Genomic DNA, 56,399 nt, shown 5'->3' with positions numbered 1-56,399 from the left:
CTGTTCATCACCTGCTCCGACTCCAGGGTCGTACCGTCTTTCATCACCGGCGCACGGCCCGGCGAGCTCTTCGAACTGCGGACGGCCGGCAACGCCGTCCCCGCCTACCGGGAAGACATGACGGCCTGTGCGGAGGCCGCGACCATCGAGTACGCGATGCGCGTCCTGAAGGTCGCCGACATCGTCGTCTGCGGCCACTCGCACTGCGGCGCCGTCGGTGCCCGGGCACGCGCCGAGGACCTGAACGACGCGCCCTGCGTACGGGACTGGCTCGCCGAGCAGTTCTCCGCCGACCTGCCCCTGGACGACACCCCGGCGGTGGCCGGCGCCGTCCAGCGCCACGTCCGCGAACAGCTCGACCGGCTGCGCGCCTACCCCAGTGTCCGCGAGCGCATGGACGCCGGTGAAGTAACGCTGCACGGCTGGTTCTACGAGGTGCACACCGGCCTCGTCATGGCGCACGACCAGGAGACGGACGCCTTCCTCCCGCTCTGACCGCTCACCCCGGGGCCCCGCCCGGTCTGCCGGCCGGGCGGGACCCGTAGGGGACGGGGCCGTGTGTCAGGCGTGGTCCGCCGGTTCACGGCTGCCGCTCTTGGCCAGGCCCCGGCTCAGCAGGTAGCCGATGCTGAGCAGGGTGACATACAGCCATGCCCGGTCGGCCGGGAAGCGGTCCACGATGCCGTTACCGCTGCCCACCACGGCGGAGGCGACGAGGACGGCCACCACGGCGGCCATGAAGACGAAGAACTCGGTGGTCTTGAAGGACGGTTTGGTCTCGGTGTGCGCGGGGCGCGCGGCGGTACGGCTACTCCTCGGCATACCGGATTCCGAGTACCCGGGGGACGAAGCGGCGGTCATGGTGCGCCTGCTTTCTCACGAGGGTCACCCGGCGGTCGCCGGGTGCGGCGCACGCGTACCCGGGCGGCGCACACGAGAACGCCGTCCGTCCGCCGCCCGCTGTCCCCCGGAAGCTGTCGGCCAGTAGCCCACCCGCCGGAAGACACCCCTGTGAAGCAACAGACCGACGTGGCCCCCCACCGGGACCAGAGAGACACCAGTCCACCCGTCTGCCCCCGTCCCACCCCCCGACTTTGGCCGGAACACACCGCCCTTCACGCCGACGCGGCGCCTCTCACGCGGAGTCCGTGGGGTCGTTGTTCGCGGTGAGGCGTAGGCCGCCGCGGAGTACCGAGGCTGCTACTTCGGTGATGCCGCGGCCGGTGGCGAATGCTTCCGCGCGCAGGCGGGAGAGGGCGGCGGGGAGGGGGATGCCGAGCTGGACGGCGATCATGCCGGTGGCCTGGTGGACCTCGGCGCGGTGGAGGTGCACCAGGCCGGCGGTTCCCGGCGGGGTGTGCGCCGCGTCTCCGGGGGACGGCGATGGCAGCCGCTTGCGCAGGAGGAAGTCGGTCAGTGCGTCACAGAGCGTCAGGGCGTGCTCGATGCTCTCCCCGCTCATCATTCCCGGCCGGTGGCGATGGCCGGTCAGGGCGCCCACCTTCAGGGAGCCCAGCCGTAGCGGAAAGGCGAAGACCGCCCGGACGCCGAGCTGGGTGACGGCCGGCAGGAAGCCCGCCCAGCGCGCCGCCGGCGCCGAACGCACGTCGGCCACCAGGCAGATCGCGCCCGCCCGCGCGGCTTCCAGGCTGGGGCCCTCGCCCAGGGTGAACTGCAGGTCCTCCAGCCGTGCGCTGACCTCCTCGCTGAACCAGATCAGCTCCGGTTCCCCGACGAGCAAGGAGGCGGCCAGCCCGTCCAGGCCCAGCGCGGCTGCTGCCTCCCCTGCCCACTGCGCGGCGAAATCCGCCTCGCGGCCCTGTGCCAGAACGGCGACCAAGTCCTTGACGGTGCTCTCCACCATGTCGCAGCGCCCCCTCTGAGCCGTACCGTGCCGCTCCTGAGCCGGCATCTCCCACCCCGGTCCGGCTGGTCGATGCATCGGCCATGCGACGTCGTCAGCGTCCACCCCGCGTCGGCCCGGGCACAAGCGCCAGGTTGCGTGGTCTTGACGCCCCCGCTCGCGCTGGGCTCCCCGGCGCCGAGGGAGGCCCGCGTCCGGGTTCACCCGTGCGGGTGGAGCGCGATCGTATTGTCACCGTGCCGCGGCCGCGCGACTTCCGGCATGTATCCGCTCATGTGGGACACTCGTCTTGTATCACATGCCTGTAGTTCACAGCGTGGGGCCGACAAGCGGCCACCACCGGGGAATGTCCGTGGAGCTTTCCGTGGATGTCCGTGCGACAGGTGATCGGAGGAGCGATGTCCACGGGCACCGGGCGGCTGGCCGTCAGCGTTCTCACGCAGTGCGACGCCTGCGCCGTGCTGCGCGTCCGCGGCGAGCTCGACCATGCCTCGGAGGAGGCGTTCCTCTCCTCCACCGGCGTCGTCCTCGCCGACGGATACCGCTATCTCGTCCTGGACGTGGCCGCGCTCACCTTTTGCGACTCCCGTGGCCTGAACTGCCTGCTCGCCCTGCACTGGCTTCTGCGTCGCCGGGAGGGCGCCCTGCTGCTCGCGTGCGCCGGCCGCCGCCTCTCCGACCTGCTGCGTCATACCGGCAGCGACAAGCTCTTCCCGCAGCACGCCACCGTCAGTCAGGCCCTCGCCTCCCTCCCCGCCGAGCACCGCCCCACCTGGCCGCCGCTGCCCGGACGGTAGCCGCCCCGGCCGCCCCGGCCGTCGTGACGTGGCTCACCCGTCCTGCGGAAAACACTCGCCGCCCGCGCCCCGTATCCCCCGTCGTCGCGCGCACCAGCACGACACGACAGGACACGGCGCAACACGGACGGAGTACGTCAATGGGCGAGACGATGGGCGAGGCGATGGGCGAGCAGGGGAGCCGGCGGACAGGCAGTCGCCGGGGAGTCGCGCGGGCCGGGCTCGGCCTGGCGGTGGGCGTCGGCGCCGCACTGCTGCTGGCCGCGTGCGGCGGCGGGGAAGCGGGGGACGACGCGGCGAAGAAGGGCTCCTCGGCCAAGCCCTCGGCGACGGCCCCGTCCGAGGGCGGGAAGCAGGACGCCCGGCTGGCCACCCGGACGACCGAGCTGGGCAAGGTGCTGACCGATGGCCGCGGCCACACGCTGTACACCTTCGACAAGGACACCGCGAAGTCCTCGGCCTGTACCGGGAAGTGCGCCACGCTGTGGCCGCCGGTGACCGGGACCCCGCAGGGCGGTGCCGGTCTCCCCGAGGACACGGGCACGCTGCAGCGGCCCGACGGCGCCACTCAGGCCACGTACGACGGCCACGCGCTGTACCGCTTCGCCAAGGACACGGCCCCCGGCAAGACCGCCGGTGACGGCGTCAAGGGAGTGTGGCACGCCGTGGTGATCACCCCGGCCTCCGGCAACTGACGGCGGGGAGCGGACATGACTGACGAAACTGCAGCGGCCCCACCCGGCGATTCAGCGGACCCGCCCCGCAAGGAATGGAGCCGCCGGAGCGCCCTGCTCGGGCTCGCGGCGATCGGCGGCGCCGGCACGGCGGGCATCGGCGGACTCGCCTACGCCGGCGGCCGGTTCCCCGCCGACCGGCTGACACCGGCCCGGTTCGCGGACCGCTTCGAGCAGGTCTACGGGAAGCACGCCGGGTTCCGGCGCAACCACGCGAAGGGCGTGAGCGCCGCCGGGTACTTCACCGCCGACGGAGCGGGTACCGAGGTATCCAGGGCCACCGTCTTCGCGCCCGGGCGCACCCCCGTGACCGGCCGGTTCTCCCTGTCGGGCGGGCTGCCGGACGCGCCCGACACCGCCCCCACCGTCCGGGGGCTCGGACTGCTCTTCCACCTGCCGGACGGCGAGCAGTGGCGCACCGCGATGATCAACCTTCCGGTCTTCCTGGACCGCACTCCGCAGGGCTTCTATGCGCGGATGCTCGCGGCCAGACCCCTCCCGGCAACGGGCAAGCCGGACCCGGAGAAGATGGCCGCCTTTCTCGCCGAATACCCCGAAACGGCCAAGGCGATGGCCGTCGTCAAGCGGCACCCGCCCACCTCCGGCTTCCACGACAGCACCTACAACGCCCTGAACGCCTTCCGCTGCACCAATGAAGCGGGCGACACCGTCCCCGTGCGCTGGTCGCTGAAGCCGGCCGGGCCGGTCGGCGCCGGCAGTACCACCGCACCGCCGGGCCGCGACCACCTCTTCGACGCGCTGATCGCCAAGGTCGCGCGGGAACCCCTGCGTTGGCGGTTGGTACTGACGGTCGGCAGGCCCGGTGACCCCACGGACGACGCCACCCTGCCGTGGCCCGGCGACCGCCGCACGATCGACGCCGGAACGCTGACGATCGACTCCGTACAGACCGAGGCGGCCGGCAACGCCCGGGACGTCAACTTCGACCCGCTGATCCTCCCGGACGGGATAGCGGCGTCGGACGACCCGCTGCTCAGCGCCCGTTCGGCGGTGTACTCCCAGTCGTTCACCCGCAGAGCGGGCGAGCCGAAGACACCGAGCCCGGTCGACGTCACGAAGGAGCGGCGATGAGCGGAACGGAGAAGTTCGGCGTCCTCGCCCGTCTGCTGCACTGGGGAATGGCGGTCATGGTCGTCGCCATGCTGTTCATCGGCGCCGCCATGGTGGCCTCCCCGACCGCCTACGACGCGCTGCAGGACGTCCACCGGCCGCTCGGGATGCTGATCCTCGTCTTCACGGTGGTGCGGTTCGTGAACCGGCTCCGGCACCGGCCGCCGGCCCTCCCACCGGCCATGGGCCGGTGGGAACGCGCGGCGGCGAAGGGATCGGAGTACCTGCTCTACGCCCTGATGTTCACGCTGCCGCTGATCGGCTGGGGCATGCTGTCGGCGGCCGGATACCCCATCGTGCTGTACGGGCCGCTGCGCCTCCCGGGCCTCCTGCCGTCCGACCCGGCCCTCTACGCGGTGCTGCGGCAGACGCACACGGTACTGGCGTACCTGCTCTTCGCGGCCTTCCTGACGCACGCGTGCGCGGTGCTGTTCCACACCCTCGTCCTGCGTGACCGGCTCCTCGGCCGTATGACGTTCAGGCGAGAGTGACCTCGACCGGCAGCTTCTTGATGCCGTTGACGAAGTTCGAGCGGACACGGGGGACTTCGCCGGTGACGCGGATGTCGGCGATCCGCGGGATCAGCTCCTCGAACATGATGCGCATCTCGGTACGGGCGAGGAGGTTGCCCAGGCACAGGTGCGGGCTGCCCTTGCCGAAGGTGAGGTGGTCGTTGTTCTCGCGGGCCACGTCGAAGTCGTAGGGGTTGCCGAAGACCTGCTCGTCGCGGTTGCCGGAGGCGTACCACATGACGACCTTGTCGCCTTCCTTGACGCGCTTGCCGCCGAGCTCGACGTCGCGGGTGGCGGTGCGGCGGAAGTGGTACACGGGCGAGGCCCAGCGCAGGAACTCCTCGACCGCCGTGGGGATGAGCGAGGGGTCCTTGCGTAGCCGGTCGAGCTGGTCGGGGTTGTTGATCAGCGCGAGCATGGCGTGCGTGATGGAGTGCCGGGTGGTCTCGTTGCCGGCGACGACGAGCAGCAGGAAGTAGTTGTCGAAGTCCTGGGCGGAGAGCGGGACGCCGTCGCGCGGGGTCTGGTTGACCAGCCGGGAGATCAGGTCGGTGCCGTCGCCGCCGCGCCGCTGCCGGGCCAGCTCGCGTCCGTACTCGAAGACCTCCAGGGAGGCGGGGGAGCGGAACGGCAGGTCGCGGTACCGCTCGCTCTCCTCGCTCTCCAGCAGCACATCGGCGTAGTCGGGGTCGGTGTGGCCGATGATGCGGTTGCCCCAGTCGATGAGCTGCTGGTTGTCCTCCGGCGGCACGTCCAGCAGCCGGGCGAGGACGTTGATGGGGAAGTCGGCGGAGACCTCGCGCACGAAGTCGAAGCTGCCCTTGGTGAGCGCGGCGTCCAGCGTCTTCGCGGTCAGGCCGCGCAGGAAGTCCGCGTACTGGTTGATGACGCTCGCGCCGAACTGGCGCTGCAGCAGGCTGCGCATGGCACGGTGGCGCACGCCGTCCAGCTCCAGGATCGAGGCGCGCTTCTTGATCTGGTCCTCGTCGACCTCTTCGAGGTTGACGAACTTGGTGGAGGTGAAGGTCTCCGCGTCCCGGTCGACGCGCGCGATGTCCGCGTGCCGGGTGACCGACCAGAAGCCGGAGTTGGGCACCTCCTCCGGCTGCCAGTGGACCGGGTCCTGGTGGCGCAGGGTGTGGAACATCCGCCACGGGGTGACGCCGTCGGTGAAGTTGTCCAGGTCGGCGAGGTTCACCTCGTCCAGGGGGAGCGGCTCGTGGACGTCGGGCAGGGTGCTGGTCATCAGTGGCTCCTTGCGGGTGCGGATGGGCGCGTGGGTCAGAGGTGGTACGCGTACTCGGTGAACTCCCAGTCCGTGACGTACTGCTGGAAGCGGGCGACCTCGTCGCGCTTGTAGGCGAGGAGGGCCGAGGCGAAACCCTTGCCGAGGACCGCGGTGAGCGCGGTGTCGGCCTCGAAGGCGTCGAGCGCCGCGGGCAGTGTCATCGGCAGGGTCGCGGCCTTGGTGGTGTCGTAGCCGTAGCCCTCCAGGGGTGCGGGCGGCTCCTGGCAGGCCCGCACGCCGAGCAGCGCGGCCGCGAGGGTGCCCGCGAGCAGGAGGTACGGGTTGGCACTGGCGTCCGCGAGCCGCAGCTCGAAGCGGGCGCCCGCGCCGCGCTCGGGCGGGATGCGGACCATGGCGCTGCGGTTGTCCAGGCCCCAGTCGATCAGCCAGGGGGCGAGGGTGTCGGGCCCGAACCGCTTGTAGGAGTTGACCGTGGGGTTGAGCAGTGCGGTCAGTGCGGGGGCGTGGGCGAGGACGCCGGCGATCGCGTGCCGGGCCGTGGCGGAGAGCCCGTGCGGCGCGGCGGGGTCGTCGAAGGTGTTGCGGCCTTCGCCGTCCCGGCAGGAGACGTGGACGTGGAAGCCCGAACCGCCCTCGTCGCTGAAGGGCTTGGCCATGAAGGTGGCCAGCCGGCCTTCGGTGCGGGCGAGTTCCTTGACGGCGGCCTTGAAGCGGAAGGCCCGGTCGGCGGCGTCGAGTGCGGGGGAGTGGGTCAGATTGATCTCGAACTGGCCCGGGCTGAACTCGTGGTTGCCCATGCTGACGCCGATGCCGAGGTCGCGCAACTGCCGCAAAGTACGCAGCAGATGGCCGTCCGGGTCGCCGCGGCGGCCCGCGGTGTAGACATTGCCGGGGGCCTCGGCGTACCGCTTCCAGCCCGAGGGCGAGCCCGGGTCCGGGTCGCACAGGAAGTACTCCAGCTCCGGGCCGACCACCGGGGTCAGCCCCTCCTCGGTGCACTGGGCGAGCACGTGGCGGAGCAGGTCGCGGGGGGATTCGGGGGCGGGTGAGCCGGTGGCGGGGTCGAGGACGTCGCCGAGGCACCAGGCGACGCCCGGCTCCCAGGGGAGCGGGGCCAGCGTGCTCAGGTCCGGGCGGACGGCGATGTCGGGCAGGCCGGCGTCCAGGCCGCCCGCGACCTCGACGACGTCGCCCTGCGGGCTGGTGTGGTAGACGGCCCGGCAGAAGGCGAGGCCGTGGTCGCACGCCGAGGGCAGGTGTTCCAGCAGGACGTCGCGGGCGCGGTCGGTGCCGATGAGATCGGGATACGCGACGCGGATGACGTCGATGCCGTCGGCGGCCAGTCGATCCATGTGCTGTCGGATCTCGGGGAAATCGGGAGCGCTCACCAGTGTCTCCTCGGAGGGGCGGGAACGGTGGCGGGGAAGGACCGGGGCCGCGCTGAGTGAGGCCCTGCCAGTCATTTGACGCCAAACGGTAGGGAACGGCGGAGGGCCCCGCAAGAGGCGGGCGGAAAAAATTTATCCATGCGGATAGGTGTTGACCAGGAGTCGTGGTCTTCCTATGTTGTTTGACACCAAACGACTTATGGGTTCCACCACCAGGAGGCCGGCCATGAAGGTCGTCGTCGACATGAACAAGTGCCAGGACCACGGCCAGTGCGTCTTCGCAGCCCCCGACGTCTTCCACCTCGACGCGGACGGGCACCTCGGCTACGTCAGCGACCCCGACGACGCGCTGCGCGAGGACGTCGAGGAAGCCGCCGACGTGTGCCCGCTGCAAGCCATCCGGATCGAGGACTGAGCGATGGCCGCCCGCATCGTGGTGGCCGGCGCCTCCATGGCCGGCCTGCGCGCCGCCGAGCAGCTCCGCGCCGCCGGCTTCACCGGCGCGATCACCCTGATCGGCGACGAGCCGCACATGCCGTACAACCGCCCGCCGCTCTCCAAGGAAGTCCTCGCGGGCAAGGCGCCCTTCGACTCCCTCGCTTTCCGCCCCCGCGCGAGCGTCGCCGACGTGGAATGGCGCCTCGGTACCCGAGTGACCGCCGCCCGGCTCGCCGAGCGGACCGTGGAACTGGCGGACGGCGAGCGACTGGCCTTCGACGGCCTGGTGATCGCCACCGGCATGCGGCCCCGGCGGTTGCGCTGCTCCGGCCCCGCCGCCGGCCGCCACACCGTCCGCACACTCGCCGACGCCCAGGGCCTGCGCGCCGCACTGACCCGGCCCGGCGTCCGGGTCGTCGTGGTCGGCGCCGGCTTCATCGGCTGCGAGGTCGCCGCCACCGCCGTCGGCCTCGGCGCCGCGGAGGTCACCGTCGTCGACACCGAACCGCTGCCGATGCTGCGGCCCCTCGGCGAGCTGCCCGCCCGGCTGCTGCTCCGACGCCACGAGGAACGCGGCGTACGCTTCGCGCTCGGTACCGGCGTCACCGCCTTCGAAGGCGACGCGCACGTCACCGGTGTCGTGCTCGGCGATGGCAGGGTGCTCCCCGCCGATGTCGTGGTCGAGGCGGTCGGCTCGGTGGCCAACACCGAATGGCTGGCCGGCAACGGCCTGGACCTGACCGACGGCGTACTCACCGACGCACTGCTGCGGGCCGGCGGCCTGCCGTACGCGGTCGCCGTCGGGGACGTCGCCCGCTTCCCCAACGCCCGCTACGACGGCGTCCCGCGCCGCGTCGAGCACTGGTCGATCCCCGGCGACACTGCCAAGCGCGCCGCCAGGACCCTAGCCGCCCACCTCGCCGGCGCCGATCCCGACCCCGCCCCCTTCGCGCCGTTCCCCACCTTCTGGAGCGACCAGCACGACTTCCGGCTGCAGTCCTTCGGCGCCCCGTCCCTCGGCCTGGACGACATCCGCGTCCTGGCCGGCGACCCGGACGGCGGCCCCGCCGGTGACGCCGTCATGGGCTATCACGCCGACGGCCGGCTGGTCGGCGTCCTCGCCCTCGGCGGCCCGGCCGCCGCCTCCGGCGCCGCCCGTTACCGCGCCGAACTGCTCCAGCAGCCGGCCCCCAGCACCCAGCACGCCTGAAGGAGTCCGACCACCATGGCCAGCGTCCGCGGTTACTTCCACCCCAAGACGGCGACCGGTAACGCCTCGCTCATCCCCACGCCCCCCTGGCACTACTCCGGCGACCTCCTCACCGTCGAGTACCGCACCGACCCCGCGCGCGTCCGCGAGCTGCTGCCCGAACCGCTCGGACTCGCCGAGGAGGACCCCGGCGCCGTCGCCCTCATCTGGGCCGACTGGCAGTCCTGCGCGGCCTCGGGGGAAGAACTGCTCGACCCCGTACGCGCCCAGTACAAGGAAGCCTTCGCGGTCGTCCGCTGCTCCTACAAGGGCCGTACGTACTCCCGCTGCGTGTACATCTGGGTCGACAAGGACTTCGCGATCGCCCGCGGGCTGCACCAGGGCTACCCGAAGAAGCTCGGCTCGATCCACCAGACCCGCCCGCACCCCTACGGACCGGCGCCGCGCATCGAAGCGGGCGCCCGCTTCGGCGCCACGCTCGCTGCCGCTGACCGGCGCCTCGCGCAGGCCGTCGTGACGCTGCGCGAGGAGTCCGAGAGCAACGGCTTCGTCAACGGCCACCCGATGGCCCACCACCGCTGGCTGCCGTCCATCGAGCCCGGCAAGGGCCTCGCCCTGGACGAGCTGATCGAGAGCGGTGCAGCGTCCTTCGAGGCGGGCCCCGCCTGGCGCGGCGACGCCGAACTGGAGCTGTTCGAGGCGCCCACCGAGGAGCTGGCCCGGCTGGAGATCCGCGAGCCGATCGCCGCGTACTACCGCCAGGTCGGCGTCGTCTGGAACGGCGGCACCCTCCTGGAGTCCGGCACCTCCGCCGCCGAGTGACCGACACCCTTCGACCTCCTCCGACCTCTGGGAGACCGGACATGACCGCACACCGCATCACCGTCGCCGGCGTCGCCGTCGACACCCGGCACTGGATCGGCGGCGCGCGCGTCGCCTCCGCCGCCACCTTCACCGATGTCTCGCCGGTCGACGGCGCGGCCCTGGGCGAGATCGCCCGCGGCACCGCGACGGAGGCCGAAGCGGCCGTCGCCGCCGCGCAGGAGGCGTTCCCCGGCTGGGCCGCCACCCCGCGCGCCGAACGCGCCCGCATCCTGCACGCCATCGCCGACGGCGTCGAGAAGCGCATCGAGGACCTGGCGATCGTCGAGACCACCGACAACGGCGCGCTGCTGCGCTCGCACCGCCGCGGCGTGATGCCCCGCGTGGCGCACAACTTCCGCTTCTTCGCCGACTGGCTGCTGACGCTGGAACACGAGGACTTCGAGACGCGGGGCCACACCAACCACGTCTCCTGGGACCCGGCGGGCCCCTGCGTGCTGATCACGCCGTGGAACGCGCCGCTGATGCTCGCGACCTGGAAGATCGCCCCGGCGCTCGCCGCCGGCAACACGGTGGTCCTCAAGCCCGCCGAGTGGACCCCGCTCACCGCCTCGCTCCTCGCCGACATCGCGCACGAGGCGGGCCTGCCCGCCGGCGTTTTCAACATCGTCCAGGGATACGGAGCCGAGGCGGGCAGCGCCCTGGTCGCCCACCCCGACGTGCGCCGCATCAGCTTCACCGGCTCGGTCCCCACCGCGAAGACCATCGCGGCCGCCGCTGCCGCGCACCTGGTACCGACCAGCTTCGAGCTCGGCGGCAAGTCCCCGCTGCTGGTCTTCGGCGACGCCGACCTGGACCTCGCCGTCGACCTGGCGGTGGAGCAGTACGACAACGCCGGACAGGTCTGCCTGGCCGCGACCCGCCTCCTCGTCGAGTCCTCGGTCGCCGAGGAGTTCACCCGCCGCTTCATTGCGAAGGCAGCGCGGCTGCGGCAGGGCGATCCGCGCGACGAGGCCACCGACATCGGGCCCAACATCCACCCCCGCCAGCTGGAGAAGATCGACGGCTTCGTGCGGCGGGCGCTCGCCGCCGGGGCGCGCGCGGTCATCGGCGGACACCGCGAGGACGGCCAGTACTACGCGCCGACGCTCCTCACCGACGTCGCCCAGGACTCCGAGATCGTCCAGGAGGAGGTCTTCGGCCCGGTCCTCACCCTGCAGACCTTCGACACGGAGGAGGAAGCGGTCCGGCTCGCCAACGACACCCGCTTCGGCCTCGCCGCGACCGTCGCCACCGGCGACCAGGAGCGCGCCGAGCGCGTCACCGGGCAGCTCGTCGCCGGCACCGTCTGGGTCAACTGCTTCTTCGTCCGTGACCTCCAGGCCCCCTTCGGCGGCTCCCGAGAGTCCGGCGTCGGCCGCGAGGGCGGCACCTGGAGCTTCGACTTCTACTGCGACCTCAAGAACACCGTCACCTCGCCGAAGGGTTGGCGCGACCATGGGTGAGATCGTCGGCGCCGGGCTGCTCGCCCACGTCCCCACCATCGTGCTGCCGGAGGAGACCCGGCGGGAGCTGAACGAGGGCAAGGAGATCACCCTCGTCACCGGCCTGCACCAGCTCCGCGAGGACGTCTTCGAGGCCGCCGACTACGACACCGTCGTCGTCCTGGACTCGCACTGGGCCACCACCGTCGAATTCGTCGTCACCGCCCAGCAGCGCCGGGCCGGCCTCTTCACCTCCGAAGAGCTGCCGCGCGGCATGTGCCGGATGCCGTACGACTTCCCCGGTGACCCCGAACTGGCCGCGAACATCGCACAGTTCGCCGACAAGCACGGCACCTGGATCACCCCGATCGACGATGACTATCTGCCGATCTACTACGCCACGATCAACCTCTGGAAGCACCTCGGCGAGGGCCTGCCCGACAAGAAGTGGGTCTCCATCGGGGTCTGCCAGACCGGCGACATGGAGGACCACCTGCGGCTGGGCCGCGCCCTCGCCGACGGCATCGCCGCCACCGAGGGCCGCAAGGTCCTGGTGATCGCCTCCGGCGCCCTCTCGCACACCTTCTGGCCGCTGCGGCAGCTCCGCGACCACGAGGCCAGCGACCCCGTCCACATCTTCAGCCCCGAGGCACGCGCCGCCGACGAGCAGCGCATCGCCTGGTTCAAGGACGGCCGCCACGACGAAGTGCTGCGCACCATGCCGGACTTCTGGACGTACAAGCCCGAGGCGAAGTTCTTCCACTACCTGATGCTGGCCGGCGCGCTGGGCGAGGCGGCCTGCACCGCCCGCGGGCGCCAGTACGGGGAGTACGAGAACTCCGTCGGCACCGGCCAGGTCCATCTGTGGTTCGACCGTCCCGCGGACGGCTGGACCGCGCCCCGCCCCTCCAAGGAGACCACCCATGCCTGAGTACCGCCGCATCCTCCTCGACGGCGCCGTCGTCGAGACCGTCCGCGAGGGCGAGGAGCTGGTGGCCGGTGACGGCCGCCGCGTCAAGGCCGACGACGCCCGGCACCTGCCGCCCGTCGTCCCCTCCAAGATCGTCGCGGTCCACCTCAACCACCGCAGCCGGGTCGAGGAGTTCCAGATCAAGCTGTCCGCGACCCCCACCTACTTCCACAAGCCCACCTCGGCCCTCAACTCCCACCATGGCGCGATCGTCCGCCCCGAGGGCTGCAAGTGGCTCAACTACGAGGGCGAGGTCGCCATCGTCATCGGCCAGACCGCGCGCAACATCGCACCGGCCGACGCGGGGGAGTACATCGCGGGCTACACCGTCGCCAACGACTACGGCCTGCACGACTTCCGCGACACCGACGCCGGCTCCATGCTCCGCGTCAAGGGCTCCGACACCCTCTGCCCGCTCGGCCCCGGCCTGGTCACCGACTGGGACTTCCGCGGCAAGTACCTCCGTACCTACGTCAACGGCGAACTCGTCCAGGACGGCTCCACCGACGAGATGGAGTGGGACATGCACTACCTCGTCGCCGACATCGCCCGCACCATCACCCTGTACCCCGGCGACGTACTGCTCTCCGGTACACCCGCCAACTCCCGGCCCGTACAGCCCGGCGACGTCGTCGAGGTCGAGGCCGAGGGCCTGGGCCGGCTCACCAACCACATCGTGACCGGCCCGACCGCGATCCGCGGCGACGTCGGCGCCCAGCCCACCGAGTCCGAGGAGGTCCGCTCCACCGCGCTCGGCGGCGACTGGGAGTTCCGCGGCATCCGCCCGCCGAAGCGGGGCTGATGGCCGGCTCGGCGGGCCGCCCGGGGCCGCGTGACCTGTGGATAGGCTGGCCGGCATGACGGAATCAGCCAAGGAGGCACGCGGCCGCCGCGGTCACCGGGAGGTGGGGTACGGCGAGGGCCGCGAAGCCCTGCTCAACGCGGCGGTACGGGTCGTGGCGCGGGGCGGCCTGCGCAAGCTGACCTACCGGGCGGTCGCCGAGGAGGCCGGCGTCACCCACGGCCTCGTCGTGCACCACTTCGGGTCCCGCGACGCGCTGATCGAGGAGGCGCTGGGGTACGTCGTGCGGCAGAGCCTGAGCAGCAGCCTGCTGGAGCCCGGCACCGGCAGACCCGAGGACTTCGCGGCCGGCGTCTCCGCCATGGTCGAGACCGGCCCCGACCTCCAGGCGTTCCAGTACGAGCTGCTGCTCGAAGCGCGCCGCCGCCCGGACCTGCTGCCCCAGGTACGCGACCTGTACGACGCGTACTTCGACGCCTCCGCGCGCGAACTCTCCCGGATGCTGCCGAACGAGCCGAGCCCCGCCCTCGCCCGCCTGGTCTTCGCGGCGCTGGACGGCCTCGTCCTGCACCAGCTCACCCTCGGCGACGCGGCGAACACCGCGGCAGCGCTGGACGAACTGCGCTCCCTGCTGGGCCGGCTGGCCACCGCGGAGGAGGAGAAGCCGGACTGAGTGGCTTCTGGAGTGGTGCCGCGGATTTCGTTGTGTTACGCCGACGGTGTACGGGAGCGACGGGCGCACGCTGTACTTCCACGGTTCGGTCGCGAGCCGCAGCCTGGTGGCGTCCCCCGAGGCGGCGGTGTGCGTGACCGTCACGCATGTGGACGGGCTGGTCCTGGCCCGGTCCGTGTTCGAGCACGGCGTCAATTACCGCAGCGCGATGATCTACGGCGTGCCCCGCGCGGTCACCGACCCGGACGAGAAGCTGGCGGGGCTGCGCTGCCTGACCGAGCAGGCGGCACCGGGGCAGTGGGACTACGCCCGGCAGCCCAGCCGGAAGGAGATGGCGGCCACGGTGGGGCTCGCCCTGTCGCTGGCGGAGGCGTCGGTGAAGATTCGCACCGGCGGCCCCGACGACGGGGACGGTCCGGACGCCGCGCTCGGGATATGGGCCGGCGTCCTTCCCCTGACCGCCAGTTGGGGAGCACCGGAAGCGGATCCCCTCCTGCCGGCGGGCATCGAGCCGCCCCCGCACGTCAGTGCTCGGGCCCACACCCGAGCCGGCTGAGGCTCACGTGCCCGCGTTCCCCCGCAGTTCCTCCACGGCGGTGCGGGCGGCGGCGCCGATCACCGCGTCGGCCCGGGGCAACACACTGTCGGCGCGCGCCGCTTGGGTGAAGACCACGGCGGTGTACGTACTGCCGTCGGCCAGCTCGACCACCCCCGCCTCGTGCCGCATCGCTCCAAAGGTGCCCGTCTTGCCCGACACGGTCACGTCGTCGTACGGGAAACCGGACGCCAGCCGGTGCCGCCACGGCTGCCGGCCCATGACCTCGCGCATGAACGCACAGCGCTCGGGCGAGGCGGCCCGCCCGGTCCAGATCGCCCGCAGCAGCCGCGCCATGTCGGCGGGCGTGGTGGCGGCCTTCGACAAGGGGTTGTAGACCACCTCGGGCACGGTGTCGTCGTTGCTGGTCAGCCGCGCCATCGCGGCCGGCAGCGAGTCCGTACCGGTCTCCGTGAGCAGCCGGTCCCAGGTCCCCGCGACGCCGCCGTGGATACGGGTGTCCGGCATGCCGAGATCGCGGCAGACCTCGTCGACCACCGAGGTGCCGATCGTGCGGAGCAGCGCGTCGGCCGCCGTGTTGTCGGAGACGCTCATCATCATGACCACCAGGTCGCGCAGCGACATCGTGACGGCGTCCCGCAGGATCGAGATGCCGGTGGGACCGGCGACCCGGTCCGGCGGCTCCAGGGTCAGCCGCGCGCGCGGGTCGAGCTCTCCGGCGTCCGCCAGCCGGCAGAAGGCCACCATCAGCGGCACCTTGTAGACGGAACCCATGGGCACCGCCTCGTCGGGATCGAGGGTCACCCGGGCCGAGGGCCGGTCCAGCTCCGCCACGTGCAGCCAGCCGCGCACGCCCGCGTCGGCGAACATCTCGCGGATCGTGCGCTCCACGCCGCTTCCCCGCCTCGTCCCGCTCATGTCGCCGCCTGCCGTTCGAGGGTCTCCACCAACAGTTGGGCGGTGTCCGCGGTCTCCGCCGCGTCCGGCCGCCGCGGGTCCCACACCACCCGCAGCCGCAGGGGCAGCGGCGGATCGGTCGCCGGTCTGCGCTCCACACCGTCGGCGGTCAGCGTCGCGTCGGCGGTGACCAGTACCGCCTGCCCCGCCGCGACGAGCGCGAGCCCGGCGCGCTCGTCGGACACCACGACGGTCTCCACCCGCCGCCCGCGGCTGGCCAGTGTGTCGACGAACAGATCGTGGGCCGCGGGCGCCTCCTCGCGGGGGCGCACGGCGACGGGCAGCCCACGGGCCGGGGCCCGGCCGTGCGGGGCGGCGGGGGAGAGCACCCAGCTCGGAAAGAGCACCACCCGCCCGGCGGCCAGGCCGTGCAGCACCGCAGGATGCCGGATCACGGCGAGGTCGAGCCGGCCCTGCGCGATATCGGAGAGCAGTGTTGCGGTGGGTGCCGTCAGCACGCCTATGCGGTTCTGTTCCCCCGCGCGTACCGGCGCCGCCGCCACGGCCGCCGCGAGCCCCGCCGGTACCTCCGACGCCAGGCCGAGCCGGAGCCGGCGGCCGTCGGCGTGCTCCCGGGCGCCGATCTCCCGCAGCTCCCCGAGCGCGGCGAGCGCCCTGCGCGCGTGCGGCAGCAGCAGCGACCCCTCGTCGGTCAGGACGACGCCACGGGTGCGGTCGAAGAGCCGCACCCCGAGCAGCGCCTCCAGCCGGCGCAGCCCCTGCGACAGGGGCGGCTGGGTGATCCCCACGCGCTGCGCCGCGGCCCCGAAGTGCTCCTCCTCCGCCAGCGCCACGAAGATTTCCAAGTGCCGTTCCGTCAGCATTCCACTCCTGTGGCGTGCGGCGATATCTTCTGCGAATCGATCAAGAGCCGAGAGCATATTCGACATGGAGCGAGCGGCGGGCTTCACTCTGCGACATGACACAAGTACGTCCGTCCCGACGCACGGTCCTGGCCCTCGGCGCGGGCACCGCGCTGGCCGCCACGCTCCCCGCATGCGGTACGGCAACCGCCGAAGTACCGCACGGCAAGGGGCTCTCCGGGCAGTTCGAGCGACTCGAGCGGGAGCACGACGCGCGGCTGGGGGTGTTCGCCCGTGACCTGGCCACCGGCCGCACGGTGCGGTACCGCGCGGACGAGCGCTTCCCGATGTGCTCGGTGTTCAAGGGCCTCGCCGCCGCTGCCGTCCTGCGCGACCTCGACCACCATGGCGAGTTCCTGGCCGAGCGCATCCACTACTCCAAGAAGTACGTCACGGACGCCGGCTACGCGCCGATCAGCAGCGAGCCGGAGAACGTCGCACACGGCATGACCGTCGCCGAACTGTGTGCCGCCGCCGTCAGCCACAGTGACAACGGCGCGGCCAACCTCCTCCTGCGCGAGCTGGGCGGCCCCACGGCCATCACCCGCTTCTGCCGTTCGCTCGGGGACGGCACGACCCGGCTCGACCGGTGGGAGCCCCAGCTCAACTCCGCGGAACCGTGGCGCACGACCGACACGACGACTCCCCGCGCCATCGGCACGACCTACGGCCGCCTCGTCGTCGGCCGCGCCCTCGCCGCCGAGGACCGGAAGCGGCTGAAGGGCTGGCTGATCGCGAACACGACCAACACCAAGCGGTTCCGCGCCGGCCTGCCCGAGGGCTGGATCACGGCGGACAAGACCGGCGGCGGAAGCGAGTACGGCGTCGCCAACGACGTGGGCGTCGCCTGGCCCCCCGGCCGCTCCCCGGTCCTGCTCTCCGTCCTGTCCACCACGCACGCGCCCGAAGGGCCCTCCGACGACGCACTGGTCGCGAAGACCGCCGGACTGGTGGCGGCAGCGCTGGTCTGAGGCACGGCCCGGGGGATTCCGTAAGCTGGCCGCCGAGCTCGTCGAGGAGGGAGTCCATGGAGAAGCCGACGGCCGACACTGGTGCCCCGCACACACTGCAGCGACGCCTGGGCACGACCGACGCCGTGCTGGTCGGCCTCGGGGCGATGCTCGGCGCGGGCATCTTCGCCAGCCTGGCCCCCGCGGCCGCCGCTGCCGGTTCCGGGCTGCTGCTCGGCCTGGCGCTGGCCGCGGTGGTGGCGTACTGCAACGCGACCTCCTCGGCGCGGCTGGCCGCCCGCTATCCGGCCTCCGGCGGCACGTACGTATACGGCCGCGAACGGCTCGGCGACTTCTGGGGCTACCTCGCCGGCTGGGGATTCGTGGTCGGCAAGACCGCCTCCTGCGCCGCGATGGCCCTCACCGCGGGCGCGTACCTCTGGCCGGACCACGCGCACGTGGTCGCGGTCGCCGCGGTGGCGGTGCTGACCGCCGTGAACTACGCCGGGGTGCAGAAGTCGGCCCGGCTCACCCGTGCCGTGGTCGCCGTCGTCCTGGCGGTACTCGCCGCCGTGGTGGCCGCTGTGTTCGCTTCCGGCGAGGCGGACGCCGCCCGGACGGCGCTCGGCGCCGACCTCACCGCCGGCGGGGTGCTCCAGGCGGCGGGCCTCCTCTTCTTCGCCTTCGCCGGGTACGCGCGCATCGCCACGCTCGGCGAGGAGGTCCGCGAGCCCGAGCGGACCATCCCCCGGGCCGTCCCGGTCGCGCTCGGGATCACGCTCGTGGTCTACGCGCTGGTCGCCGTCGCCGTCCTCACGGTGCTCGGCCCGGATGGACTGGCCGGTGCCGCGGCGCCCTTGTCGGACGCCGCGCGGGCCGCCGGCGCCGGCTGGCTCGCGCCGGTGGTCCGCGTCGGCGCGGCGGTGGCCGCGCTCGGCTCGCTGCTGGCGCTGATCCTCGGAGTCTCGCGTACGACGCTGGCCATGGCGCGCGACCGCCATCTGCCGCACGCCCTGGCCGCCGTCCACCCGCGGTTCAAGGTGCCGCACCGTGCCGAACTCGCGGTCGGCGCGGTCGTGGCGGTCCTCGCCGCGACGGCCGACCTGCGCGGCGCGATCGGCTTCTCCTCCTTCGCGGTACTGGCGTACTACGCCGTGGCCAACGCCTCGGCGTGGACCCTCACCGCCGCCGAGGGCCGGCCGCCGCGCGTCGTCCCGGCGGTCGGCCTCGCCGGCTGCCTGGTCCTGGCCTTCGCCCTGCCCGTGACCTCCGTCCTGGCGGGCACGGCGGTGCTGGCCGCCGGCGCGGCCGTGTACGGCATCCGCCGCATGACTGCGCGCTGACCAGGGCCGGGTCAGCCGGCGGGGTGCTAGCGGCAGCCCGCCGGCGTTGCCTGCGAGGCGTCGTGGATCAGCGCCTCGTGGGCGGCCTTGAGCCGCTGTACGTCCGGCTTGACCACCTTGCGGTCGTACGTCACCAGGCCGTTCAGCTCGCCCTCGACGTCCGAGATCTGCGTGTAGACGGCGCCGTTGCTGCCCCGGCAGGCCAGTTGGCGCACCTCGTCCAGGCGCTTCAGGTAGTCGTCCGTGTACGTCGCCGGGTCCACGTCGACGTACGACTGCTGCACCGACCACGCGTGACCGGGCACACCGAGTCCGAGGCCGCCGTACTCGCCGCTGACCAGGGCCCGTTCACCGTCGGGGTGCGGGGGCAGGGCGGGGCTCGGGTAGCCGTGCTCGTCCATGATGTCGCCGGTGCCACCGTCCCGCCCGAGGTTGAGGCCCGACTGGCCATTGATCAGCCGTGTCGGGTCCCAGGTCTTGGCCTGGTCGGCGATCCGGCCCTCGTCGTACTGGCCCCAGCCCTCGTTGAAGGTGACCCACATGATCACCGACGGGTGGCTGTCATGCTGGTCGATCATCGTCTTCATCTCCCGCTCGTACTCGGCGCGGGACGCGGCGTCCGGGTCGACGCCCGCCGTCATGGCCGGCATGTCCTGCCAGACGAGCAGGCCCAGCTTGTCCGCCCAGTAGAACCAGCGGTCGGGCTCGACCTTGATGTGCTTGCGTACGGAGTTGTAGCCGAGCTGCTTGTGCAGCTTCAGGTCGTATGCCAGCGCCTCGTCCGTCGGCGCCGTGTGCAGCCCGTCGGGCCAGAAGCCCTGGTCGAGCGTGGCCATCAGGAAGACCGGCTTGCCGTTGAGCACGGTGCGCGGGGTGCCGCCGATCTTCTCCACCGCGATGGAACGCATCCCGAAGTAGCTGCCGACGCGGTCGCTGCCGACACTCACCTTCAGCCCGTACAGGAACGGGTCGTCGGGGGACCACAGGTGCGGGTCCTTGATCTTGAGCGTCAGCGGCTCGCCCGTGCGGCCGCTCACCGTCGCCACCCGGCGCTTGCCGTCGTACGCGGTGGCCGTGACCGGCACGCCGTCCCGCACGCCCCGCGGCTCGACCGCGACCGTGCCGTCCGCGACCTTCGGGGTGATCTTCAGCGAGTCGGCGTGGTCGGCGGCGACCGGCTCCATCCACACCGTCTGCCAGATGCCGGACGAGGGGGTGTACCAGATGCCGCTCGGGTCCAGGCGCTGCTTGCCGACCGGCGGGTTCTCGCCGTCCTTCGCGTCGGTCGGGTCATAGACGCCGACGATCAGCTCCTGCGTCTTTCCGGGCTCGAGCGCGTCGGTGATGTCGGCGCTGAACCTGTCGTAACCCCCCTTGTGCGCGGCCACCTTGGTGCCGTTGACATACACCTCGGCCTGCCAGTCGACGGCGCCGAAGTTGAGCCGGAGCCGCTTGCCGCTGCCCACCTTCCAGTCGTGCGGGACGGTGAACGTACGGCGGTACCACATGCGGTCCTCGTGCCGCTCGATGCCCGAGAGCTGCGACTCGACCGGGTAAGGCACCAGGATCTTCTCGCCCAGCTTCTTGCCGACGGGCGGCCGCTCACCGGACTTCGCCGCGGCGAACTGCCAGGAGCCGTTGAGGTTGCGCCAGGCATCGCGCGTGAGCTGCGGGCGCGGGTACTCGGGGTGGGCGTTCTTCTCGCTCACCTCGTCGGCCCACTTGGTGCGCAGCTCGTACGTGGACCGGTTCGCACCGCTGGACCAGAACGTGCCGATCCGCTCGCCGTCCGCGCGGGCCAGCCCCGCCTCGCCGTCGTAGCGGACCTCGACGTCACCGCGCGCGTTACCGGTCTTGTTGCCGACGACCGGCTCCTTGAGCCCGACGAGCAGCGCCTTGGGGTCGGCCGGGTCCGCCTTCGCCGCGCCCAGCGGCCAGGTGCTGCCGCCGATGACCGCGTCGAGGTGGTCCGTCAGGCCGGCCGGCGGTGCGGCGAGCCGCTGCGGGAAGTCCAGCTTGAGGGTGCGGCCGTCGCCGAGGACGGTGGCGGCGGTCGCGCCGTCGTAGTCGAAGCCTTCGGGCAGCCGGAACGCCGACTGCGGGACGGCGGCCTTGCCGGCGCCGGGCGGCGTCCAGCGCAGGTGCAGATTGGACCCGCCGAAGTGCTCGAAGTACTCGACCTTGATGTCGTACGCCTTGCCCGCGGTCAGCTCGACCGGCTGTGACGTCTGCTCCTTGTCCCAGTCGTCCACCCAGTGGTCGATGGCGATCCTGCCGTCGATCCACAGACGGAAGCCGTTGTCGGCGGAGAGGGAGAACGTTGTCGGACCGGTCTTCGCGGGGACGATCTTCCCGGTCCAGCGGACGCTGACGTCGTCCTTCTGCCCGGTGGCGTAGCCGAGCCGGGGTTCGAGGTTGTCGAAGTCGAGGTCGGGGTCGAATCCGGTGGACTTCAGCTCGTGGAAGTCGAAGGCCCCGGGCGCCGATTGGGTGTAGTACTCGCCCTTGAGGCCGTGGACGGCGTCGGACTGCGGCTCGTCGGCCGCTGTGGCGGACGGTGCGGCGGCGAGTCCGGCGGCGCCCAGCGTGGCCGCGAGCAGCAGAGTGAGTCTGTCTCTGAACCGATTGGTGCGCACAAATCCTCCTTGTCGAGGAAGGGTGGCGGCTCGTTGCATCAGTCTGTACAACGTTGGAAGGAGCGGCAGTTGGCATGACAGCACGGCTCCCCGATCCTGTCCAGGTGCGGCACAGAAGCCGGGCGGGGGAGCGTTGCGCAAGCCGGCCGGGGGAGCGTTGCGCGCACCGTCGATACCGAGGAGATCCCTTTGCGAGTGAGCCTGAAAGACGTCGCGGAACGCGCCGGTGTCTCGATCAAGACCGTCTCGAACGTGGTGAACAACTACCAGCACGTCACCCCGGGAATGCGGGCCCGGGTCCAGGCCGCCATCGACGAGCTGGGCTACCGGCCGAACATGACGGCACGTCATCTGCGCAAAGGCCGCACGGGAATCCTCGCGCTCGCCGTTCCCGAGCTCGGCAACCCGTACTTCGCGGAGCTCGCGGGCGCCGTGATCGACGTCGCCGCCGAGCACGACCTGACCGTGCTGCTCGACCACACCGGTGGCGAGCGCGAGCGGGAGGTCCTGGTCAGCCAGGGTTTCCGGGCCGGCGTCATCGACGGCCTGATCCTCAGCCCGCTGGAGCTGGAAGTCGAGGACCTGCGCGGCCGCGAGGACGACGTCCCGCTGGTGCTGCTCGGCGAGCGCGAGTACGACCTGCCGTACGACCACATCGCGATCGACAACGTCGCGGCGGCGCGGACGGCCGTCCGCCACCTGCTCGGCCGCGGCCGCACCCACATCGCCTACCTGGGAGCGCGTACCGACTCGGCGAACCGCCCCGCGCACCTGCGGCTCGCGGGCTGGCGGGCCGAGCTGACGGAGGCGGGCGTGCCCGCGCCGGACAGCCTGATCGGCCCGACCGGGGGCTGGGACCGGGGGGACGGGGCCGAGGCGATGGCGCGGATGCTGGACGCGGGCGTGCGGCCGGACGCGGTGTTCGCGTACAACGACCTGGTGGCGATCGGCGCGATGCGGGTGCTGCACGAGCGGGGGCTGCGGGTGCCGTGGGACGTGGCGGTGGTCGGCTTCGACGACATCGCCGAGGGGCGGTTCGGGGCCGTCAGCCTGACCACGGTCTCGCCGGACAAGCGGTCCATCGCCCGGCTGGCAGTGGAGTCGCTGCTGCGCACGCTGGAGAACCGCGCGGAGGAGCCCGAGGGGCGGGAGCTGGTCGCGGAATTCCGGCTGGTGGAGCGGGAGTCCACGCTGGGCCGCCGCTGATCCGGTACCAAGTCACCGTTACCCAAGCGCTGTTGTGGGAGGCGTGCGAATCGGTGGCGATGGTCCGGCATTTCGTACGCGGAGGGTTGTCAGTGTTCTTGCAACGATGTAAAACCCTCACCTGAGCCACCAGTTGCCTGCACGTTCCGAAGTCCCCGTGAGCGTTCGCGCGCCGGGGCCGTGCCATTTGGGGACACCATGAAGCCGATCTCCTCCCTTCGCCGCACCTCCGCGAGAGCCCTGCTCGCCACCGGCCTCATCACGAGCCTCGCGCTCGTCTCCGGCTGCGCCAAGTCCGAGGACGACGCCGCGGCGGACAAGAAGCCCGCGGCGCAGGGCGGATCCGGCGGGGCCGCCGCCGCCTCGGGCACCGGTGCTGGCGGCAGGACCTGCACCCTCGACGCCTTCGGCGGCAAGAAGCTCGACCTGAAGAACGCCACCGTCGGCTTCTCCCAGTCCGAGAAGGAGGCGAACCCCTTCCGGATCGCCGAGACCGCCTCCCTCAAGGCCGAGGCGGAGAAGCGCGGCATCAAGCTGCTCACGGCCAACGGCCAGTCGCAGTTCTCCAAGCAGATCAGCGACGTGCAGGACCTCATCGCCAAGGGCGCGGACCTGCTGGTCATCGCGCCGCTCAACTCCGACGGCTGGCAGCCGGTGCTGAGCTCCGCGCGCGCCCGGCACATCCCCATCGTGACCGTCGACCGCAAGATCAACGGTACGGCCTGCAAGGACTACGTCAGCTTCATCGGCTCGGACTTCGTCGAGCAGGGCAGGCGCGCCGCAGACCGGATGATCGAGGCGACCGGCGGCAAGGGCGAGCTCGCCATCCTGCTCGGCGCCGCGGGCAACAACGTCACCACCGAACGCACCAAGGGCTTCGAGCAGCGCATCGAGGAGAAGGCGCCGGGCCTGAAGGTCGTCTTCCAGCAGACCGGCGAATTCTCCCGCGAGAAGGGCCAGTCGGTCACCGAGCAGCTCATCCAGTCCAAGCCCGGCATCGACGGGATCTACGCCGAGAACGACGAAATGGGCCTCGGAGCGGTCAACGCGCTCAAGGGCGCGGGCAAGCAGCCCGGTGACGTCAAGATCGTCACCGTCGATGGCACGCGCAGCGCCGTCCAGGGCATCGTGGACGGCTGGATCGACGGCGTCATCGAGTCCAACCCGCGCTTCGGACCGCTCGCCTTCCAGACCCTGGACGCCTTCACCAAGGGCCAGAAGGTACCGCAGGACATCGTCATCAAGGACAGCGCGTACACGAAGGACAACGCCAAGGCCGACCTCGCGAAGGCGTACTGAGGTGCTGTCGGTCACCGGCATCAGCAAGACCTTCCCCGGCGTACGGGCGCTCGACGGCGTCGACTTCACCGCCCGCGCCGGGGAGGTGCACGCCCTCATCGGTGAGAACGGCGCGGGCAAGTCCACCCTCATCAAGGTCCTCACCGGCGTGTACCGGCCGGACCCGGGGGAGGGGACGATGACGTACGACGGCGCGGAGGCCGCCTTCGCCACCCCGCTCGAAGCACAGCACGCGGGCATCTCCACCATCTACCAGGAGGTCAATCTCGTCCCCCTGATGAGCGTGGCCCGCAATCTCTTCCTCGGCCGCGAGCCGCGCGGCCGCCTCGGCCTGATCGACTTCCGCCGGATGCACCGCGCGGCGGACGAGGCACTGCGCGAGCTGGGCGTACGCGTCGACGTCCGCCGCCCGCTGCGCGAACTCGGCGTCGGCGCCCAGCAGATGGTGGCCCTGGCCCGCGCGGTCTCGGTGGACGCGCGCGTCGTCATCATGGACGAGCCCACCTCCTCCCTCGAACCGCGCGAGGTCCGGACGCTGTTCGGCGTGATCCGTATGCTGCGCGAGCGCGGCATCGCCGTCGTCTACGTCAGCCACCGCCTGGAGGAGCTGTACGAGATCTGTGACGCGGTGACCGTGCTGCGTGACGGCAGGGCCGTCCACACGGGCCCCATGGCCGGCCTCGACCGGCTGCGGCTGGTCTCCCTCATGCTGGGCCGCGAGGCGGGCGAGGTACGCGAGGAGGGCCGCACCGAATTCACCGGCGGCCACCAAGTTACGGACGCTGAACCGGTGCTTTCAGCAAGGAAGTTGACTGCACGTCACCACCTCCGCGAGGTCGGCCTGGACGTACGGCCCGGTGAAGTCGTCGGCCTCGGAGGGCTGCTCGGCTCCGGCCGCAGCGGGACCGCGAAGGCGATCGCCGGCGCGCTGCCCCTGGACTCCGGAACGGTCGTGGTGGCGGGCGCCCCCGTCCGCACCGGCTCCACACCCGCCGCGATCCGCGCCGGCATCAGCCTGCTGCCCGAGGACCGCAAGGCCGAGGGCATCGTGCCGGGCCTGTCGGTACGGGAGAACATCGCGCTCGCCGCGCTGCCCCGCCTGTCCCGCTTCGGCCTGGTCGACGAGGCCCGGATCGACCGCATCGTCGACACCTTCATCCAGCGGCTGCGCATCAAGGCGGCCGGACCGCACCAGAAGGTCGGCGAACTCTCCGGCGGCAACCAGCAGAAGGTGCTGCTCGCCCGCTGGCTCGCCATGCACCCCAAGGTACTGCTGCTCGACGAGCCGACCCGTGGCATCGACGTCGGCGCCAAGGCCGAAGTACAACGGCTCATCGACGAGCTCGCCGCCGACGGCCTGGGCGTCCTGCTGATCTCCTCCGACATGGAGGAGCTGATCGAGGGCGCGGACCGGATCGTCGTCCTCAAGGACGGCGCCGTCGTCGAGGAGCTGACCGGCGAAGCCGTCACCGCCGACCGCCTGATGCGCGCCATCGCGACCGCGCCCGTGGGAGGCCCCGCATGACCCAACTGACCCTGGGCCGGGTCACCGCCGACCGCGACCGGCTCCGCCGCCTCTTGCAGGACTACGGCGTCTACCTGGGCGTCGCCGTACTCCTCCTGGTGAACGTGGCCTTCACTCCGCACTTCCTCTCCGCCGAGAACTTCCGCACCCAGGCCGTGCAGGTCGCGCCCGTCCTGATCGTGGCGCTCGGCATGGCACTGGCCATCGGCACCGAGGGCGTCGACCTGTCGGTCGGCTCGGTGATGGCCCTGGCCACCTCGCTCGTCTCGCTCTACCTCGGCTACGGGCCGTGGATCGCGCTGCTCGTCGCGGTGGCCGGCGGCCTCGTGGTCGGCCTCGCGAACGGCTCGCTCATCGCCTTCGTCGGGGTGCAGCCGATCGTCGCCACGCTGGCGCTGATGGTGGCCGGACGCGGCCTCGCGCTCGTCCTGCTGCCCCAGCTCAAGCAGGTGCACGACCCCGGCATGGCGGCCCTCGGCTCCGGTGCCGTACTCGGCGTCCCCTACCTGGTCCTGATCGCCGCGGGCCTCGCGCTGCTCACCGCCTTCGTGGTCCGCCGGACGACCTTCGGCCGCCAGTTGCTCGCCCTTGGCGACAGCCGCCCGGCCGCGCGCCTGGCGGGCCTGCCGGTACGCCGCGTACTGATCCTCGTCTACGCCGCCTCCGGGGCGTTCGCGGCGGTCGCCGGCGTCCTGGCCACGGCGCGGCTCACCGCCAGCGACCCCACCTCGCTCGGCACCCTGATGGAGCTGTCCGCGATCACCGCCGTGGTCGTCGGCGGTACTCCGCTCAGCGGCGGCCGCGTGCGCATCGGCGGCACCGTCGCCGGTGCCGTGCTGATCCAGTTGCTGACCGCCACACTCATCAAGCACGACCTGCCGCCGTCATGGACCCAGATCGCCCAGGCCGTGGTGATCGTCCTCGCGGTCTACGCGGCCAGGGAACGGGGGAAGCGATGACCACCGCCGATGTCCGCGATCCGGCGCCGCAGGCGGTCGGGGCCGAGGAGGCGGCGGTCGACGCGCCGCGGCCCGCCGAGCGGCTGAGCGCGCTCGCCCAGCAGCACGGCGCGCTGGTGACCCTGGTACTCGCGGTGCTCGCCGCGGCCCTCACCTTCGAGCCGTTCCTGACGGCCGACAACCTCCAGAACATGGCCCTGTCGTCCGCGTTCCTGGCGGTCGTGGCGCTCGGCATGACGTTCGTGATCGTCACCGGCGGTATCGACCTGTCGGTGGGCTCACTGTTCGCGCTCGGCGGCGTGCTCGCGGCGTGGGGCTCGCAGTACGGGACGGCGGTGGCGCTGCTGCTCCCGCTCGCCGTCTGCGGCCTCATCGGCGTGCTCAACGGGGTGCTGATCGCCCGGTCCCGGCTCGCCCCGTTCATCGTGACGCTCGCCGCGATGCTCGGCGCGCGCGGCCTGCTGCTCGCCGTCACGGACGAGGGATCGCAGACGTACCTCGTCGACAAGAGCACCTTCTTCGCGGCGCTCGGACAGGGCAGGCTGCTCGGGGTGGGCGTGCCTGTGTGGATCGCGCTGGTGCTGTTCGCGGCCGGCGCGCTGGTGCTCCGCCGCACCCGCTTCGGCCAGTACGTCTACGCGGTCGGCGGCAATGAGGACGCCGCGGCGCTGATGGGCGCGCCGGTCGCCCGGACGAAGATCACCGTGTACACGCTGTCCGGCCTGTGTGCCGGGCTCGCCGGGGCACTGAACGCGGCCTGGCTGGTCTCCGGCGTCACCATCCTCGGCTCCGGCATGGAGCTGGAGGCGATCTCCGCCGTCGTCATCGGCGGCACGCTGCTGACCGGCGGCTCCGGCTTCCTCAGCGGCTCGCTGGTGGGCGTCCTCCTGCTGAAGGTCATCCAGAACGTCATCAACCAGATCGGCTCCCTGGACTCCGCCTACCAGCAGGTGGTCAGCGGCGCGTTCCTCGCGGTGGTCGTGATCGCGCAGACATGGCTGGGGCGGCGGGGGCGCCGGACCTGAACCGGGATCTCAGTCCGCGGGCTCCGTCCGGCCCAGGAGCTGGAGCAGCGTGCGGAAGGCGGCCGGCATGTCCACGGCCGTGGGGTCCAGCAGCCACTGGAACTGCATCCCGTCCATCACCGCGATCAGCAGCGGCGCCGCCTCCTCCGGCGTACGGCCGCCGGGGAGCCGGTCGCCGAACTCCGCGCGCAGCGAGGCGGCCGTCGACTCGCGCACGGATGCGTAGCGCTGGGCGAAGAACTCGCGCGCCGGGTGGTCCTCCCCGGTCACGCTCTCGCCGAGCAGGGCGGAGAAGGTCTGCACGATGCCCGGGCGCATGGCGTTGTACTCGACGAGTGAGGCGTACAGGTCCAGCGGCCAGGGCTCGCCGCGCCGCGGGGAGCCGCCGCCGGTGTCCCACGCGTCCCGCGCCTCCAGCACGGCGACGAGCAGTGCCTCCTTGGTCGGGAAATGGTGCAGCAGTCCCTGCTGGGTGATGCCGACCCGCTCGGCGACCGCGTTGAGCGACGCGCCCCGGTAACCGCGCTCGGCGATCACCTCCAGCGCCGCCCGGAGGATCTCCGCGCGCCGGTCCTCACCGCGCACGGCACGCCCCCGCCGCGCTTCCCGTTCCTTCGCCACGGATCGATCTTTCGCTGCCACGGGCCCGAGCCTAATCCACGAAACGGTCCGGACCCTTGAAGGTAACGAAGACATTACAACGCCTACCGCTTCACAGGTGGCTGGGACACGATGCTGCGAACCGCAGGGAGCCCGCCACTTCATAGCGCGATTCCTCCCTGTCCGAGCCGCTTTGTTCACCTCAATGAGGAGGTACGGCAGTGGATCAGGCAGCTGTCCCCGCTTCGGCTTCGGCCACCACTCCTGCCGAGCCCGCGAGCACCGACCCGGATGCGGAAAGAGCCCCACGGGGCTTCGTACTCCGGCTGGGCCTCGCGAACTTCGGCCTCTACAGCGCCCTGCTGACGCCCGTCATCGTCACCATGGCGCTGCGCGTCGCGGACGTCGCACCCCGCAACAAGGAATCGGTACTGGGCCTCGTGCTCGGCGTCGGCGCCGTCCTGGCGGTGATCGCCAACCCGCTCTTCGGCAGGCTCTCGGACCGCACCCGCTCCCGCTTCGGGCGGCGCCGGCCCTGGCTCGTCGGCGGCCTCCTCGGCGGCCTGCTGGGCCTGATGGTGATCGCCTTCATTCCCGCCGTCCCCGCCCTCGTCATCGGCTGGGCCGTCGTCCAGACCTCCTTCAACGCCGTGTACGCGGCCCTCATGGCGACCATCCCCGACCAGGTGCCCGCGGCCGCCCGGGGCAGCGCCTCCGGCGCCGTCGGCACCGGCCTCACCGCCGCCGTACTGGCCGGCTCGGGCATCGCCGCACTCAGCTCCGACGCACGGGTGATGTTCCTGCTGCCGGCCGTCCTGACCGTCGCCCTGGTCGGCTGGTTCGTGTACAAGCTGGACGACCGCGCGCCCGCCGGGGCGCCCGAGCCGTTCTCGCTCAAGGAGTTCCTCGGCAGCTTCGTCTTCGACCCGCGCCGCAGCCCGGACTTCGGCTGGGCCTGGCTCACCAAGTTCCTGGTCATGTTCGGCTCCGTCGCGCCGATGACCTACCTGGCCTACTACCTGCCCTTCCGGATGGGCGTGAGCGCCGCCGCCACGGCGAGCACCGTTGCCGTACTGGTCGCCGCCGGCTACGCCGTCCAGTCCGTCACGGCCGCGGCCGGCGGCCGGATCTCCGACCGCTTCGGCCGCCGCAAGCCCTTCGTCATCTCCTCCGGGCTCATCGTCGCCGCCGGCCTCGCGCTGCTGGCCTTCGCCCCGGACCTGACCTGGATCATCGTCGCCCAGTTCGTCATGAGCGTCGGCGGCGGGCTCTTCTACGCCGTCGACATGGCGCTGATCACCCACGTCCTGCCCGACCCGGACAACGCCGCCAAGGACCTCGGCGTCGTCAACATCGCCAACGCGCTGCCGCAGTCCCTGATGCCGATGATCGCGCCCTTCCTCCTGGCCATCGGCGGGGGAGGCAACTACCCGCTGCTGTTCGGCGTGGCCGCGGCCGCCGCGCTCGTCGGCTCGGTGCTCGTCACCCGTATCAAGGGCGCGCAATGAGCCGGCCCGCACCCGCCACGCCCTCCCTTCGCACCAAGGAGTCACGCATGACGCCCCCGTACCACACGTACGACGCGACCATCGAGGACGCGCTCGGCAAGCTGGACCTCGACGCCAAGACCCGACTGCTGGCCGGCCGCAACATGTGGGCGCTGCCCGCGCTCCCGGAGATCGGCCTGCGGTCCCTGGTCATGTCCGACGGCCCCATCGGCGTCCGCGGCGTGCGCTGGACCGTGGACGACCCCTCCGTCGCCCTGCCCAGCCCCACCGCGCTCGCCGCGACCTGGGACCCCGAACTGGCCCGCCGCGCCGGTCACTTGCTCGCCCAGGAGGCCCGCCGCAAGGGCGTACACGTCCTCCTTGCCCCGACCGTCAACCTGCACCGCTCCCCGCTCGGCGGTCGCCACTTCGAGTGCTACTCGGAGGACCCGCACCTCACCGGCGCGATCGGCGCCGGATACGTCACCGGAGTGCAGGAGGGCGGCGTCGGCACCACCGTGAAGCACTTCGTCGCCAACGACGCCGAGACCGAGCGCTTCACCGTCAACAACACCGTCGCCCCGCGGCCGCTGCGCGAGCTGTACCTCGCGCCGTTCGAGACGATCGTCAAGAACGCCCACCCCTGGGGCATCATGGCCGCCTACAACTCCGTCAACGGCGCCACCATGACCGAGCACCGCTACCTCCAGAACGAGGTGCTGCGCGGCGAGTGGGGCTTCGACGGCTTCATCGTCTCCGACTGGATGGCCGCCCGCTCCACCAAGGGCGCGATCGAAGGCGGACTCGACGTGGCCATGCCCGGCCCGAACACTGTGTACGGCCCGGCGCTGGCAGCCGCCGTACGCGCGGGTGAGGTCGAGGAAGCCCTCGTCGACGACGCGGTACGCAACGTCCTGCGGCTCGCCGCCCGCGTCGGCGCCCTCGACGCCGCGCCGCCCGCCGTCGCCCCCGCCGACCTCCCGGCCACGGTCGACGGCGCGGCCCTGGCCCGCGAGATCGCCCGCCGCGCCGTCGTCCTCGTACGCAACGAGAACGGCATCCTGCCCCTCGGACCCGCGCCGGCCGGCACCGTCGCCCTCATCGGCGCCGCGGCCCGCGACGCCCGCGTCCTCGGCGGCGGCTCCGCCCAGGTCTTCCCCGACCACATCGTCTCCCCGCTCGACGGCCTGCGCGCCGCACTCCCCGAGGGGGACCTCACGTACTGCGTCGGCGCCGACCCGAGTGACGAACTCGCCGCCGCGGGGCAGGGATTCACGCTGCGGGCCGTCTGCCGGGACCGGGACGGGCGGGTACTGGGGGAGACCCCGCTGCCCAGCGGCGCGGTCCAGTGGCACGGCGACGACCTGCCCGCCGGCGTCACCCACGAGGAGCTGCACACCGTCGAGATCACCGGCACCTTCACCCCGCGCGAGAGCGGCGCGCACTGCTTCGGCACCAAGGGCATCGGCGGCTTCCGGCTCACCGTCGGGGACCGTGTGCTCCACGACGGCGTCGAGGTCCCCGACCACGACGACCCGTTCGAGGCGTTCTTCGGCGCGCCCGTGGAGCGCGGCCAGGTGGAACTCACCGCGGGACAGCCGGTCGAGGTCGCCCTCCTCCACACCGTCCCCGACATGTCGGGCGCGCCGATCCAGGCCGTCGGCTTCGCCCTCGTCCACCGCGAGCCCCGGCGCGACGCCGAGGAGCTCATCGAGGAAGCCGTGGCCGCCGCGCGCACGGCCGGCACCGCGGTCGTCGTGGTCGCCACCACCGAGCGGGTGGAGAGCGAAGGCTTCGACCGTACGGACCTCGGCCTTCCCGGCCGCCAGGACGAGCTGGTCCGGCGGGTCGCCGCGGTCAACCCCCGTACCGTCGTGATCGTCAACTCCGGTTCTCCGGTGGAAATGCCGTGGCGCAACGACGTGGCCGCGGTGCTGCTCAGTTGGTTCCCCGGCCAGGAGGCCGGCGCGGCCCTCGCCGACGTCCTCCTCGGCGCCGAGGAGCCGGGCGGGCGGCTGCCCACCACCTGGCCCGCCCTGCTGGCCGAAGCGCCCGTCACCCGCGTCACCCCCGAAGAGGGTGAACTCCCTTATGAGGAGGGAGTGTTCATCGGCTACCGCGCCTGGCAGCAGACCGGCACCGAGCCCGCGTACTGCTTCGGGCACGGTCTCGGCTACACCGACTGGGAGTACGAGACGGCCACGTACACGCCCGCCGCGGACGGGGACGAACTCGGCACGCTCACCGTGCGCGTGCGCAACACCGGCCAGCGCCCCGGCCGCGAGGTGGTCCAGGTCTACCTCGCCACCCCGGACGCCGACACCGCCGACCGCCCGGCCCGCCGCCTCGCGGGCTTCGCCACCGTCGCGGCGGCCCCCGGCGGCACGGCCGAGGTACGCGTCGCCGTCCCCCGCCGCGCCGCCGAGATCTGGGACGAGCAGGCGTACGCCTGGCGGCTGGTCCCCGGCACGTACACCGCCGAGATCGGCCGCTCGCTGAACGATGTACGGCTGCGGGCCCAGGTACCGGCCGAGGACGGCCGCTAGCCGGTCACTGCGTGGGCCCGCGTGGGCGCTTCCCGCGTGGGCGCTTCCCGCGTGGCACGCGGCACGGGCAGCTCGAACCAGACTGCCTTGCCGCGGCCCGCGGGGACGCTGCCCCAGCACAGGGCCAGCGCGTCCACGAGGCGCAGACCGCGGCCCCCCTCCGCGTCGGTGTCCGCACTCACTAGCACGGGCAGCGCCCGGTGGCTGTCCAGGACTTCGCAGCGCAACAGTCCGGGACGCAGGAACAGCCGCAGTCTCGCCGGCCCGGGAGCGTGCTGCTGCACGTTCGTGGCCAGTTCGTTCATCAGGAGTACGGCGCTGTCGGCCGCCTCGTCGAGCCCGCTCGCGGCCAGCCAGCCGCGGACGGCCCGCCGGGTTTGGGCCAGCTCCTCGGCATCGTCGGCGATCGTGGCACTGAGATAGGCGGTGGGCGGACCGAGTTCGGCGGGTGCGCAGACGTGCATGAGCATCGGTGTCCTTCCGGTCGGCCCTACTGTGCACCGACCGGCCCCCCGTACGCACGGGTATGCCTTCCCGTGCGCATACGTGTCGCGAGACGTGCCCCGCTGTAGGTAATCGGCAATCGACTCCGATCACAAGCGGTGCAGCAGCGGTCAAGGCCATAGCCAAAAGAGGGAATTCAGCGGGCTTCGAAGAGTGTCGCAGGCGCCGCCTCTCTAATGTCCGGAGCGAGCAGTGCGAAGGATGTTCCGGCCGGCACGCACCACGCCGACGACAGGGGAGGCTGCCCGATGACCCAACACCACGGCACGACCGGCCGGATCATTCCCGTGGAGCGGCTGCAACCGGGCGACCACTCGTGCATGGACGTCACCGACAGAGCGAGTCGTTGGCAGGTGCTGACCGCCTTCACCCGGACCGGACTGGCCCGCGGCGAGAAGGTAATGCTCCTGCTCGACCCGAGCGACCTGAACGACGAGGATGCCGTGGCGTGCCTGGACGGCGGCACCGGGCATATGGAAGCGGCGCTGAAGAGCGGGCAGTTCGTGCTCGACCGCAACACATCCGCCTACCTCCCGGACGGCCGCTTCTCCAAGGAGCGACAGGTCCGGGACTTCGCCGCCGAGGCCGAGCGGGCCCGGGAGGCCGGCTATCCACGGCTGCGCGGCGCCGGTGACATGGGCTGGGCACCGCGCGCCGGGGTGGCCGACGACGAGGTGATCGACTACGAGGCGTCCCTGGCGGAGCTGTTCGCCGACGGGTACCTCACCGCGCTCTGCTGTTACGACCGGCAACAGTGCGGCGACCCCCTGGTGGCCGCGACGCGCACGGTCCATCCGCTCCAGGTCATGGAGTGCCTGGGCGGGCTGGAGGTGACCCGGGCCCCGGGCGGCGGCCGGCGGATCGCCGGCTCGGCGGAGCTGGGCTCGCGCGAGGAGTTCACCAGGGCGCTGCGCGAGGCGCTGGGCCCCCGGCCGGGCCGCGGCTCCTCCCGGTACGAGCTGGACCTGACCGACCTGGTGTACATGGAGGCGCACTGCGCCTGGCAACTGCTCGACCTCGTCGCCGGGCTGCCACGGAAGGACACGGCCGTCGTCCGGTGCGGCCCGATGCCGGCGACGGCCCTGCGCGGCCTCGGCTCCGCCGACGTACCGCAACTGGAGCTCCACGTGGCGGACCCGCAGGATACGCAGGACACGGGAGACACGGCGGAAGCGGAGGACGTGGCGTGAGCGCGGACCGGCTGCTGGAACTGGACTTCACAGGCCCCGACCTGCCCCTGGCGCGGATCACACTCGCCGCGACGCTGCACCGCGCCGGACTGCCCGGACCGGTGCGCGACGCCCTCGCGCAGGCGGTGCTGGAGGCCATGGCCAACGCGGTCCTGCACGGCGGGGGCGCGGGGCGGCTGAGCGTGGGCTCGGCGGACGGCGAGGTGCGGTGCGAGGTCGCCGACGCGGGCCCCGGCCCCTCCGCGGTGGTCCCCGCCCCGGAATCGCTCGCCCCGGAGCCGCGCACACCGGACGCCGGGCAGGAGGCGGCGACCGGGCGCGGTCACGGTCTGCGGATCGCCGAGGCGCTCACCGACCGCATCGAGGTGCACCCCGGTCCCGGGGACCGCGGCACCACCGTCGTGCTGGCCGCTTCCCTGCGCACGGCTGTCCCCGCACCGGGTTCCGCGTAACCGAAGTCCGTCCCCCTCTGGGTAGCGGCCCTGGCCCTTGTCGCCGACGCACTGTTCGGCCTGCTCGGCACGCGGATCGCCCGAGGGCGGTACGGACAGGGGCGCTGATCCCTTCCTCGGCAGCACCTTCCCGCTCAGTTGAATGCAGCAACCAAGTGAATTATGGTTGCGCTCTCCAACTAGTGCTGGGGGCGGCAAGAGGAAGGCCATGACGACAACAACAGCATCCGCAGAGGCGCGGTCCGGCGGATCCCGGCACGGGGGACAGGGCGCGCACGCCGCCCCCATGTCCCACCGGCAGATCATGGAGGCGCTCTCCGGGCTCATGCTCGGAATGTTCGTCGCGGTGCTGTCCTCCACCATCGTCTCCTCGGCGCTGCCGACCATCCTCGCCGACGTCGGCGGCGGGCAGAGCGCGTACACCTGGGTCGTCACGGCGGCACTGCTCTCGGTCACGGCGACCACCCCGCTCTGGGGCAAGATGTCGGACCTTGTGAGCAAGAAGCTCCTGGTCCAGTTCGCGCTGCTGCTCTACATCGTCGCCTCGATCGTCGCCGGCTTCTCGCAGAACGCCGGGATGCTGATCGCCTGCCGCGTGGTGCAGGGCATCGGCGCGGGCGGACTGTCCGCGCTGTCACAGGTGATCATGGCGGCCATGGTGTCGCCGCGTGAGCGCGGCCGGTACAGCGGCTACCTCGGCGCGACGTATGCCGTCGGTACCGTGTCCGGCCCGCTGATCGGCGGTGTCATCACCGACACCGACTGGCTCGGCTGGCGTTGGTGCTTCTACGCGGTGGTGCCGTTCGCCGTGATGGCGATGGTCGTGCTCCAGAAGACCATTCATCTGCCGGTGGTCAAGCGTCAGGTGAAGGCCGACTGGCTGGGCGCCTTCTTCGTCACCGCCGCGGTCTGCCTGCTGATGGTGTGGGTCACGCTGGCCGGCGACACGTACGACTGGCTGTCCTGGCAGACGTATCTGATGGTGCCAGGAGCCGCCGTCCTGGGCCTGCTCTTCCTCTTCGTCGAGACCCGCGCGAGCGAACCGATCATCCCGCTGCGGCTGTTCCGCAACGCGACCATCACACTCACCTCCCTCGCCAGTGTCTTCGTCGGCGTCGCAATGTTCGCGGGCACCGTCTTCCTCAGCCAGTACTTCCAGCTCTCCCGCGGCAAGACCCCGACCATGTCGGGCGTCTCGACCATCCCGATGGTGGCGGGGCTGCTCGTCGCCTCGATGGGCTCGGGCCGGATCATCACCCGCACCGGGCGCTGGAAGATATTCCTCGTCGGCGGCGGGCTCTTCCTGACCGGCGGCGCGGCGACGCTGGGCCTGATGCGGTACGACACCCCGTACTGGCAGGTCGTCGTCTACATGACCGTACTCGGCATCGGCATCGGCCTGATGCAGCAGAACCTGGTACTCGCGGTACAGAACCAGGTCGCCCCGAAGGACCTGGGCGCGGCCAGCTCGCTCGTCACGTTCTTCCGCACCCTGGGCGGCGCCATCGGCGTCTCCGCACTCGGCGCCGCGCTCAGCACGCGGATCAGCCAGTACATGAAGGACGGCTTCACCTCGCTCGGCATCCCGATGCCGCACGCGCACGGCGGGGGCAACATCCCCGACCTGACGAAGCTCCCTCCCGCGATCCGCGGAATCGTCGAAAGCAGCTACGGGCACGGCATCGCCGATGTCTTCCTCTACGCCGCCCCGTTCGCCTTCATGGCATTCCTGCTGGCCCTGTGCATCAGGGAGATACCGCTGAAGACGGCGAACGCGTTGCAGGAGGCGGCGGGCACGGATGGCCGGGAACGCGTTCAGGACCCTGTTCAGGAAGACGTCCAGCCTGGGGGAAGCCGGGTTCACGGCTTCGTGCGGTACGCCGACGGCGTCGCGGCCAATACCGCCATCGTCACCCTGATCTCCCCGCAGGGGCGGCAGTTGGGGCGCATGCCGGTGCGGCCGGACGGGGGATACGACCTGGCGGTACCCGCCGCCGGCAGCTACGTACTGATCGCCGCCGCAGACGGGCACCGGCCGCAGGCGTCCACCGTGATCGTCGGCGACGGGCCGCTCGGCCACGACGTCCAACTCTCCGGCGCCGCCGCCCAGCCCGCCGGCACGCACGTCCAGGGCACGATCAGGACCGGCGCGGACCACGGCCCGCTGGCCGGTGCACGGGTCACACTGGTCGACGCGGCAGGCAATGTCGCGGGCACCGCGACCACCGGCAACGACGGCAACTACGCCTTCAAGGACCTGAACCCCGGCGAGTACACACTGATAGCCGGCGGCTACCCACCGGCCGCCGCCGCCCTGACGGTGACCGGCCAGGGAGTGCTCAGCCACGACGTGGAACTCGGCCACGAGTGAGCGCTTGACCCGACGGGCCGCTCAGCCTCAAGCCCCTTTGTTCCGTCTGGTCAGGCAGAAGGGATGCCCGGCCGGGTCGGCGAGGACCCGCCATCTGTCGCCGCCCGGCTGGTACTCCGGCTTGACCGCGCCGAGCTCCAGCAGCCGGGCCTCGGCCTCGTCGAGGTCGTCGACCGCGAAGTCGAGGTGGATCTGCTGCGGTACGGCCTGGTCGGGCCAGCGCGGAGCCCGGTAGCCGGCGACCCGCTGGAAACCGATGAGGAGCCCGTCCCCGCCGCGGAGCCCCGCGAACTCGCGGTGGGATTTTTCGTGCCACTCGAGCCCGGTTGCCTGCTGGTAGAACGCGGCCAGCGCCAAGGGGTCGGAGCAATCGAGTGTGATCGCCGTGAGATCCATGTGCGTACCTTAGAACGCGCTCCCGGCCGTGTCGGAGGTCGTGACGCGGACGTGGTCGACGACGAGTTGTTGCGGGAAGGACGTCGAGCCGTCGGGGTCGCCGGGCCAGTAGCCGCCGACGGCCAGGTTGAGGATGAGGAAGAAGGGCTTGTTGAACACCCAGGTCTTGCCGCCGAGATCGGCGGGCGTGCGGCGCTGGTAGACGGTTCCGTCCACGGACCAGGTGATGGAGTCCGGCGCCCAGTCGATGGCGAAGGTGTGGAAGTCGTCGGCGAATGCCTGCCCGTTCGGGAGGGAGTACGCCGCGCCGATGCCGCCGCTGCCCGAGTAACCGGGGCCGTGGAGCGTGCCGTGCACCGTGCCCGGCTCGAAGCCGACGTTCTCCATGATGTCGATCTCGCCGCTGTTGGGCCAGCCGACCTGGCCGATGTCGTCGCCGAGCATCCAGAACGCCGGCCACATCCCCTGGCCGCGCGGCACCTTCATCCGCGCCTCGACGTGGCCGTAGGTCGAGGTGAAGCGGCCTGCGGTATTCAGCCGCGCCGAGGTGTACTCACAACGCCCGTACCAGCACTGGTAGTTGCCCGGGTTCTCGCGGCGCGCGGTGATGACCAGTTGGCCCTGGCCGTTCAGCGCGGCGTTGGCATTGCCCGCCGTGTAGTACTGCCGCTCGTGGTTGTTGACGTTGTCACCGGTCTCGGTCTGCCACTTACCGCCGTCGACCGCTGACCCGGCGGGCCCGTCGAAGGTGTCCTCGAAGGTCACGGCGCGTATCGCCGCGGTGGGTGCATCGGGTGGGGGCGCCGCGGCGGCGGAACCGGGAGCCCAGCTCAGTGCGGCGGTGACGGCCGCGGTGGCCAGGGCGATGCCGCGGAGGGTGCGCCGGCGCTCCCGTGACGACACGTTGGAGGACATGCGAAGGGACATATAACCCGCCTCGATTGGTCCGGACCTGCCTTCGCGGTGAAGTGAAGCGCTGCTGACGCGTCCCTGTCAATAAGTGCGTGAGAGCGCTCTCGAAAAGGCAGGCGACTGGCGAGCTGCGTGAATGCCGTGGTGTCAGAAACCACCTTCTTCTGATGACTTCCATACTTCCGCCGATTCCGTAAGAGCCGGTAATATCGGGTTACTTCTACTCATCGGTGGAAGAAGCCCGCCCTCCCACACGGTGAGCGTGGGCCCCAGGCTTTGCTGCCAGACAAGGAAAGTCACCACGTGAACCCGTACAGTCCTCCGACCCGGCCAACGCCCCCGGCACGGCCGTGGTGGAAGACCACTCCCGCCGCGCTGGGCATGATCGTTCTGGTCGCCCTCATCGGCGCCTTACATTTCCCCCTCGGATTCCTCGCGCTGATCGTCGCCATCGTGCTGCTGTGGGTCCTGCCGCCGTGGCGCTGGTTCGCCAGGCTGGGCGCCAGCTTCGGGGCGTTCATCCTGCTGGCGATCGGCGCGGGCCTGGGCGGGCAGCTCGACGACACGGGGAAGGACAAACCGCAGCAGGTCGCGACCGAGTCGCGCACGGCGAGCCCAAAGGCGTCCCCGAGCAAGAAGCCGGAGCGGAAAGCGCCGGACTACATCGGTGAACAACTCGACGAGGCCGAGGGCAAGGCCCGTGGTGCCGGCTACACCGTCGGCCACCACGACGCCTCCGCCGAAAACCGGGCGATCGTCGCGCGGTCGGGTTGGCTCGTGTGCTTCCAGCAGGCCGACCACGACGACAGCCGCCGGCTGATCGACTTCGCCGCGGTCAAGGAGGGTGAGACCTGCCCCAAGAAGGACGGCGCAGAGATCCCCTGGCCCACGATGCCCGAGCTGCGTGGCAAGACGTGGCAGGTCGCCGTGGTGACCCTGACGGGCATCGGAGTCGACGAGGACGCGATCAAGGCGGAGGCGCACTACGTCAACGACGACCTGCCGGACGGCGCGTACGACTCCTGGCGGGTGTGCACGCAGGACCCCGCGGAAGGCGAGGACATCACCGCCGACGTCACGCTCGAACTGACCCACCCGAAGGCCGGCTGTTCCACGGACGGCTCGTACCTCGGCGACAAGGACCACGACGGCCGTCCGAACTACCGTGACTCGACCGACGACCGCAACACGACCAGCGGGGGCGGCGGCAGCGACAGCAGCTCGTCGGGAGGCTCATCCAGCGCTACCGGTGGGTCCAGCAGTACCGGTGGGTCCAGCACTACCGGTGGATCGAGCAGTACCGGTGGATCCAGCACTGGCGGGTCGTCTTCGACCGGCGGCAGTACCGGCGGCGGTGGGCCCACCGCCCACCCCGGCTCCTTCTGCGCCCCGGCCGGTGCGACCGGTGTCACCACGGCGGGCACGCCCATGGTGTGCGGCCCCGGCTCCGACGGCCGTAACCGCTGGCACGCCGCCTGATCCGGCTCGCGGCGCGGGTCTCACCGGTAAGGCCGTCTCATCAGTAAAGTGACGGCAGCCTGAGCCAGGGAGCGGAAGCATGGCAACGCGTATGGGACGGTTTCTCGCCCTTCTCGTGGGCGGGCTGTTGTTGGTCGGGTGTGGGGAGTCCGTCGCGTCCGAGAGTGGGTCCGGGGCGGCTTCCCAAGAGGTGAGTCTCCACGTCAGTGGTGGCATCGCGGGGGTGCAGCATGGCATCGAGGTGGGCCCCGGAGGGTCGGTGCTCATCATCGACCGCACGGGCAGTCATGCGGGTCGTGATCTGTCGGGAGCCGAGCGCGAGAAGCTCGGCTCGCTACTGGACGCCGTCGACTTCGCCGGCCTTCCCGCCCGCAGTGTCGACGGGGGCTCCCGCGACCGCTTCGAGTACCGGCTGGTGCATGACGGCCATACCGTGATCACGGACCGCAGTACCGACCTGGGGCCGGCCGATGACCTCATCGATCACCTGGAGCGCTGTAGGGAGGCGCGTCGGCTGCCTGTCGGGCAGGGAACCCCGACGAGTTCCTGACCTGGACGGATGCTTTACTCACGTCATCCGGGATCGACCCGGATGACGTGAGTACTGTCCAGACGCAACGTCAGGAGAACCCATGGCTGCCGAGCACGCCGGGATCAAGCACAGCTCCGTTGAGGTCAATGGAGTCACACTGCACATCGCCGAGCAGGGCGAAGGCCCCCTCGTCGTGCTGCTGCACGGGTTTCCGGAGAGCTGGTACTCCTGGCGGCACCAGTTCGCGCCGCTGGCCGCGGCCGGGTACCGGGTGGTGGCGCCCGACCAGCGGGGATACGCCCGCAGTGAGCAGCCCGCCGATGCCGACGCGTACAGCCTGCTGCACCTCACCGGCGATGTGATCGGCCTGATCCACGCGCTCGGCGAGGAGCAGGCCGTGGTCGTCGGCCACGACTGGGGTGCGCCGGTCGCCTGGACGACGGCCATGCTCCGCCCGGACGTCGTGCGGGCCGTCGCCGGGCTCAGCGTCCCGCCGGTACTGCCCGCCGGCATGGCCCCGCCGTCGGTCACCCGGCAGCAGTACGGTGACCGCTACTACCAGGTGTACTTCCAGGAACCGGGCGTCGCCGACGCCGAGTTGGCGCGTGACCTCGCCTCGACCTTCCGCCGCATGCTGTTCAACGGTTCGGGCGACAACCCGGCCAACACCCGGCCGCGTCCCTGGATCGTGCCCGAAGGCGCCTCGCTGCTCGGCGCCGGACCGGACCCGGAGCTGCCCGGCTGGCTCACCGCCGACGACATCGACGCCTTCGCCGACGACTACGCCCGCCACGGCGACCGGGCGTTCACCGGCCCCCTCAACTGGTACCGCAACATCGAGCGCAACAACGAACTTCTGAGGGTCTTCCGCGGCCGCGGCATCGACGTCCCGGCGCTGTACGTCGTCGGCGACCGCGACATGGTCACCTCGCTGCACGGCATCGACCGGGTCATCGACTCCCTCGATACGATCGCACCGAAGCTCCACCGCAGTGTGACGCTCCCCGGCTGCGGCCACTGGACCCAGCAGGAACGCCCCGAAGAGGTCAACGCGGCGCTACTGGACTTCCTCGCCCACCTGCCGAAGGCGGACTGACCTTCCGCGGCTGACCTCAGTCCTCTGCCGTGGCTTCCGTGAGGTGAATGGCGAGGGCGGGGCAGACCGTTGCCGCGTGCCGCACGCCCTCCGCGTCCTCGGTGGAGGGCGCGGAGGTGAGAAGCACGGCAATGCCGTCCTCGTCGCGCTGGTCGAATACGTCGGGTGCCGCCAGGACGCACTGGCCGGATGCGACGCACTTGTCCTGGTCGAGGCGCACGTTCATGGGATCGGATTCCTCCGGGTGACTGGTATTGGATAGCTGGGATCACCACGTGACGGGAAGCTCGTACACGCCGTACACCGAGCCGTCGTGTTTGAACGGGATGTCGTCCAGGGCGGCCGCGAGGCGCAGTGTGGGGATGCGCCGGTAGAGCGTGCCGTAGACGACCTGCAGCTCCATCCGGGCCAGGGACTGGCCCAGGCACTGGTGCACGCCGAAGCCGAAGGCCACGTGGTGGCGGGCGTCGCGGTGGATGTCGAGGTGGTCGGGGTCGGGGAAGGCCGCCGGGTCGCGGTTGCCGATGTCGTTCGCCAGGATGAGGCCGTCACCGGCCCGGACGACCTGTCCGGCGATCTCGATGTCCTCCGTGGCCACCCGGCGGCGTCCGCCGTGGGTGATGTGCAGGTAGCGCAGCAGTTCCTCGACCGTTCCGGCGACGAGCTTCGGATCGTCGCTCTCGCGCAGTGCGGCGAGCTGGCCGGGGTGTTCGAGCAGCGCGAGCGTGCCGAGCGCGATCATGTTCGCGGTCGTCTCGTGTCCGGCGATCAGCAGCAGTACCCCCATCCGGGCCGCTTCGAGCCGGGTCAGCTCGCCCGCGCCGACGCGCTCGGCGAGCCGGGAGAGCAGGTCGTCCGCCGGGCGGGCCAGCTTCTCGGCCACCAGGCCGTCCAGGTACGCGGACAGCCGGCCGTGCGCCGCGGTGCGCTGCTCGACCGTGGCGTCGCGGTTGATGATCGTCTTGCTGTTCTCCTGGAAGAACGCGTGGTCGGCGTAGGGGACACCGAGCAGCGCGCAGATGACCAGGGACGGCACCGGCAGGGCGAACGCCTCGACCAGATCGACCGGCTTGGGCCCGGCGAGCAGCTCGTCGATGAGGTCGTCCACGATCTTCTGCACTGCCGGCCGCAGCGCCTCCACCCGCTTGATCGTGAAGGGCGCGGTCACCATCCGGCGCTGCCGGGCGTGTTCGGGGTCGTCCATGAGGATGAAGCCGATGGTGTTGCTCCGACTGGCGGCCGGGCTCGGGTATCCCGGTCGGGTGATGTCGGCGCTGACCCGGGGGTCGGCCAGCAGCGCCCGCTGTTCGGCGTACCGGGTCACCAGCCAGTGCGCGCTGCCGTCCCACAGGCGTACTCGGGTGAGCGGGCCCTCCTGCTGCTTCTCCCGCAGCGCGGGCGGGGGATCGAACGGGCACTGGGCCGCGCGCGGCATCGGGAATTCGGGTATCTCGGCCGCCTGAAGATCGGCCGGGGACGGTGTTCCGGTCATGACGTCCTTTCGTGGGGGGACAGGCGCAGTACCGTGCCCTCGCCGTTGGCCGAGAGGAGGAGGGCGCCGTCGGGAGCGAGGGCGAGGCCGGCGAAGTGGCGGGGGCGGTGGGGGATGCCGGGTACCGGGGCCGGTTCGGTGCGGGTGATGCCGGGCGGCAGGCCGACCGGGAGGCCGTCGGCCTCCGTGGTGACGGCTCCGGTGGTGAGGGAGACCGAGCTGAGTCGCCGGTGGGCGGTTTCGACCGTGAAGAGTTCGTCGCCCACGACGACCAGGCCCTGGGGTGCGCCGAGGCCGTCCGCGACGGTGACCGTCTCGCCGTCCTCGCCCAGACGCAGGACGGCGCCGAGCCGGTCGTCGCTGACGTAACACCGCTGTTCGGCGTCGAGGGCCACGTCCACGGGATGGCCGAGCCCGTCGGCGAGGACGGTGACGGTGTCCGCCGCGTCGATCCGCAGGACGCGCCCGGCACCGGTCTCGGCCACCACGAGGCAGCCGTCCGGCGTGACGGTGATGCCGGTCGGGTCGTCCAGGCCGGCCGCCCGTACCCGGGAGGTCTTCCCCGCCGGATCCCAGGTGCGGACCTCGCCCAGCCCGGTGGTGACGTGGAGGACGGCACCGTCCGCGGCGAGACCACGGGCGAAGTGCAGCAGGTCGACGGTCAGCGCGTCGCTCTCCCGCGCGCCGTCGCTCTCCCGCGCGCCGTCGCGGTCGCCGAGGCGGGCCAGGCGGAAGTGGTCGGCCGCGTACACCGTGCCCCCGTGTCCGGCCGTCACGCCGAACGGGCCGTTGAACCCGCGGGGGACGAGCGCGCGAGTACGGCCGTCGGTGTGCATCTCGGTGATGCCGCCGCCCGCGTAACTGGAGACGAACATCCGGTTCTCCGCGTCGAACGCCGCGTTGTCCAGGCCCGCCAGGCCGCTGGCGGTGACCGTCCGCGCCCCGGTGGCCAGGTCGATGCGGGTGACGATGCCGGCCGGGCCGCGGGAGAGGACCACCAGGACACCGCCGAGGTCGAAGCGGACCGCGACCGGGTCGTCCACCTCCTCCGCGACCAGTTCCGGCACTCCGCCGTCGGGGGAGATCCGCCAGACCTGATTGCCGATCATGTGCGGGTAGTACAACAGGCCGTCCGGGCCGAGCTGCATCGCGTTGCCCAACGCCAGCCCGTCGGTCAGCACCACCGGCTCGCCCCCGTCCGGGAACAGTTCCAGCAGCCGGCCGTTGGTCCGCATCTCGTTGACGAAGAGCCGGTCGCCGACGCAGGTGATGCCGTTGGGTACCGTCACTGCGTCGGTGACCAGGGAGTACGCGCCTTCGGGGCTGCGGCGCCACACCCTGCCCGGCGTCAGGTCCGCGATGTACATCGAACCGTCGGCACCGAAGGCCAGGTCGTCGGGGGCCTCCACCGGGCCGTCGAGAGGTACCACCACCTCCACGTCCCCGGACGCCGGCTCCACGGCGCTGATCTGCCCCGCGAGGAACTGCGCCACGTACAGCCGGCCGTCCGGCCCGAAGGAGACGCCGTTCGAACCCCACAGCCGGTTGGGCGGATTCAGCCTCGACACCTGTCGGCGGTCGCTGCTGCCGGGCCGCAGACGGCCGGTTTCGTCGTACCGGCTGGGTCGCATCCACACTCCTTGGTTTTCGCGTGCCTTCGGAACGGTGGCCTCTCGTCGCCCGGACGGCGTCACTCGACGATGACGTCGCTCATGCCGGTCTCGGCACGCCAGCGCCGCAGCAGTGCGTAGAACTCGACCGGCCCGCCGCCGTACGACTCGCTGCGCCCGCTGGGCTTGCCCTCGTTGTTGTAGTAGCTGGGGGTGCACTCGGCCAGGAACCGGCCGGCGTCGGGTGCCGTCCCGCGGAGGGTGGCGCCCCAGGCGGCCACCGCATCGGCACTCGGTTCGACGTAACGCGCCTGCCGCTTGCGTGCCTCGGCGACGACCTCGGCGATGTGCGTGGCCTGCTCGTCGAGGACGTGGACGTAATTGACCGAGACGGCGTTCTGCACCGACCCGAGCTGGAAGAAATTGGGGAAGCCGGGGCTGTAGAACCCGTGGAGGGTCTGCGGCCCGTCCTGCCACGCGTCGGCCAGGGTGACACCGCCACGGCCGCGTACCGGGAGCCCGAGCCGTTCGGCCGGTGCGACGCCGATGTCGAAGCCGGTGGCGAAGACGAGGCAGTCGACCTCGTACGCGGTGCCGCCGACCACGACCGCGTTCTCGGTGATGCGCTCGACGCCGCGGCCCTCGGTGTCGACGAGCGTCACATTGGGCCGGTTGAAGGTCTGGAGATACGTATCGCTGAACGTGGGGCGCTTGCACATGTAGCGGTACCACGGCTTGAGCGCCTCGGCCGTGGCCGGGTCCTCGACGATCCCGTCCACCCGGGCCCGGATCTCGTTCATCTTCCGGAAGTCGGCCAGCTCCGCCATCGCCCACCGGTCCTCGGGCGACAGCTCGGCGTCGGCCTTGCCGGGCAGCAGGCTCTGCAGCAGCCGGGCGCTGGTGGTCCAGCCGTCGTGGACCAGGTCCTCCTCCGCCCCGCCACCGGTGACATGCGCGAGGAAGTTGTCCCGGCGCCGCCGGTGCCAGCCAGGGGCCAGGGACTTCGCCCACTCGGGGTCCGTGGGCCGGTTGCCGCGCACGTCCACCGAGGACGGCGTGCGCTGGAAGACGTAGAGGTGCTGGGCATCGTGCCCCAGGTGCGGGACGCACTGGATGGCGGTCGCGCCGGTGCCGATCAGGCCGACACGCTTGTCCGCGAGCCCCCGGAGGTTCCCGTTCGCGTCGCCGCCCGTGTAGCCGTAGTCCCAGCGGCTGGTGTGGAAGGTGTGCCCCCGGAAGCTCTCGATGCCCGGGATGCCGGGCAGCTTCGGCCGGCTGAACGGGCCGCTGGAGACCACCACATAGCGTGCCCTCATCAGATCACCGCGGTCGGTGCGCGCCACCCATTCGAGGGCGTCCTCGTCCCACCGCAGGTCCGTGACCTCGGTCTGGAAACAGGCGTCACGGTAGAGGTCGAAGTGGTGCCCGATCGCCCGCGCGTGCTGCCGGATCTCCTCGCCCGGCGCGTACTTCCAGCGCGGTATGTAGCCGAGCTCTTCGAGCAGTGGCAGGTAGACGTAGGACTCGATGTCGCAGTGGATGCCCGGGTAGCGGTTCCAGTACCAAGTGCCGCCGAAGTCCCCGGCCTTGTCCGTGATACGGATGTCCGTCAGGCCGGCCTGGCGCAGCCGCGCGGCCGCGAGCAGTCCGCCGAACCCGCCACCGATGACCAGGGCCTCCACCCGGTCGTTCAGCGGCTCCCGGGTGAAACCCGGTGCCACGTACGGGTCGTCGACGTAGTAGCTGAAGTCGCCGGTGGTGCGCTGGTACTGCTTGCTGCCGTCGGGGCGGATCCGGCGGTCGCGCTCGGCGCGGTACCGCGCACGCAGGGCGTCCGGGTCAAAATCCAGCGTTTCGGGGTCATACACCGAGGACTTGTCCGTTGGCGACACTCTCTGACCTTTCCGGGGGGTGGGGTGGCGTTCCTGAGAGCAGGGTCGTCAGACGGCGGACCAGCCGTCGTCGACCGGCAGCACCGCGCCGTTGACGTTGACGGCGGCGTCCGAGGCCAGGAAGACGATGGCGGCGGCCTGCTCCTCGGCGGCCGCGATCCGGCCCATGTTCCCCGCGTGGCCGCCGAGGACCGCCGGACCGTGCGTGTCCGCCCGGGCGTCGACCCGGATGGAGGTGGCCGTGCCGCCGGGCGCTATGGCGTTGGCACGGATGCCCTTGGCCCGGTACATCACCGCCAGGGACTTCACCAGGCCCACGACCCCGTGCTTGGAAGCGGTGTAGGCGGTACCGGCAGCACTGCCGCGCAGCGCGGCCTCGGAGGCGGTGAAGACGATCGCTCCGCGCCCGGCCGCCAGCATGTGCGGCAGCGCGGCGCGGGTCAGCAGGAAGGGCGCCGTCAGGTTGACCCGCAGGACGCGCTCCCACTCGGCGTCGTCGGTGTCCGCGGCGGCCGAGAACCGGTCCATGATGCCGGCGTTGTTCACCAGGACGTGCAGGCCGCCGAATTCCGCCACCGCCGTCTCCACGACCCGGTCCACCACCTGCTGTTCGCCGAGATCCCCGACGACCGCGCGAGCCGTGCCCCCTTCGGCGGCGATCGCCGCGACGACACCCTCGGCGCCCTCCCGGTCCAGATCCGCCACCAGCACCCGCGCTCCCTCGCGGGCGAAGGCCAGAGCCGCGGCCCTGCCGATCCCCGAGCCCGCTCCGGTGACGACGACGCTGCGCCCTTGAAGGCCGGTGCTGCTCACGCGGCGCTCCCCTCTCTCCGTACGACACGTGCGTACGCCATGGACGCGGAATGCGTACCGCGTTCCGCGTCTCTCGACCGTAACAGTTTTTGGCACTCACTGTCATGATGGCACTGAGGGGCGAAAAGTGGTCGGCAGTGGGTCGCCCTGCGGGCTCCGTCCGGTGTCCGGGGCGCTGGTTAGGGTGGAGCCACTGATGAGCGGCTTTGGACGGCGGAATGGACATCACGGTGGAGCAGCCTGGATCGCGGGACGCGGAGCGGGCGGACGGGTCCCGCCCGTCCGGCCGGCCGCCGCTGACCGAGCGGCGCAAGGCCGAGACGCGGCTGGCGATCGCCCATGAGGCGGTACGGCTGTTCGCCGAGCACGGTGTGGCGGCGACGTCGGGCGAGGACATTGCCCGCGCGGCCGGTATCTCGCCCCGCACCCTGTGGCGGTACTTCCCGTCCAAGGAGGAGTGCGTACGCCCCTTGCTGTCCGCGGGGCTGGAGAGCGCGGCCCGGCGGCTGCGCGAACTGCCCGCCGGCCGCCCGCTGCGGGAGGGACTTCAGGCGGGCGTACCCTCGGCCGCGGAGCGGGCGGACGTCTCCTCGGCGCTGTTGCGGCTGATCCGTCTGCTGCCCGACGAGCCGGGGCTGCGTGCCGTCTGGCTCAGGGTCCACCACGACGCCGAGCGCGTCTTCACGGAGGTCATCGCCGCCCGCACCGGCGCCGATCCCGACGGCCTGGTGCCGCGGCTGAAGGCCGTGATGCTCAACGGCGCGCTGCGCGTGGCCGCGGAGGAATGGGCCCGGCGGTCGGCCGAAGCGGACCAGGCGGCCGGTGACGAAGCCTTCCGCCGGGCGGTGCTGCAGGCTACGGAGTCACTGGACATCTGACGCCGCGATGACGGTGAGCGCCGCACGGGCCGCCTCGCGGTAATCGCTGTGCGTGCTCGGGAGTTGGTCCTCGAAGTGCGCGATGACGCGTTCGACGGCCTCCTCCGTTGGGATCTGTGCCAGTCCGTGCAGCGCGATGCCTTTCCCGTAGTACTGGATGGTGTCCAGGTACCGGATCAGTGGCGCCACGCACTCCCGGTCCCGCCGGTCGCCCAGAGCCCTGGCCGCGATGTATCGGATGTCCTCGGCGAAGGGCTGGTCGGCCAGGCGCCCGAGGGCAGTGATCGCTTCGGAGCCCGGGCATCCGGCGAGGGCGGTGGCCAGCGCCCGCTGCATGGGCATCGGCCATTCGCCCGCGCGCCCCACCAGCGCCGACAGTGTGGCAATGGCCGGGTGACCGACCCGGCCCAGGGACTCGATCGCGGCCCGTGCAATGTCCGTACTCTCTTCCCCGGCCATGGCGCCGAGCCGGGTGACCGCCTCGCCCACGGGAAAGTGGCCGAGCGCCTCCGCTGCCCGCATGCGCACCGCCTCGGAGGGGGAGTGGGTGGCCGCCAGCAGGACCGGCAGTGATTCCGGCGCGGCGATCAGGCCCAACGCCCGCACGGCACGGGCCTGGAGGCTGCGGGGCTCCGACTCGTCCCTGGCGAGTGACCCCAATGGCTCGGCCGCAGGCCCGTGCCGCAGCGTCCCCAACGCATCCACGGCCGCGGCCCGCAGCGATGTCCGGCCCGCCGGATCCAGCGCGGCCAGGAGCTGCGGAGCGGCATCCGCGCACCGCATGATCCCCAGCGTTACGGCCGCACCCCTGCGCTCGGCAGGATCGCTGTCGCCGGCCTCGGCGAGCAGCGCCAGCAGCCGTTGTGTGGGTAGCTCCGGAAGGCGGGCGATCGCCTCGGCCACGGCATCGGCGATCCGCTCGTCCGCCAGCCCGCTCACCAGGAAATTGACCGCCGCCTTGCCGCCCAACGCCCCCAGAGCCGCGGCCGCGGCCCGGCGCACGGTACGCGGCGCGGTCCCGGCGAGCAGCCGGGTCAACTCCCGGGTGAGACCGGCCTCGCGGAAGACGCCGGGGTTGTCGCGTACGACGTTGCAGACTGCGATGCAGGCGGTCTCGGACGGGTAGGACTGCCGCACCGACCTACCGTGACCGCCGTGCGGGTAGCGGAGGACGGCGGCCAGGGTCTGCCGGCCGTCCTCGGTCCGGGTCAGCAACGCGGCGGCCAGCAGGGCCGTTTCCCCGTCGCTGTCGTGCAGGAGGGTCCGCAGCTTGTGCGAAACGTCCCGATACCGCCGCGAGGTGGCCCACGGCGCGCCGGGCAGCTCCGTGAGAGCTCGGAGCGCCGCTCTGCGGAGTCGTGGCGAGGGTGTCGTGGAGTCGGCGAGATAGAGCAGAGCCGGCGCCGTGCGGGCATCGCGGAAGGACCCGAGTGCCTGTACCGCCTCGACGGCGTAGCCGGGCAGCACATTCCAGAGCACGGCCAGCAGCGGCATGACCGCCTCCGGGTCCTTGACCTCACTCATCAAACGGACGTGCGTCGATTCCGGTTCCCGGGCCAGCCGGTCCAGAAGCAACTTCGTGCCTTCTGGAGCCCCGAGGTCCACCAGCGCCTGGAGCACGGCGACTTCGAGGCGGTAGGACAGATACCGGAGTTCCTTCGTCCCGCCGTCCAGCAGCCGGCACAGCAGCGGAACCGCACGCTGTTCCCCCAGTCGCCCCAGCCCCCGCACGGCCTCCAGCAGCGGCGCGAGCCGCTTGTCGTCGTACTCCTCGACGCGCAGGCGCGCGTCATGCCGCTCCACACAGCGCAGCAGTACGTCCCTGGCGTACTGACCGCCGATGTCGGCGAGCAGCGCGGTCGCCTGCGCCGCCGAGAGGTCATCTCCGTGCTCCGCGATCCGGGCCAGGCCCTCGGCATCGCCCGCCAGCCGCAGCCGGGCGACCCCCGTCTTCCGCGGCTCACGCATCAGGGCCCCCGGATCTCGTCGCACATCGCCACATACAGCGGCGTGCCGATCACTACTTCTCTGGTCCGCCCCTCCTGGGTGACCGTGCCCCGCATGAGCTGCCGGGCCAGGAATTCGCACCACATGGCAGGCCCGGTCGCCTGCTGGGCGAAGGCCAGGGAGTCGCGCAGGGTTCCCCGGTCATCCAGCGAACCGGTGTTGCCGGGCCGGGCGTTCTGCAGCAGCCTGTGGAGCGATGGCAGCCACGAGTGCCCCACCCGGCCCAGCTCGGGCGACGGTTGCTCACCGCCCATCACGTGATGCGCCGACCCGATCAGTACCACCACCGGTTCGCTGTCCGTGCCCGTCATGAGCACCGGACCCCCGGCGCCGTCGGCTCCCGAGACCCGCAGCCCCGACTCGCCACGGAACCAGAACGCCGGCTCCGTCATCCAGCCGACGTCGTACTCACGCTCCAGAAACGCCTCGACGACCTCCAGCCGGTCGTAGCGCGACATCTCGCTCTGCGCCCGCTGTACCGAAAAGCTGACGACCTTGAGATCGACCTTGGCCTCCGTCACCAGCCGGGGGAGAAGCTTCTGCGGAATCTGCTCGAAGAGCATGTCCAGCTTCGCGTCGGACAAGTAGAGGTAGTAGCGCACCCTGTGTCCAGCCTCCCGCCCGTCCGTCCGCACCGTGGTCGGAAACAAAGTAGCCCGAGTGCAGGGTCGGCGGGGCTACAGCGCAGCCGGGACCATCGCCTCGATCAGATGCGGTCCCGGTTCCGCCAGGGCGCGGCGGAGTTGGTCGGCGAGCTCTTCGCAGGTGGTCGCCCGGGAGGCCGGGACGCCCATGCCTTCGGCGAGCTGGACGAAGTCCAGCGCGGGGGAGGAGAGGTCGAGGAGTGTTTTCGCGGCGGGCCCCGACAGATCGGCCCCGACCCGTTGCATTTCCAGGCGCAGTACGGCGTAGGCGTTGTTGTTGAGGATCACCGTCGTGACGTCGAGGTTCTCACGTGCCTGCGTCCACAGCGCGGAGATGGTGTACATCGCGCTGCCGTCGGCCTCCAGGCTGAGCACCGGGCGGTCCGGTGCCGCGATGGCCGCTCCGGTGGCGACCGGCATGCCCTGGCCGATCGCACCGCCGGTCAGGGTCAGTACGTCGTGCCGGGGTGCGCCGGCCGTGGCCTGCGGCAGGGACGCTCCCGAGGTGTTCGCCTCATCGGCGATGATCGCGCCCTCCGGGAGCAGCGCGCCGACGACAGCGGCCCAGTTCTTCCGGGTGAGAGGGCCGCTCGGCAGTGCCGGCGGGGCGGGTTCCGCCACCGTCGGTGCGGTGTCGGCGGCCACCTCTTCGGCGAGTGCCTCCAGCGCGGCGACCACGTCCTCGCCCCGGCCGGCGAGGGTGTGCACGCGGGCTCCCTCGGGTACCAGGTCGCTCGGCCGGTCAGGGTAGGCGAAGAACGACACGGGGGAGCCGGTCCCGGCAACGATCAGATGCCTGACGCCGTCCAGTTGCTTGGCGGCCTGCTCGGCGAAGTAACCGAGCCGCTCGATGGCGGGCAGGCCTGCGCCCCGCTCCAGCCGCGCCGGAAAAGTCTCCACGAACGCCCGCGCGCCCGTGGCGTTCGCGATCCTGCTCGTCGCGCGGAGCCCGGCCGCCCGGCACGCCCGGCCGCCGATCAGCAGCGCGACGGGTTCGCCGCTGCGCAGCACGTCGGCGATGACCGACACCGTCTGCGGGTCGGGAGCCGCGGGAGTACGTACGGGAAGTGGTTCGGCCACCTCGCCGCCCTCGCCCCACGAGGCGTCGGCGGGGAGGATGAGCGTCGCGACCTGCCCCGGCGGTTCCATCGACGCCGCCACCGTCGCCGCCGCGTCGGCTCCGACGTCGGCGACCCGGTCGGACTGCCGCACCCAGCCGCTCACCGACCCGGCCACCGGCTCGATGTCCGACTCCAGCGGCGCGTCGTACTTCTTGTGGTACGTCGCGTGATCACCCACCACGTTCACGATCGGGGTGTGGGCGCGGCGGCCGTTGTGGAGATTGGCCAGGCCGTTGCCGAGGCCGGGGCCCAGATGCAGCAGGGTGGCCGCCGGCTTGCCGGCGATCCGCGCGTAGCCGTCGGCGGCTCCGGTGACCACACCTTCGAACAGGCCGAGCACTCCGCGCATCTCGCGTACGGCGTCGAGCGCGGCGACGAAGTGCATTTCCGAGGTACCGGGGTTGGCGAAGCACACCTCCACACCGGCACGGACGAGAGTGCGGATCAGCGACTGCGCGCCGTTCATGGTCGGCCTTTCTCTCGTGTCCAGGCGGCTCGGCCTCGGATACTAAGCGGTCGTTAATTAGGTGTCGAGGGGTCTCGATCGTTGACCGTTGCGCATCGAAGCCGGTAACCCCACCAACTCGCCCGACTCGACGCATCGTGTCCGGGACGTGGACAGGCCCCGTGTCGCCGATTACCTTAGCGATCGTTCGTCTGGTCTCCTCTCGTCCGGACCGTCGCCACGTCCCTGGGACGGTTGCCGCGCCGAAACCCGCTGTGCCGATGCCGCGGACCCCGCCGAACGAGGCGTACCGCGTGCCCTTCTCCGAAGGAGACACCCGTGCCGACAACCGAAGTGCCCGGTACCCGCGCCGCCCCCGCCCCGTCCGCCGGTGAATCCCGGGCCAAAGCCTGGGGTTTCACCGGCCTGCTGATGCTGCTGTACATCGTCAACTGGGCCGACAAGGCCGTGTTCGGCCTGGTGGCCCAGCCACTCGCCGAGGAGTTGCATCTCAACTCCTCGCAGATCGGTCTGATCGGCAGCTCCTTCTTCCTGACCTTCACCGTCGGCAACCTGATCGCGGGCCTGCTCAACCGCTGGACGGCCCTGAAGTGGTCGCTCGCGCTCCTCGCGGTCGGCTGGTCGTTCGCCATGCTCCCGCTGGTCGTCTCCGCGACCTTCACCGTCCTGCTGCTGAGCCGGATGCTGCTCGGCTTCCTGGAAGGACCGTCGGGCCCGATCATCCACACGGCGCTCTACTCCTGGCACCCGCGCGAGAAGCGCGGCCTCCCCTCGGCGTGCATCACGGCGTGCGCCTCGATCGCGAAGATCGCGGTCGCCCCGGCGCTGGCCGTCGTGGTCGCCGCCTACGGTTGGCGCACCGCCTTCGTGGTCCTCGCGGCCGCGGGCCTGGTCTGGCTGGTGATCTGGCTCCCGACCTGGACGCCCGGCCCGTACGGTGAGGACAAGGCCGCCGGGACGAACGGAGCCGCCGACGAGCCCGCCGTCCCGTGGTCCAAGGTGCTCCTGTCGCCCACGTTCCTCGGAGCCGCGCTCGCGGTGATGTCGATGTACGCCCTGGTGACCGTGGTGCTGACCTGGCTGCCTTCGTACTTCGAAATGGGCCTGGGCTACAGCCGCGTGCAGGCCGGCACCATGTTCGGCTTTCCGAGCATCGCGTCGATCGTGGTCATGTTCGGGCTCTCCTGGACCGGCGACCGACTGATCGGGCGCGGCGCCACCTCGCGCGTCCTGCGGGGCGTCGTCCCCTCGGTGGCCTTACTGGTGTGCGGCGCCACGATGGCGCTGCTGCCGAGCATCGGCACGCCGGCCGCGGCGGTGGCCGTCGTCTCCATCGGCTACGCCTTCGGCGCCAGCATCTTCCCGCTGTTCAACGCCGGCCTGGCGGAGATCGTTCCGCCGCGCCAACTCGCCAGTACCCTCGGCATCTTCATGGCGCTGATGTCCCTCGGCGGCGTCTACGGCCCGTACCTCACCGGCTGGATCGTCGACCAGGCCGCCAACCCCGCCGTCGGCTACGGACGGGCCTTCCAGATCTTCGGGGCCATGGTGCTCGTCGGCGGATTCGCGGCGCTCCTCGGCGTCAACCCCGAACGGGACGCGGCCCGGCTGCGAGGAACGGCCCGGACCCCGGACCCGAAGGGCCTCCGCTGAACGATCGGGAAGGGACCCCATGTATCCAGGTGCCCACGCCACAAGAGACCCGCACCGCGCCGCCGTCATCATGGCCGCGTCCGGTGACCGGCTGACCTATGCGGAGCTGGACGAACGCTCCATCCGCCTGGCCCACGTGCTGCGCACGGCGGGCCTGCGCCGGGGCGATGTGGTCGCCCTGCTCACCGACAACTCGATCCACGCGTACGAGGTGTACTGGGCGGCGGTCCGCTCCGGTCTCTACATCACCCTCGTCAACAACCACCTCAGCGCGCCCGAAGTCGCCTACATCGTGGGGGACTCCGGAGCCACCGCACTGGTGGTGTCGCACGCGCTGGCCGGCCTCGCGGAGGAGCTGCGGGACGCGACGCCCGCGGTCCGCGTCCGGCTGGCCTACGGCGGCCCGGTCGAGGGGTACGAAAACTACGAGACCGCGCTGGCCGCCGCGTCGCCCCGGCCGCCCGCCGACCAGCCCAGGGGCGCCGATCTGCTCTACTCCTCGGGAACCACCGGCCGGCCCAAGGGCATCCGCCCCGAGCTCCCGGACCGCCAGGTGGGGGAGCCCGGCGACACACTCGTCGAGATCCTGCAGGCGGTGTACGGGTTCGACCGGGACACGGTCTATCTGTCCCCGGCGCCGGTGTACCACGCGGCCCCGCTCCGGTGGGGCGCGTCGGTGCACGCGCTCGGCGGCACCGTCGTGATGATGGAGCGCTTCGACGCCGAGGGCGCGCTCCGGGCGATCGAGCGCTACGGCGTGACGCACAGCCAGTGGGTGCCGACCATGTTCCTCCGGATGCTGCGGCTGCCGGAGAAGGCCCGCACCGCGTACGACCTGGCCGGCCACCGGGTGGCGGTGCACGCCGCCGCGCCGTGCCCGCCGGACGTCAAGCGCGCGATGATCGACTGGTGGGGGCCGATCCTGTACGAGTACTACGCCTCGACCGAGGGCGTCGGCATGACGCTCATCAAGTCCGAGGAGTGGCTGGCCAAACCGGGCTCGGTGGGCCGGGCCCTGCTGGGAGAGCTGCGCGTCTGCGACGACGAGGGCCGGGTGCTGCCCGCCGGCCGGACCGGAACCATCTACTTCGCGCGCGAGGAGCGGCAGTTCGAGTATCTGGGCGACCCGGAGAAGACCAGGGACGCGCATCACCCGGACCATCCGAACTGGGCCACCACGGGCGACATCGGCCATGTCGACGAGGACGGCTATCTGTTCCTCACCGACCGCAAGGCATTCATGATCATCTCGGGTGGGGTGAACATCTACCCGCAGGAGGTGGAGGCCACGCTCGCACTGCATCCCGACATCGCGGACGTCGCGGTGATCGGCGTGCCGGACGAGGAGATGGGGGAGGCGGTCAAGGCGGTCGTCCAGCCGTCGCCGGACGCCCGCCCCGGCCCGGAACTGGAGCGCCGACTGATCGACTACGTACGGTCCCGCATCGCGCACTACAAGGCGCCGCGCAGTGTCGACTTCGTCGACGAGCTGCCGCGCACCCCGACCGGCAAGCTGGTCAAGGGCAAGCTCAAGGCGCGGTACGCGGCGGAGAGCGGAGGTGGAGCGTGAGCTCGGATTCGTACGGCGCGCATGCCGGTACCGAGCCCGCCGGGATCGACCCGGGCGCGGTGAGCGGGTGGCTGACCGCCCAAGTACCGGGAGCCGTACCACCGTTCACTTTCTCGCCCGTCTCCGGCGGCCGCTCCAATCTCACCTACCGCGTCACCGACGGCGCGGGGACCGTACGCGCCCTGCGCCGCCCGCCCACGGGCGGGGTGCTCGGCACCGCCCACGACATGAGCCGGGAGTGTCGGTTCCTCACCGCACTCGCCCCGGCCGGAATGCCCGTGCCGGAACCCCTCGCGTACTGCGACGACGAGGCGGTCACCGGGGCCGAGTTCTATGTCATGGCGTTCGTCGAGGGAGCAGTGGCGGCCGATCAGGATGCCGTACGGAGCTGGTCGCCAGAGGTCCGCCGGCGGGCGGGTGAACAGGTCGTCGAGGTACTGGCAGCGCTGCACCGGGTCGACCCCGACGACGTCGGACTCGGCGGCATCGCGCGGCGCGACGGCTATGTCGAGCGGCAGCTCCGCCGGTGGCAACGGCAGGTCCACCAGTCCGGCGCGCCCGATCTGGCCCTGCTCGACGAGGTGCACGACGCGCTCCTCGCGCACGTCCCCGCGCAGCGCGGCGGAATCGTGCACGGCGACTTCCGGCCGGGCAATCTGTGCTTCGCGGCGGACGGCACCGTACTCGCCGTCTTCGACTGGGAGCTGGCCACCCTGGGCGACCCGCTCGCCGACCTGGGCTGGCTCATCTCCACCTGGGAGGAGCCGGGGGACAAGATCCCGCCGACCACTCCGGGCCCCAGCGCGGCACCGGGATTCCCCACCCGGGCCGAGCTCATCGACCGCTATGCGCGCCTCTCCGGCCGTGATGTCTCCGGCATCGAGTACTACGTCGCCTTCGCCCGCTGGCGCTCGGCGTGCATCAGCGCCGGGGTGCGCGCACGGTATCTGGCGGGGGTGATGGCCGACGACGGTTACGCGGACGAGCTCCGGGCGCAGCAGGGGCTCCGCCAGGGCGAGATCGCCTTCGAGGCGGTACGGGAACTCGGCCTCCTCTGACGGTGCATCAGGGGCCGTTGCCGGTGAGTGCCGCGGGGCCGGTCACCGGCCCCGCGCCGCCCTGCGCCGGGCCAGCAGTTCGACCGGGATGTCCATGGTCCGGGTGCGAATGTACTCGCCCACGGCCTTGCCCACCTGGTCGGCGCGGAGGTTGCTGGAGCCGCCGTTGCCGAGCAGGCCGCGCAGTACGAAATGGACCGCGTGCAGATGCGGGAACTCGTGGCGGACGATGTCCAG

The 56,399-nt window shown here is 71.6% G+C and carries 51 protein-coding genes and 1 pseudogene (2 of these 52 only partly in view); 32 read left to right on the top strand and 20 right to left on the bottom strand.

The window, feature by feature from the left end; translation table 11 throughout:
• Positions 1-495 carry the 3' portion of a carbonic anhydrase gene (locus IG84_RS0107635; protein ID WP_031052927.1) on the top strand. It extends 108 nt beyond the left edge of the window, so 495 of the gene's 603 nt are visible here — the last part of the coding sequence; the start codon falls outside the window, past its left edge; it ends in the stop codon at positions 493-495.
• Between the two features lie 66 nt (positions 496-561).
• On the opposite strand, the gene IG84_RS0107630 is transcribed toward IG84_RS0107635, so the two are convergent.
• Positions 562-822: a hypothetical protein gene (locus IG84_RS0107630; protein ID WP_245659253.1), complete on the bottom strand. Its 261-nt coding sequence runs from the start codon at positions 820-822 to the stop codon at positions 562-564.
• 313 nt (positions 823-1,135) lie between these two features.
• The gene (locus IG84_RS37765; protein ID WP_051861485.1) at positions 1,136-1,864 is read right to left on the bottom strand and encodes an ANTAR domain-containing protein; all 729 of its coding nucleotides are present in this window, start codon (positions 1,862-1,864) and stop codon (positions 1,136-1,138) included.
• Between the two features lie 398 nt (positions 1,865-2,262).
• Here IG84_RS37765 and IG84_RS0107620 point away from each other — a divergent pair, with 398 nt between their 5' ends.
• The 4 genes from IG84_RS0107620 (at position 2,263) to IG84_RS0107605 (ending at position 5,017) form a co-directional block, all read left to right on the top strand.
• Positions 2,263-2,661 carry an STAS domain-containing protein gene (locus IG84_RS0107620; protein WP_031052921.1) on the top strand — a complete coding sequence of 133 codons (399 nt, stop codon included), beginning with the start codon at positions 2,263-2,265 and terminating at the stop codon, positions 2,659-2,661.
• A 140-nt stretch (positions 2,662-2,801) separates the two neighbouring features.
• Entirely contained in the window at positions 2,802-3,356 is a 555-nt protein-coding gene (locus IG84_RS0107615; protein ID WP_211266428.1) for a COG4315 family predicted lipoprotein, read from the top strand.
• Between the two features lie 15 nt (positions 3,357-3,371).
• Complete coding sequence (locus IG84_RS0107610; protein ID WP_031052916.1) at positions 3,372-4,487, top strand: catalase family peroxidase; 1,116 nt, start codon at positions 3,372-3,374, stop codon at positions 4,485-4,487.
• Positions 4,484-5,017, top strand: a complete 534-nt coding sequence (locus IG84_RS0107605) for a cytochrome b (protein WP_031052912.1) — start codon at positions 4,484-4,486, stop codon at positions 5,015-5,017. The genes IG84_RS0107610 and IG84_RS0107605 overlap by 4 nt, the downstream gene beginning before the upstream one ends.
• On the opposite strand, the gene IG84_RS0107600 is transcribed toward IG84_RS0107605, so the two are convergent.
• Both IG84_RS0107600 and IG84_RS0107595 read right to left on the bottom strand, forming a co-directional pair.
• Positions 5,004-6,284, bottom strand: coding sequence for a cytochrome P450 (locus IG84_RS0107600; RefSeq protein WP_031052911.1), 1,281 nt, complete (start codon positions 6,282-6,284; stop codon positions 5,004-5,006). The genes IG84_RS0107605 and IG84_RS0107600 overlap by 14 nt on opposite strands.
• Before the next feature lie 35 nt (positions 6,285-6,319).
• Complete coding sequence (locus IG84_RS0107595) at positions 6,320-7,639, bottom strand: glutamine synthetase family protein (protein WP_382467421.1); 1,320 nt, start codon at positions 7,637-7,639, stop codon at positions 6,320-6,322.
• Between the two features lie 262 nt (positions 7,640-7,901).
• Here IG84_RS0107595 and IG84_RS0107590 point away from each other — a divergent pair, with 262 nt between their 5' ends.
• From IG84_RS0107590 to IG84_RS0107555, 8 genes and pseudogenes are all read left to right on the top strand, one after another.
• Positions 7,902-8,090, top strand: coding sequence for a ferredoxin (locus tag IG84_RS0107590; protein WP_030255337.1), 189 nt, complete (start codon positions 7,902-7,904; stop codon positions 8,088-8,090).
• Positions 8,091-8,093: 3 nt separating this feature from the next.
• Complete coding sequence (locus tag IG84_RS0107585; protein ID WP_031052905.1) at positions 8,094-9,323, top strand: NAD(P)/FAD-dependent oxidoreductase; 1,230 nt, start codon at positions 8,094-8,096, stop codon at positions 9,321-9,323.
• Between the two features lie 15 nt (positions 9,324-9,338).
• Positions 9,339-10,145 carry an acetoacetate decarboxylase family protein gene (locus IG84_RS0107580; RefSeq protein WP_031052903.1) on the top strand — a complete coding sequence of 269 codons (807 nt, stop codon included), beginning with the start codon at positions 9,339-9,341 and terminating at the stop codon, positions 10,143-10,145.
• A 41-nt stretch (positions 10,146-10,186) separates the two neighbouring features.
• On the top strand, positions 10,187-11,650 hold the full coding sequence (locus tag IG84_RS0107575; protein WP_031052898.1) for an aldehyde dehydrogenase: 1,464 nt from the start codon (positions 10,187-10,189) through the stop codon (positions 11,648-11,650).
• Positions 11,643-12,560: a 3,4-dihydroxyphenylacetate 2,3-dioxygenase gene (locus IG84_RS0107570; protein WP_031052893.1), complete on the top strand. Its 918-nt coding sequence runs from the start codon at positions 11,643-11,645 to the stop codon at positions 12,558-12,560. Before IG84_RS0107575 ends, IG84_RS0107570 begins: the two co-directional genes overlap by 8 nt.
• Entirely contained in the window at positions 12,553-13,401 is an 849-nt protein-coding gene (locus IG84_RS0107565) for a fumarylacetoacetate hydrolase family protein (protein ID WP_031052891.1), read from the top strand. Before IG84_RS0107570 ends, IG84_RS0107565 begins: the two co-directional genes overlap by 8 nt.
• Before the next feature lie 55 nt (positions 13,402-13,456).
• A complete protein-coding gene (locus IG84_RS0107560) occupies positions 13,457-14,074 on the top strand; it encodes a TetR/AcrR family transcriptional regulator (RefSeq protein WP_031052885.1) in 618 nt (205 codons plus the stop codon).
• A gap of 34 nt (positions 14,075-14,108) precedes the next feature.
• Positions 14,109-14,630, top strand: a pseudogene (locus IG84_RS0107555) (pyridoxamine 5'-phosphate oxidase family protein); the annotation flags it as partial.
• Positions 14,631-14,633: 3 nt separating this feature from the next.
• On the opposite strand, the gene IG84_RS0107550 reads toward IG84_RS0107555, so the two are convergent.
• A complete protein-coding gene (locus IG84_RS0107550) occupies positions 14,634-15,521 on the bottom strand; it encodes a serine hydrolase (protein ID WP_382467400.1) in 888 nt (295 codons plus the stop codon).
• Positions 15,522-15,544: 23 nt separating this feature from the next.
• Positions 15,545-16,411, bottom strand: coding sequence for a LysR family transcriptional regulator (locus IG84_RS37760; RefSeq protein ID WP_037799458.1), 867 nt, complete (start codon positions 16,409-16,411; stop codon positions 15,545-15,547).
• Positions 16,412-16,506: 95 nt separating this feature from the next.
• Here IG84_RS37760 and bla point away from each other — a divergent pair, with 95 nt between their 5' ends.
• A complete protein-coding gene (gene bla, locus IG84_RS0107540) occupies positions 16,507-17,421 on the top strand; it encodes a class A beta-lactamase (RefSeq protein WP_031052876.1) in 915 nt (304 codons plus the stop codon).
• A 56-nt stretch (positions 17,422-17,477) separates the two neighbouring features.
• Positions 17,478-18,743: an APC family permease gene (locus IG84_RS0107535; RefSeq protein ID WP_031052873.1), complete on the top strand. Its 1,266-nt coding sequence runs from the start codon at positions 17,478-17,480 to the stop codon at positions 18,741-18,743.
• A 26-nt stretch (positions 18,744-18,769) separates the two neighbouring features.
• Here IG84_RS0107535 and IG84_RS0107530 read toward each other — a convergent pair whose 3' ends face one another.
• Positions 18,770-21,379, bottom strand: coding sequence for a glycoside hydrolase family 2 (locus IG84_RS0107530; RefSeq protein ID WP_031052870.1), 2,610 nt, complete (start codon positions 21,377-21,379; stop codon positions 18,770-18,772).
• Between the two features lie 189 nt (positions 21,380-21,568).
• On the opposite strand from IG84_RS0107530, the gene IG84_RS0107525 reads away from it, so the two are divergent.
• The 5 genes from IG84_RS0107525 to IG84_RS0107505 all read left to right on the top strand — a co-directional run bounded on the left by IG84_RS0107525 (position 21,569) and on the right by IG84_RS0107505 (position 27,393).
• A complete protein-coding gene (locus tag IG84_RS0107525; protein ID WP_031052867.1) occupies positions 21,569-22,585 on the top strand; it encodes a LacI family DNA-binding transcriptional regulator in 1,017 nt (338 codons plus the stop codon).
• A gap of 198 nt (positions 22,586-22,783) precedes the next feature.
• The gene (locus tag IG84_RS0107520) at positions 22,784-23,884 is read left to right on the top strand and encodes an ABC transporter substrate-binding protein (RefSeq protein WP_031052863.1); all 1,101 of its coding nucleotides are present in this window, start codon (positions 22,784-22,786) and stop codon (positions 23,882-23,884) included.
• A 1-nt stretch (position 23,885) separates the two neighbouring features.
• The gene (locus tag IG84_RS0107515) at positions 23,886-25,409 is read left to right on the top strand and encodes a sugar ABC transporter ATP-binding protein (protein ID WP_031052861.1); all 1,524 of its coding nucleotides are present in this window, start codon (positions 23,886-23,888) and stop codon (positions 25,407-25,409) included.
• Positions 25,406-26,368, top strand: coding sequence for an ABC transporter permease (locus tag IG84_RS0107510; protein ID WP_031052860.1), 963 nt, complete (start codon positions 25,406-25,408; stop codon positions 26,366-26,368). The genes IG84_RS0107515 and IG84_RS0107510 overlap by 4 nt, the downstream gene beginning before the upstream one ends.
• Positions 26,365-27,393 carry an ABC transporter permease gene (locus IG84_RS0107505; protein ID WP_031052858.1) on the top strand — a complete coding sequence of 343 codons (1,029 nt, stop codon included), beginning with the start codon at positions 26,365-26,367 and terminating at the stop codon, positions 27,391-27,393. Before IG84_RS0107510 ends, IG84_RS0107505 begins: the two co-directional genes overlap by 4 nt.
• A 9-nt stretch (positions 27,394-27,402) precedes the next feature.
• Here IG84_RS0107505 and IG84_RS0107500 read toward each other — a convergent pair whose 3' ends face one another.
• Entirely contained in the window at positions 27,403-28,014 is a 612-nt protein-coding gene (locus tag IG84_RS0107500) for a TetR/AcrR family transcriptional regulator (protein WP_031052854.1), read from the bottom strand.
• 200 nt (positions 28,015-28,214) lie between these two features.
• On the opposite strand from IG84_RS0107500, the gene IG84_RS0107495 reads away from it, so the two are divergent.
• Positions 28,215-29,501 (top strand): MFS transporter, encoded by a 1,287-nt coding sequence (locus tag IG84_RS0107495; RefSeq protein ID WP_031052850.1) that lies wholly within the window; start codon positions 28,215-28,217, stop codon positions 29,499-29,501.
• A 47-nt stretch (positions 29,502-29,548) separates the two neighbouring features.
• Positions 29,549-32,026 carry a beta-glucosidase H gene (locus IG84_RS0107490; protein WP_031052847.1) on the top strand — a complete coding sequence of 826 codons (2,478 nt, stop codon included), beginning with the start codon at positions 29,549-29,551 and terminating at the stop codon, positions 32,024-32,026.
• Here the strand turns inward: IG84_RS0107490 and IG84_RS37755 are convergent.
• Positions 32,023-32,496 carry an ATP-binding protein gene (locus IG84_RS37755; RefSeq protein WP_051861484.1) on the bottom strand — a complete coding sequence of 158 codons (474 nt, stop codon included), beginning with the start codon at positions 32,494-32,496 and terminating at the stop codon, positions 32,023-32,025. The genes IG84_RS0107490 and IG84_RS37755 overlap by 4 nt on opposite strands.
• A 282-nt stretch (positions 32,497-32,778) precedes the next feature.
• Here IG84_RS37755 and IG84_RS0107480 point away from each other — a divergent pair, with 282 nt between their 5' ends.
• From IG84_RS0107480 to IG84_RS0107470, 3 genes are all read left to right on the top strand, one after another.
• Positions 32,779-33,720 (top strand): MEDS domain-containing protein, encoded by a 942-nt coding sequence (locus tag IG84_RS0107480; RefSeq protein ID WP_031052843.1) that lies wholly within the window; start codon positions 32,779-32,781, stop codon positions 33,718-33,720.
• Positions 33,717-34,172 carry an ATP-binding protein gene (locus IG84_RS0107475; protein WP_051861483.1) on the top strand — a complete coding sequence of 152 codons (456 nt, stop codon included), beginning with the start codon at positions 33,717-33,719 and terminating at the stop codon, positions 34,170-34,172. The genes IG84_RS0107480 and IG84_RS0107475 overlap by 4 nt, the downstream gene beginning before the upstream one ends.
• 286 nt (positions 34,173-34,458) lie before the next feature.
• Positions 34,459-36,543, top strand: coding sequence for an MFS transporter (locus IG84_RS0107470; protein WP_465270442.1), 2,085 nt, complete (start codon positions 34,459-34,461; stop codon positions 36,541-36,543).
• A gap of 27 nt (positions 36,544-36,570) precedes the next feature.
• On the opposite strand, the gene IG84_RS0107465 is transcribed toward IG84_RS0107470, so the two are convergent.
• Both IG84_RS0107465 and IG84_RS0107460 read right to left on the bottom strand, forming a co-directional pair.
• Positions 36,571-36,939, bottom strand: a complete 369-nt coding sequence (locus IG84_RS0107465) for a VOC family protein (RefSeq protein WP_031052835.1) — start codon at positions 36,937-36,939, stop codon at positions 36,571-36,573.
• Between the two features lie 9 nt (positions 36,940-36,948).
• Positions 36,949-37,854 carry a glycoside hydrolase family 16 protein gene (locus IG84_RS0107460; protein ID WP_107053824.1) on the bottom strand — a complete coding sequence of 302 codons (906 nt, stop codon included), beginning with the start codon at positions 37,852-37,854 and terminating at the stop codon, positions 36,949-36,951.
• A gap of 300 nt (positions 37,855-38,154) precedes the next feature.
• Here IG84_RS0107460 and IG84_RS0107455 point away from each other — a divergent pair, with 300 nt between their 5' ends.
• The 3 genes from IG84_RS0107455 to IG84_RS0107445 all read left to right on the top strand — a co-directional run bounded on the left by IG84_RS0107455 (position 38,155) and on the right by IG84_RS0107445 (position 40,958).
• Positions 38,155-39,330: a hypothetical protein gene (locus tag IG84_RS0107455; RefSeq protein ID WP_031052828.1), complete on the top strand. Its 1,176-nt coding sequence runs from the start codon at positions 38,155-38,157 to the stop codon at positions 39,328-39,330.
• A gap of 259 nt (positions 39,331-39,589) precedes the next feature.
• Entirely contained in the window at positions 39,590-39,880 is a 291-nt protein-coding gene (locus IG84_RS41080; protein WP_157848840.1) for a hypothetical protein, read from the top strand.
• Positions 39,881-39,962: 82 nt separating this feature from the next.
• A complete protein-coding gene (locus tag IG84_RS0107445) occupies positions 39,963-40,958 on the top strand; it encodes an alpha/beta fold hydrolase (protein WP_031052823.1) in 996 nt (331 codons plus the stop codon).
• 16 nt (positions 40,959-40,974) lie between these two features.
• On the opposite strand, the gene IG84_RS0107440 is transcribed toward IG84_RS0107445, so the two are convergent.
• The 5 genes from IG84_RS0107440 to IG84_RS0107420 all read right to left on the bottom strand — a co-directional run bounded on the left by IG84_RS0107440 (position 40,975) and on the right by IG84_RS0107420 (position 46,765).
• Complete coding sequence (locus tag IG84_RS0107440; RefSeq protein WP_031052821.1) at positions 40,975-41,184, bottom strand: ferredoxin; 210 nt, start codon at positions 41,182-41,184, stop codon at positions 40,975-40,977.
• Positions 41,185-41,226: 42 nt separating this feature from the next.
• Entirely contained in the window at positions 41,227-42,450 is a 1,224-nt protein-coding gene (locus tag IG84_RS0107435; RefSeq protein ID WP_031052820.1) for a cytochrome P450, read from the bottom strand.
• Positions 42,447-44,081, bottom strand: a complete 1,635-nt coding sequence (locus tag IG84_RS0107430; protein WP_031052817.1) for a hypothetical protein — start codon at positions 44,079-44,081, stop codon at positions 42,447-42,449. The genes IG84_RS0107435 and IG84_RS0107430 overlap by 4 nt, the downstream gene beginning before the upstream one ends.
• Positions 44,082-44,140: 59 nt before the next feature.
• The gene (locus IG84_RS0107425; RefSeq protein ID WP_245659252.1) at positions 44,141-45,928 is read right to left on the bottom strand and encodes a flavin-containing monooxygenase; all 1,788 of its coding nucleotides are present in this window, start codon (positions 45,926-45,928) and stop codon (positions 44,141-44,143) included.
• A gap of 72 nt (positions 45,929-46,000) precedes the next feature.
• A complete protein-coding gene (locus tag IG84_RS0107420; RefSeq protein ID WP_031052812.1) occupies positions 46,001-46,765 on the bottom strand; it encodes an SDR family NAD(P)-dependent oxidoreductase in 765 nt (254 codons plus the stop codon).
• Positions 46,766-46,983: 218 nt separating this feature from the next.
• Here IG84_RS0107420 and IG84_RS0107415 point away from each other — a divergent pair, with 218 nt between their 5' ends.
• The gene (locus tag IG84_RS0107415) at positions 46,984-47,643 is read left to right on the top strand and encodes a TetR/AcrR family transcriptional regulator (protein ID WP_078648663.1); all 660 of its coding nucleotides are present in this window, start codon (positions 46,984-46,986) and stop codon (positions 47,641-47,643) included.
• Here the strand turns inward: IG84_RS0107415 and IG84_RS0107410 are convergent.
• From IG84_RS0107410 to IG84_RS0107400, 3 genes are all read right to left on the bottom strand, one after another.
• A complete protein-coding gene (locus IG84_RS0107410) occupies positions 47,629-49,611 on the bottom strand; it encodes a HEAT repeat domain-containing protein (RefSeq protein ID WP_051861480.1) in 1,983 nt (660 codons plus the stop codon). The two genes, IG84_RS0107415 and IG84_RS0107410, sit on opposite strands and share 15 nt — an antisense overlap.
• Positions 49,611-50,252, bottom strand: coding sequence for a DUF7019 family protein (locus IG84_RS0107405; protein WP_031052805.1), 642 nt, complete (start codon positions 50,250-50,252; stop codon positions 49,611-49,613). The genes IG84_RS0107410 and IG84_RS0107405 overlap by 1 nt, the downstream gene beginning before the upstream one ends.
• 75 nt (positions 50,253-50,327) lie before the next feature.
• Entirely contained in the window at positions 50,328-51,881 is a 1,554-nt protein-coding gene (locus tag IG84_RS0107400; RefSeq protein WP_031052804.1) for an acetolactate synthase large subunit, read from the bottom strand.
• 318 nt (positions 51,882-52,199) lie between these two features.
• Here IG84_RS0107400 and IG84_RS0107395 point away from each other — a divergent pair, with 318 nt between their 5' ends.
• From IG84_RS0107395 to IG84_RS0107385, 3 genes are read left to right on the top strand one after another with little or no spacing between them, the layout of a single operon-like run.
• Positions 52,200-53,534 carry an MFS transporter gene (locus IG84_RS0107395; protein WP_211266427.1) on the top strand — a complete coding sequence of 445 codons (1,335 nt, stop codon included), beginning with the start codon at positions 52,200-52,202 and terminating at the stop codon, positions 53,532-53,534.
• A 19-nt stretch (positions 53,535-53,553) separates the two neighbouring features.
• The gene (locus tag IG84_RS0107390) at positions 53,554-55,104 is read left to right on the top strand and encodes an acyl-CoA synthetase (protein ID WP_031052789.1); all 1,551 of its coding nucleotides are present in this window, start codon (positions 53,554-53,556) and stop codon (positions 55,102-55,104) included.
• Positions 55,101-56,162 (top strand): phosphotransferase family protein, encoded by a 1,062-nt coding sequence (locus IG84_RS0107385; protein ID WP_037799451.1) that lies wholly within the window; start codon positions 55,101-55,103, stop codon positions 56,160-56,162. Before IG84_RS0107390 ends, IG84_RS0107385 begins: the two co-directional genes overlap by 4 nt.
• Positions 56,163-56,204: 42 nt before the next feature.
• Here IG84_RS0107385 and IG84_RS0107380 read toward each other — a convergent pair whose 3' ends face one another.
• On the bottom strand, positions 56,205-56,399 hold the final stretch of the coding sequence (locus tag IG84_RS0107380) for an acyclic terpene utilization AtuA family protein (RefSeq protein WP_107053830.1). The gene runs 1,599 nt beyond the window's last position; the window shows 195 of its 1,794 coding nt (coding positions 1,600-1,794); its start codon lies beyond the right edge, outside the window; it ends in the stop codon at positions 56,205-56,207.

The sequence above is a fragment of the Streptomyces ochraceiscleroticus genome, assembly GCF_000720485.1.
GTDB classification, from domain to species: Bacteria; Actinomycetota; Actinomycetes; order Streptomycetales; family Streptomycetaceae; genus Streptomyces; species Streptomyces ochraceiscleroticus.
Note: the sequence above shows the minus strand (reverse complement) of the source record. Positions and strands in the feature narration are given on the sequence as shown.

Coding starts and splice junctions, on each gene's coding strand:
- IG84_RS0107390 (WP_031052789.1), top strand. CDS start 53,554: ATGTATCCAGGTGCCCACGCCACAAGAGACCCGCACCGCGCCGCCGTC.
- IG84_RS0107445 (WP_031052823.1), top strand. CDS start 39,963: ATGGCTGCCGAGCACGCCGGGATCAAGCACAGCTCCGTTGAGGTCAAT.
- IG84_RS0107510 (WP_031052860.1), top strand. CDS start 25,406: ATGACCCAACTGACCCTGGGCCGGGTCACCGCCGACCGCGACCGGCTC.
- IG84_RS37760 (WP_037799458.1), bottom strand. CDS start 16,411: ATGCTGACGGAACGGCACTTGGAAATCTTCGTGGCGCTGGCGGAGGAG.
- IG84_RS37755 (WP_051861484.1), bottom strand. CDS start 32,496: ATGCTCATGCACGTCTGCGCACCCGCCGAACTCGGTCCGCCCACCGCC.
- IG84_RS37765 (WP_051861485.1), bottom strand. CDS start 1,864: ATGGTGGAGAGCACCGTCAAGGACTTGGTCGCCGTTCTGGCACAGGGC.
- IG84_RS0107565 (WP_031052891.1), top strand. CDS start 12,553: ATGCCTGAGTACCGCCGCATCCTCCTCGACGGCGCCGTCGTCGAGACC.
- IG84_RS0107595 (WP_382467421.1), bottom strand. CDS start 7,639: ATGGATCGACTGGCCGCCGACGGCATCGACGTCATCCGCGTCGCGTAT.
- IG84_RS0107430 (WP_031052817.1), bottom strand. CDS start 44,081: ATGCGACCCAGCCGGTACGACGAAACCGGCCGTCTGCGGCCCGGCAGC.
- IG84_RS0107480 (WP_031052843.1), top strand. CDS start 32,779: ATGACCCAACACCACGGCACGACCGGCCGGATCATTCCCGTGGAGCGG.
- IG84_RS0107410 (WP_051861480.1), bottom strand. CDS start 49,611: ATGCGTGAGCCGCGGAAGACGGGGGTCGCCCGGCTGCGGCTGGCGGGC.
- IG84_RS0107620 (WP_031052921.1), top strand. CDS start 2,263: ATGTCCACGGGCACCGGGCGGCTGGCCGTCAGCGTTCTCACGCAGTGC.
- IG84_RS0107440 (WP_031052821.1), bottom strand. CDS start 41,184: ATGAACGTGCGCCTCGACCAGGACAAGTGCGTCGCATCCGGCCAGTGC.
- IG84_RS0107590 (WP_030255337.1), top strand. CDS start 7,902: ATGAAGGTCGTCGTCGACATGAACAAGTGCCAGGACCACGGCCAGTGC.
- IG84_RS0107535 (WP_031052873.1), top strand. CDS start 17,478: ATGGAGAAGCCGACGGCCGACACTGGTGCCCCGCACACACTGCAGCGA.
- IG84_RS0107460 (WP_107053824.1), bottom strand. CDS start 37,854: ATGTCCTCCAACGTGTCGTCACGGGAGCGCCGGCGCACCCTCCGCGGC.
- IG84_RS0107520 (WP_031052863.1), top strand. CDS start 22,784: ATGAAGCCGATCTCCTCCCTTCGCCGCACCTCCGCGAGAGCCCTGCTC.
- IG84_RS0107605 (WP_031052912.1), top strand. CDS start 4,484: ATGAGCGGAACGGAGAAGTTCGGCGTCCTCGCCCGTCTGCTGCACTGG.
- IG84_RS0107615 (WP_211266428.1), top strand. CDS start 2,802: ATGGGCGAGACGATGGGCGAGGCGATGGGCGAGCAGGGGAGCCGGCGG.
- IG84_RS0107435 (WP_031052820.1), bottom strand. CDS start 42,450: ATGACCGGAACACCGTCCCCGGCCGATCTTCAGGCGGCCGAGATACCC.
- IG84_RS0107570 (WP_031052893.1), top strand. CDS start 11,643: ATGGGTGAGATCGTCGGCGCCGGGCTGCTCGCCCACGTCCCCACCATC.
- IG84_RS0107600 (WP_031052911.1), bottom strand. CDS start 6,284: ATGACCAGCACCCTGCCCGACGTCCACGAGCCGCTCCCCCTGGACGAG.
- IG84_RS0107490 (WP_031052847.1), top strand. CDS start 29,549: ATGACGCCCCCGTACCACACGTACGACGCGACCATCGAGGACGCGCTC.
- IG84_RS0107465 (WP_031052835.1), bottom strand. CDS start 36,939: ATGGATCTCACGGCGATCACACTCGATTGCTCCGACCCCTTGGCGCTG.
- IG84_RS0107580 (WP_031052903.1), top strand. CDS start 9,339: ATGGCCAGCGTCCGCGGTTACTTCCACCCCAAGACGGCGACCGGTAAC.
- IG84_RS0107585 (WP_031052905.1), top strand. CDS start 8,094: ATGGCCGCCCGCATCGTGGTGGCCGGCGCCTCCATGGCCGGCCTGCGC.
- IG84_RS0107610 (WP_031052916.1), top strand. CDS start 3,372: ATGACTGACGAAACTGCAGCGGCCCCACCCGGCGATTCAGCGGACCCG.
- IG84_RS0107560 (WP_031052885.1), top strand. CDS start 13,457: ATGACGGAATCAGCCAAGGAGGCACGCGGCCGCCGCGGTCACCGGGAG.
- IG84_RS0107470 (WP_465270442.1), top strand. CDS start 34,459: ATGTCCCACCGGCAGATCATGGAGGCGCTCTCCGGGCTCATGCTCGGA.
- bla (WP_031052876.1), top strand. CDS start 16,507: ATGACACAAGTACGTCCGTCCCGACGCACGGTCCTGGCCCTCGGCGCG.
- IG84_RS0107400 (WP_031052804.1), bottom strand. CDS start 51,881: ATGAACGGCGCGCAGTCGCTGATCCGCACTCTCGTCCGTGCCGGTGTG.
- IG84_RS0107575 (WP_031052898.1), top strand. CDS start 10,187: ATGACCGCACACCGCATCACCGTCGCCGGCGTCGCCGTCGACACCCGG.
- IG84_RS0107415 (WP_078648663.1), top strand. CDS start 46,984: ATGGACATCACGGTGGAGCAGCCTGGATCGCGGGACGCGGAGCGGGCG.
- IG84_RS0107630 (WP_245659253.1), bottom strand. CDS start 822: ATGCCGAGGAGTAGCCGTACCGCCGCGCGCCCCGCGCACACCGAGACC.
- IG84_RS0107505 (WP_031052858.1), top strand. CDS start 26,365: ATGACCACCGCCGATGTCCGCGATCCGGCGCCGCAGGCGGTCGGGGCC.